Raw genomic sequence first — 56,761 nt, 5'->3', positions numbered from 1 at the left:
CGGCGCTTTCGAACACGTCGGGCGCCGACCCATCCGATGGGAGACCGATCAACGATGTTCACTCTGGTACGGAGCAGAGTGCGGCTTGCCGCGCTCGCGCTCTCGGCCGTCGCGGCCCTCACCTTCGGCACGACCGCCACGACTGGCGCGGCAGCGGCCCCCGCTCCCGTCCCCGCCCCCGCTCCCACGAAACAGGGACCGACCTCGGTGGCGTACGTCGAGGTGAACAACAACAGCATGCGCAACGTCGGCAAGTACTCCCTCGCCAACGGCGGGGGCAACGCCTTCGACGTCGCTGTGATCTTCGCGGCGAACATCAACTACGACACGAGCAAGAAAGCGGCGTATCTGCACTTCAACGAGAACGTCCAGCGAGTCCTCGACAACGCCGCCACGGAGATACGGCCGTTGCAGCAGAAGGGCATCAAGGTCGTCCTCTCGGTGCTCGGCAACCACCAGGGTGCGGGCTTCGCGAACTTCCCGTCCCAGCAGGCGGCTTCGGCGTTCGCGAAACAGATGTCGGACACCGTCACCAAGTACGGTCTCGACGGCATCGACTTCGACGACGAGTACGCCGAGTACGGCAACAACGGCACCGGCCAGCCCAACGCCAGTTCGTTCGTGCACCTGGTGACGGCGCTGCGCGCGAACATGCCGAACAAGATCATCAGCCTCTACAACATCGGCCCGGCCGCGACGCGCCTCTCCTACGGCGGAGTCGACGTCTCGTCCAAGTTCGACTACGCCTGGAACCCGTACTACGGCAGTTGGCAGGTCCCCGGCATCGCACTGCCCAAGTCGAAGCTGTCGCCGGCGGCCGTCGAGATCGGCCGGACCTCGCAGAGTACGGTCACCAGCTTCGCCCGCCGCACCGTCAGCGAGGGGTACGGCGTCTATCTGACGTACAACCTCGACGGCGCCGACCGCAGCGCCGATGTCTCCGCGTTCACCAGGGAGCTGTACGGCAGTGACGCCGTCTACACGCCGTAAGGCGAGGGCACGTTCCAGTGCGCGGTGCTCCCTCTCCCTCGGAGCCCGTCGCATTCCGTAAGGCCTCGATCTGCGCGGGCCGCGTCTCCGACAACGATGTCGGAGGCGCGGTGCGGAGGCCCGGGGTGGAGGCCCGGGGTGGAGAGAGCCTGATCCTTCGGAACGGCCGCCGCCGACGTGGAGGCGGGGGAAACTTGCTGACGCAAGGGCGAGTTGAGGGGCCCCTCGGACAACCTTGAGGGCCGGACCTTGGGACAGGAGACACCGTTATGCGCATCCCCGGACCCGAGCGCCAGGAGGACGGCGGGCTGAGCGCCGTCGCGGCTGCGGGCGGACTGCACCGGTACCAGTTACGTCTGCACGAGGCGCACGGACCCGTCGTACGTTTCCAACTGCCGGGCGCGGACACGGTCGTGTCGGTCGCCGACCCCGTGCTCCTGGAGGCGACGGCGCACATCGACAAACGGCCCGAGGAGCTGTTCGCGTTCCTGGACCCGCTGTGCGAGGCGGGCAACCTGCAAGTGCTTCCCGCCGACGAGCACACACCCTGGCGCCGACTGCTGCTCTCGGTGCTCGCCGGGCGGCCGGCCCACGAGCGGCACTTCGCGCGCTTCACCGAACTGGCGGGAGAGCTCGCGGACCGCTGGGCCGGGCAGGACGACGGCGAACCCGTCGAGCTGCAAGGGGAGTTGACCGCGCTGTCGCTCCGTATGATCTGCGGGTTCGCGCTCGGCGGCGCGGAAACCGACACGGACCGTGTCGTCACCGCGTTCGAGGAGGTACTCACCGAGCACCTCGGGCGGCTCTACCAGGTGCCGCGGGCCGATCCGCGCTCGGCGGAGCGGGCCGAGGCGGCCCTCGCGTATCTGCGCGCGACGGTCGACAGCGTGGTGGCGGCGCACCGCTCGGGCGGCCGCACCGAAAGCAGCGACCTGATCGGGGCGCTCGTCGAGGCCGGTGAGAGCCCGGCGCGGATCCGGGACACCGTGATGGTGACGCTGCTCGCCGCTCACCACACCACCGGCGTCGCCGTCTCGTGGACGCTGCACCTGCTGGGCCGCCATCCCGATGTGGCTGAGCGCGTCGCCGCCGAACTCGACGAGGTGTTGGGCGAGCGCGCCACCCCCGACTACGGTGATCTGCGGCGGCTCACATATCTGGACATGGTGCTCAAGGAGTCGATGCGCCTGTTCCCGCCAGGCCCGTACGGTGCACGCGAGACGACCGAGGACCTGCTTCTCGGCCCGTACGAGATCCCGGCCGGGACGACGGTGTTCTATCCGTTCTGGGCGGTGCACCTGAACCCCGAGCACTGGCCCGAGCCGGAGCGGTTCGACCCCGAGCGGTTCACGCCGCAGGGGGTGGCCAAGCGGCCGCGGCTCGCGTACGTCCCCTTCGGGATCGGGCCACGGAGCTGCGAGGGCGCCGCGCTGGCCACGGTCGAGGCCCAGCTTGTCCTGGCCGTCCTCCTCAAACGCCTGCGCTTTCGGCCCGCGCTGGGGCACGAAGTGACGCCGGTGGAACGGTTCGTGCTGTGGGCGCAGGACGGGATCCGGATGAGGGTGCGGCCACGGGACCTCTAGCGCCTCTGGTGGCTCCTGGTCGAACAGGGTGTACCAGGGTGTACGCCCGTCTCAGGGGCGCGCGGGAAGCGTGATGCCGTAGGACCTCATCTTGCGGTAGATCGTCGTACGGGAGATACCGAGCCGCTGTGCCGCCAGCAATTTGTTGCCGTCCACCTCGAGGAGGGCCTGGACCAGGGTGTCGCGCTCGGACGCTTCCCAGGCGCTCAGAGGCCGGCTGCCTGCGCTGTGCAGGGACGGCGGCAGGTCGCGCAGCTCGATCCGGTAGGTGCGGCGGCCCGCGGCGGCCTCGCGCAGGGCGAAGTTCAGTTGGCGGATGTTGCCGGGCCAGTCGTGCCGGCGCAGCAGAGGCAGCACCTCCGGTGCGCACTCGACGTCCGCGCCGACGCGTCGCAGCAGACAGTCGACCAGGGCCGGGAGGTCCGTGAGGCGGTGCCGCAGGGCGGGAACCGCCGCCGCTTCGACGAAACAGTGCCTCAGGGGCTCCGGTACGCCTGGTGCGCGGTGGAGCGTGCCCACGATCCATGTGCCCTGTGCCGCCGCGGCGTCCAGTGCCCGGGCGACGGCGGGTCCCTGCTCGGGCACCACGGCGTCGACGTTCCGAAGGACCAGGGCGCGGCCCGGCCCTGTCGGCGCCCCGCGCAGCGCGGTCGGCAGGTCGGTCCCGTCGCCGCCCTGGTTGGCCGTGGCATCCACGACGACAGGAGCCGAAGCCGCCCCGGTAAGGGCGTGCGTGGCACTGATCAGCGCGGATTTTCCTGTTCCGCTCTCGCCGTGGAGCAGGAGCGGCGTCCGTTCGCGGGCACAGCGAGACACCGTACGGGAGACGGTGTTCCATGCCGGGTCCGTTCCGGCAAGGCCCGGCAGCGGCCATGGCCGGGCCGCGTCCCGCGCCTCCCGGGAGCGGGAGCCGTAGCCGTAGCCGAGTCCGGTACGGGGGTCGGCCTGGTCGGAGGAGGCTGAGGGGCGGTCCGCGAAGGCCAGCTCCAGCAGGTACCCGGCCGCGCCCGCGGAGCTGTCGACCTGGCGGCAGCGCATCAGGACGGTCTCCCCGCCGGACAACCGCACCTGCTTGCGGGTGCGCGGCGCGTGCCCCAGTCCGGCGGCGGCCTCGTGCAGCAGCCGGTGGTCGTCGCCGGTGAGCCGCGCGGAGGCGGCGGAGTTGGCGAGTACGAGATCCTGGCCGAGGCAGAGAACCGGCCGGTCACCGTAATGGTTCACCTGCTGGAACGCTTCAAGGAGGGCACGCTGGTGCGAGCTGCTGAACTCGTACATCACACGCTCGATGTCACCGGCGGCCTCCTGCACCAGGGCTGCCATGAGGGTGCGCGCCGGGCCGTTCCAGCAGGTCAGGTTCATGGCTCCTTCGACCCGCCCGGTGACCGAGTTACGGATCGGGGCGGCCGCGCAGGAGACGTTCTGCAGGCGTTCGTTGAAGTGCTCGGTGCCGAGGACCACGTTGGGTCGGCGTTCCTCGAGGGCGACCCCGATGCCGTTCGTGCCGACGAACTCTTCGGCGTAGTTGAAGCCGGGCGCAAGGTGGACCCGGTCCAGGTGCGCCGAGAGCCGCTTCTCCCCGACACGGCGGTCGCGTACCCATCCTTTTCGGTCCGTCACGATCACGCAGGCGTCCGAACCTGCCAGCGCCTGTTCCAGACGGTCCAGGACGGGCGTGGCGGCGCGGACCAACCGGCTCTCGCGGTCGTAGTCCGGCTGGTAGGGGACGACCACCTCGTCCGTGCCGACCCCCAGGCATTTGGAACGCTGCCAGGAGTTGCGGATGCCCTCGGGCACGATCGGCGCAGGCGGTTCGGTGTTCGTGAGGAACTGCAGGCGTGCTCGCGCGATGTTCTGGTCCCGCGCTGTGCGATCACTGAGCATGGCGCCTCCGATGAGCGTGTTTCCGCCATATTACGAACGCGTTTGCAGCTGTCAACGGGTGGTTCGCCACCGCTTCTTCCCGCGTTCGCCGCGCCTTGACCAGAGGGGCGGGCCGGGTGTGTTCCACATTGAAAAACTCGACGGCACTCCCCGCCCCCACGCTGATGGTCAGCACCGCACGAAGGGTGCGGCGGCTCATCGTCGAGCACAGGAGCACCTATGACTTCCACCGACAACGTGACCCGTACCGCGATCGTCACCGGCGCCGCGCGCGGCATCGGCCGCAGCATCGCGGAGCGGCTGGCCGGCGACGGACTGGACGTGGCGGTCGCCGACCTCCCCGGCATGAGCGAGGAGCTGAGCGAGGTCGCGGCCGGCATCGAGAAGACGGGCCGCCGGGCCCTCGCCGTGCACGCCGATGTGTCCAGCAAGGAGCAGACCGACGCGCTCGTCGAAGAGGTGGCGGACCGCTTCGGCAAGGTCGACGTCTATGTGGCCAACGCCGGTATCGCCAGGGTCACCCCGCTGCTCGACACCGGGCTCGACGAGTTCGAGCAGGTCATGGCCGTGAACCTGCGCGGCATCTTCCTCTCCTACCAGGCCGCGGCACGGCAGATGATCGCCCAGGGCAGCGGCGGCAAGATCATCGGTGCGGCCTCGATCGTCGCGTACCGCCCGTTCGCGCTGCTCGGCACCTACTCGGCGTCGAAGTGGGGCGTACGCGGTCTTACCCAGGCCGCGGCCATGGAGTGGGCGCAGCACGGCATCACCGTCAACGCGTACTGCCCGGGAATCGTCGGCACCGACATGTGGGACCTGATCGACGAGCGCCTCGCGGCGGCCGAGGGTCTGCAGAAGGGCCGGGCCATCAAGAAGTACGCGGAGGCGATCGCACTCGGCCGGGTCGAGGAGCCCTCGGATGTCGCGTCCTTCGTCTCGTATCTGGCCTCGCGGGACTCGGACTACATGACCGGCCAGTCCGTCATGATCGACGGCGGAATCCAGTTCTCCTGACGCGGGGCGTCGAGCTCCCGTTCGCTCCACCACCCATCGCGATCTGAGGAACTGAGGAGAGAGATGTATTCCAAGGACGGCGAGAACTACTTCATCGTGGACGCCCACGTCGCGCTCTGGGACGCGCGCCCCGAGAACCAACTCAACATCCACGGTAAGCAGTTCATCGACTGCTTCTACGACTACCACCGCAACCTGAGCCCGGAATCGGAACTGTGGCCGTACGAGGAGTACCTCTACTACGGCGGCGAGCGACTGCTGAAGGACCTCTTCGTCGAGGGCTACGTCGACCACGCCATCTTCCAGCCCGCGCGGCTCGGAGCGTTCTACCGCAACGGCTTCGGGCAGACCGAGGAGTCCTTCGCGCTCGCCCAGCGGCATCCCGACAAGCTCACGTACAACCACTCCTGGGACCCGCGCTACGAGCAGAAGGGACTCGACCAACTGAGGCGTGACGCGGAGCGGTTCCAGCTCAAGGGCGCGAAGCTGTACACCGCCGAATGGAAGGGCGACAGCCGCGGCTACAAGCTCGACGACCCGTGGACGTACCGCTATCTCGAAGCCTGTCAGGAACTCGGGATCAACAACATCCACATCCACAAGGGGCCGACGATCCGGCCGCTCGACCGGGACGCGTTCGATGTCGCGGACGTCGACAAGGCGGCCACGCGGTTCCCCGAGATGAACTTCGTCGTCGAGCACTGCGGCCTGCCCCGCCTCGAGGACTTCTGCTGGATCGCCACGCAGGAGCCCAACGTGCACGCGGGTCTCGCGGTCGCGATGCCCTTCATCCACAGCCGTCCGCGGTACTTCGCGCAGATCATCGGCGAGTTGCTCTACTGGCTGGACGAGGACCGCATCCAGTTCTCCAGCGACTACGCGCTGTGGACGCCCCGGTGGCTGATCGAGCGGTTCGTCGACTTCCAGATCCCCGAGGACATGACACCCGAGTACGCGCCGATCACCCTGGCGCAGAAGAAGAAGATCCTCGGGCTGAACGCGGCCGCCATGTACGACATCGAGGTCCCGGCCGGTCTGGGCGTCACCGAACCGGTGGTGGCCTGACATGCCCGCCGACACAGCCGACACGGCCGACACAGCCGACACGGCCGACACGGCCGACGCAGCCCACGCGGCCGATACACGGGAGCGGTCCGCTCGCGCCGCGCTTGACACGGTCTTCGACCCGGAGCTGGACGAACCGATCACCGACCTCGGGTTCGTACGTTCCGTGCTGGTGACCCCCGACGGCGCGCTCACCGTCCGTCTCAGGCTTCCCACCTCGTTCTGTTCGCCGAACTTCGCGTATCTGATGGCATCGGACTCCAAGGACGCGCTGACGGCGCTGCCCTGGACGCGGGATGTCGTGGTGCTGCTCGACGACCACCACGACTCGGACCTGATCAACCGCGGCCTCGCCGCGGACGCGGGCTACCGCGGCACGTTCGGCGCCGAGGCGGAGAAGGATCTCGAAGCGCTCCGGCTGACGTTCCGCCGCAAGGCCCATGCCGCGGCGATGGAGCGGGCGCTGGCGCTCGTCCTCCGCGGGAATCCGGACCTCACCGAGGAGGATCTCCACGACGTGGTCCTCGGTGACCTTCCCGACGCGGCCACGTCCGGTGCGCTGCTGCGGCGACGGGAGGCTCTGGGGCTCGGCGTGGCACCGTCCGACCCGGTCCTGGTGGACGAGGAAGGGCGGCGCTACCCGCCGGGTGAGATCCCGCTCCGGCTGCGGTTCGCCCGGGCGGTCCGGGTGTCGATCGACGGCAACGCGCACTTCTGCCGAGGCCTGCTCCGCACCCGGTATCCGCGGTCAGGGGCCGATCAGTCCCCGCGCGCGGAGGAGCCCGTACACGCGGAGGAGCCCATGCACACACGGGAGCCCAGGCACACGCGGGAGCTCCTCCACCTCACCACACCGCCGAAGGAGAACGTCTCGTGAAAGCAGTCCAGGTCGTCGGCTACGGCCAGAACCTCACCATGGCAGAGGTCCCGGCTCCCGAGGTCACCGGCCCGTTCGACGTGATCGTCAGGATCGGCGGTGCCGGCGTGTGCCGCACCGACATCCACATCCTTGAGGGCCAGTGGGCGCAGAAGTCCGGAGTGACACTGCCCTACACGATCGGGCACGAGAACGCCGGCTGGGTCCACGCGGTCGGCAGCGCCGTCACCAATGTCTCCGAGGGCGACAAGGTCATCGTGCACCCGCTGATCACCTGCGGACTGTGCCGGGCGTGCCGGGCAGGTGACGACGTGCACTGCGAGAACAACCTCTTCCCCGGCATCGACACGGCCGGCGGTTATGCCGAGTACCTGAAGACCTCCGCGCGCAGTGTCGTGCGGATCGACGACTCACTCGAACCGGCCGATGTCGCGGCTCTCGCCGACGCGGGCCTCACGGCGTACCACGCCGCGGCCAAGGCGGCCCGCAAGCTGCGGCCGGGGGGCCGCTGCGTGGTGATCGGCGCGGGCGGGCTCGGGCACATCGGCGTACAGGTCCTCAAGGCGATCACCGCCGCCGAGATCGTCGTCGTGGACCGCAATCCGGAGGCGGTGGCCCTGGCCGTCTCCATCGGGGCCGACCACGGCGTCGTCGCCGACGGCGGCCAGGTGGAACGGGTACGCGAACTGTCCGGTGGGCAAGGGGCGGAGGCGGTCATCGACTTCGTCGGTGAGGGCGGCTCCACCAAGGACGGCGTCGGCATGCTGCGGCAGGCGGGCGACTACCACGTGGTCGGCTACGGCGAGAACATCGACGTCCCGACCATCGACATCATCTCCGCCGAGATCAACTTCATCGGCAACCTCGTCGGCTCGTACAACGACCTGTGTGAGCTGATGGTCCTTGCCGCGCAGGGCCGCGTACGCCTGCACACCGCCAAGTATCCTCTCGACCGTTTCCAGGACGCCCTGGACGATCTCGAGAGCGGCCGGATCCGGGGCCGGGCGATCCTCACCCCGTGACCCGAACGTATCCGACGGCGACGCCCCGACGGCGCTGCCGACCGGTGGAGCGGGCCGCAGGATCACCAGGAAACGGGCAGCGTCTTCACTCCGTACACGATGCTCCCCGTGCTGAAGTCGAGCTCCTCCTCCGGTACGGCGAGGCGGAGCCCGGGCAGACGACGCAGCAGCGTTTCCAGGATGATGTGCAACTCGGCGCGTGCCAGGGGTTGTCCGAGGCACTGATGGACCCCGAAGCCGAACGCGAGATGGCGGCGTGCGTCGCGCGTGAGGTCGAGCTGTGAGGGGTGGGCACAGCCCTCCGTGCCGAACAGGTCCTCGTCCCGGTTGGCTGTGGACAGCATGCAGATCACTGCGCTTCCGGCGGCCAGGGACGTTCCCGCGATCTCCACAGGTTCAGTGGCCACCCGGGCCAGTCCCAGATGGATGATCGTGAGGTGGCGCAGCAACTCCTCGACTGCCGCGGGGATCAGCTCCGGGCGCTCGCGCAGCAGCGTGATCTGCTCCGGGTCGCGCAGCAGCGCCAGGGTGCACATGGCGCTCATGTTGGCCGTGCTCTCGTGGCCGGTGACCAGGAGCAGGAAGCCCAAAGAGGCGGTCTCCTGCGGGGTGAGGTCGTCGCGCGCCACCAGCCGGCTGAGGATGTCGTCACCGGGCTCGCGCTGTTTGTCGGCGGCGAGTCGGGTCAGGTAGGCCGTGAGCTCGTGGTGGGCTTGGGCGGCCTGTTCGTGGCTGGTGCTGTTGTCGAGAAGGGTCCGGCTCAGGGACTGGAAGAGGTCGTGATCCTGGTACGGGACGCCGAGCATCAGGCAGATGACCAGGGAAGGAACCGGCAGCGCGAAGTCACCGACCAGGTCGGCCGGCGCCCCCTTCGCGACCATGCGGTCGATGGCCTCGTCGACGATGCGCTGGATGCCGGGCCGTAGCGCCTCGATGCGCTTCACCAGGAAGTCCTTGGTGACCATGCGGCGCAGTCGGGCGTGCTCGGGGTCGTCCATGCGGATGAAGCTCGGTTTGGCGGTGGCCAGTTCACGCTGGCCCGGGGAGAGGAAAGGAAAGCCGGGGGTGCGGGCGTCGGCGCTGAAGCGGGCGTCCGCGAGGACGGCGCGGACTTCCTGGTATCCGGTGATCAGCCAGCACGGTGAACCGTCCGGCAACAGGGTGCGGGTGATGGGCCGTTCGGCTGCCGCCTCCAGATAGGCGGGCGGCGGGTCGTAGGGGCAACTGCCGTATGGCGCCGGAAGCGTGAGAGTGGATGCCGTGGAGGTGAGTGACATGGGGGCAGGGCTCTCCGTGAGTGGGGAGGGGGGAGGGCTTACGACGTGGGCGTGAGGATGATCGCCCCACCAGGGCACAGTGCGGCGGCCAACCGGACACTGTGCTGTGCCGAGGACACCTGGCGCCCGGGGCGGAGCATGACGAGGCCGTCGTCGTCGTTCTGCTCGAAGACATCGGGGGCGGTGGTGACGCACTGGCCCGAGCTGCAGCACCGCCCGCGGTCGACACGTACGTCGACGTCCTTGTCCGGCGTGGCATCGTCGTGCTCCGCGGGTGGCCGTTCGGCTGCCCGGTGGCTGTCGCGACCGGCGTCCGCACGGTCGTGATCGGTACCGGGTTCGTCAGGCGGCGTACGCAGAGTGCGCAGCGTCATGCACATCATGGCCGACTGCCCGGCCAGGACGAGGAGTTCGACCAGCTGGTCGGAGTGCAGCCGCTGGGCCAGCCGCTCCCATGTGGCATCCGGTACATCGGCGCGGTCGGCCAGCGCGTCGACGGTCTGCAACAGCGCCAAGTCGTCGGGACTCCAGCCGTAGGCCTCCAGCGGTGCGGCGGTGGCGGCCGTCTCGTCGGGGCGCAGTCCGGCAGCACTGGCCTGGGGCGTGTGGCGATCGTGGACGAATGCGGAGTCGAGGCGGTGGGCGGTGCGCAGGATGGTCAGTTCGCGATCGCGCGCGGGCAGGGTGCCGTCGTGGGTGAGGATCTTGGCGAGCGCCAACCAGGCCTCGGCCAGCGGGAGATGGTGGGCCAGGGTGCCGAACAGATTGATCCGTCCCGGCCCGTCCTTGCGGGACGCGTCGAGGACCGCGTGCAGGACGGGTGGCCACTGGTCCGAGGGGACGGGGGTGATGCGGGGCTGCCTGTCGGAAGGGCTCCGGGGCGCCTCGACGGCGAGGGTCCGAGCGGGGGAGTGGGAGGTCATGGTGGAGGCTCCGTACACAGGGCTGGTTGGTCGGCCGAAGGTGCGTGGTGGTCTCACCATTCGCACAGGACCAGGCCACTGCTGGCTCCACTGGCGAAGCCGAATAGGCCCACCAGATCGCCGCGTTGTAGTCGTCCGGCTTTGAGGGCGGTGGCCAGCTGGAGGGGGATGGTGTTGGTGGCGACGTTTCCGTGGGTGGGGAAGGTGGTGAGGATCTGCCCGGGATCCACGCCGACCCAGTCGCAGGCGACCTTGGTGAAGGCCACCGACGGTTGGTGGATACAGGCGAGATCCAGGTCGCCGACTTTCACCCCGAAGTCGTGCAGTGCGCCGCGCACCTTCTCGGGCATGCCCTCGAAGGAGGCCACCAACTGGGCGGAATCGATGCGCAGATGACCGAGAGTGCGGTGCTGGGCGTAGGGGTTGGGCAGGGTCGCGGCCTGCCAGCCCCAGGAGTTGGCGAAGAACCGGCTGCCGAGGATGCCGGGCCGCCCGGAGGCCTCGACCAGGACGGCGGATCCCATGTCGCCGGTGCTCAGACTCGGCAGGGCGTGCAGGACGTCGGCCGCGTCATCCACCGACCATCGGCTCTCTCGGGTGCTGACCTCGGCGGTGGTGATGAGGACGCGGCGGTACTGGCCGGTCCTGATGAACGCGTCGGCGACTTCCAGCGCGTTGAGCACGCCGTTGCAGGCGTTCTTCAGATCGAAGACGGGACAGCCGAGTCCCAGTTTGGCGGCGACGACATGGGCCGTGGCCGGCTCTTCCATGTCGGCGAGGATGCCGGCGAACAGCAACAGGTCGATGTCACCGGGGCCGGTGCCGTGTTCGTCGAACAAGGCACGGGCGGCCTGGGCGGCGAGATCGGAGGGCTGCTCGTCGGCGGGCGCGACGCTGCGCGCCTGTAGCCCGTACATGTGGCGCAGCACACCGGGGGACAGGGAGATGCCGGGGTTGTGGTCCCGGAACCGGTCCTCGGCCTCGGCCACGGTCTGCCGGCCGAGGGGAATGTGGACGCTGGCGTGGGCGAGCGCGCTGTACACGGTCACAGGGGAGGTGACTTTCTGAGGGTGAAGAGGTGCGGGGGAACGCTGCGGGGAGGTGACTCCGGTTCAGGGCGCGCGCAGGACGAGCACCACGTTGTGGCCACCGAAGCCGAACGAATGGCTGGCGGCGGCCCGTACGGTCTGCTGTCGGGGCCGGTCCACCACGCAGTCCAGGGGATACGCCAGAGTGCCGGACGTGAGGTTGCCGACGGGAGGGACGCTCGAGTGGTGGATCGTCAGGGCCGTCAGGGCCGCCTCGATCGCACCGGCCGCGCCGAGGCTGTGCCCGAGGACCCCCTTGGCGGAGGTCACGGTGGGCCCGTGGGGCAGGACACGTGCGATGAGCTCGGCCTCGGTCTGATCGTTCAACGGGGTCGACGTGCCATGGGCGTTGACATGATCGATGTCCCCCGGCGCGAGCCCGGCTTCGCCGATGGCGGCGCGCAGTGCCACTTCCGCCACCGTGCCGCCGGGGGCGGGGGCCGTGGGGTGGTGGGCGTCCGAGCTCAGGCCGATGCCGGCGAGCTGGGCGTACTGCTTCTGTCCGCGTGCTCGCGCGTCCTCGGCGCGTTCGAGTACGAGGACGGCCGCCCCCTCGGAGATGACGAAGCCGTCACGGTCGGCGGCGAACGGCCTGGAGGCTCGTGAGGGATCGTCCGTACGGGAGGAGAGGGCACCCATCCTGTGGAAGCCGGTGGTGACGACCGGGCTGATCGCGGCCTCGGTGCCGCCGGCCACCGCGATGTCGCAGGCACCCGAAAGGAGCAGGTCACGGGCGACCGCCAGGGCGCTGGCCCCCGAGGCGCAGGCGGTCTCCGTGGCCAGGGACGGACCGCGTGCGTTCAGATCGAGCAGGACCTCACCGGCGGCCATGTTGGAGATCAGCATCGGGATCAGGACGGGGGACACCAGGTCGGGGCCCGCCTGCATGCGCAGGGTCTGCTCCTCCAGGTGGGCCGCGCCGGCCAGCCCCGAACCGATGACGACAGCCACCCGGGCGCCGTCCCAGTCGGTCGGAACTAGGCCCGCGTCGGCCACCGCCTCACGCGCCGCGAGCACGGCAAGCTGCGAGAACCGGCCCATCCGCCAGGCCTTGCCGCCGCCGATCCTGGCCTGCTCCGGGGTCATCTCCGGAATGCGGCAGGAGAAGTCGACGGGAAGTTCCTTGAGCTGGGGGTCGTGGGCCGCCGTGGACTCACCGCGCAGTACGCCCGCCCAGGTCGCCTCGCGGCCGACACCGGCCGGGGTGATGAGCCCCAGGCCGGTGACGGCGACCGTACGGCTGTCCACCGTCACAGCGCGCCCGCCGCGGTGCGCTTGGCGGCCAAGGTGGCGGTGAGCTCGGCGATCGTGGTGCTCTTCGTCGCCTCGTGCTCCTGCACCTCGACGGCCAGCTCTTCCTGGAGGGCCAGGGCGAGTTCGGCCAGGGCCAGGGAGTCCAGATCGAGGCTCTCCAGTGTGGCCCCGGGGAGGATGCGGTCCTGGAGAACCTCGAACTTTCCGGTCAGTACGGACTGGATCGCGGTGTCGATCGAAGGCATGGCTGTGCCCTTTCAGGTGATGGAACGGAGGCAGGTGATGGAACGGGAGGCAGGGGAGGGGGAAATGGGGAGAGCTGCTGATCAGGCGTCGCGCAGGGGGCCGTCGCCGGTGCTGTGGACGGAGGGGACCGGGGCGAGCCGGGGCCACAGCAGGGCGGCGGAGCCCCAGGTGAGCCCCGCCCCGAAAGAGGTGAGCAGGACGCGCTGCCCGGAGTGGAGGCTGCTGTTCGCGGCTGCGTCGGCCAGTGCCAGCGGAATGGAGGCGGCCCCGGTGTTGCCGACGCGGTCGATGTTGGAGACCTGCCGGTCGGCGGCCAGGGGGATGCGGTCGGCCACGGCGCTCAGGATGCGTGCGTTGGCCTGGTGCGCCACGAACCGGTCGACGTCGTCCACCGACCAGCCCACATTCTTGAGCAGCACCTGTGAGGAGAGCGTCATGCGGGTGACGGCATGTTGGAACACGTCATGCCCTCGCATCCGGAAGTGCAGGTCCTCCGGGGTGTAGCGGTCGGGCGCGGAGCGGGCAAGCGCGCCACCGCCCGGCACTTCGATCAGGTCATGACCGGCGCCGTCACTGCCCAGGTCGAAGCCGAGGATGCTGCCCGGCTCCCCGTGTTCGCCGCGGCGCAGCACCACCGCACCCGCCCCGTCCGCGAAGACGACGCCGGCACCACGGTCGTCCGGGGCGATCAGCGTGGAGTACACCTCGGCTGCGACGACCAGGACCCGGTGGGCGATTCCCGCCCCGATCACACCGGCGGCGGTGGCGAGGGCGTAGACGAATCCGCTGCACGCGGCGGCCACGTCCCAGGCCGCGACCTGGCCGAGACCGAGCCGGTGCGCCAGTTGTGGTGCCATGGCGGGCATCGGCCGGTCGGGGGTGGACGTAGCCACGATGACCGCGTCGACAGGGTGATCGGTGGCCGCGTCGAGCCGGTGGAGCGGCGCGGCGGCCGCCACATCCAGCGCCCGGGCCGCGGCCCGGAGGGCGAGGTCGCCGGTCGACACTCCGGGGCCGACCCAGTGGCGCGTTCCGATGCCGGTGCGACGGCGCACCCAGGCGTCGTCGGTCTCCCAGGCGGCCGGCAGCTCGTTGTTGCTCACCGCGCGCGGCGGCACGACGCCGGCAAGGCCCTCGATCACGGCCGTCCGCTCTCCGGCCGCCCCCGGTGCGTGCGACCGTGTCACTGGAGAGTCCTCTTCTCGCCGTCGGCCGCCCCGCGGCGTGCTGTACCTCTCGTCGGCCGCCTCCACTCAGCAGCAGCACTGAGTCTGAACTTGGCTGCGGAGCACAAGAGTTCGCCAGACACCCACACCTCACCCGGAATCGCGTCCTGCTGGAATCGGCATGACCTTATGGGCGCAAAGGATCTTGGGAGAATGGTGTGGTCCTCGAACGAAAGACCTAGACGCGGGAGTTGCCGGTGATTGCGCAGCTCACACGGGCTGCTGCAGGAACGTTACGGCCGTTGCGCCGAACGAGAGTCACGCCAAGGGGTGAAGATTTTCCGCTACCGCGGTGCAGGTGTGACGCCGGGGAGAGTTGCGAGGCAGGGCGCGGAGACACCTCGGTCATCTGCGTCCCGGTCGGTGAACGACCGGCCCGGTCGGCGATTCCGGGATCGGCCCGGGGGCGTTGTTGAACGTGTTGAATTCGGTGTGCGAGGCGTCGGTTCCCTCCTGTGGCGATACGCCGTCGCCAGCAGGGCACTCGCGCGCCGCGTCCGCCTGCGCGGCACTCGGGCGGGACGAGCCGTGAACGGTGAGGAGGCGCGCGACAAGCCAGGGATCGTTCATGTCTCCATGCTCGGTGATCCGTTCGGCGCGTGCATGTCCGCACGGTCGTACGGCGCGCCGCTCAAGACCGTTGTGCCGAGCGGATACGTGCGATTTCCCGGGCCGCCCTGATCGAAGCGATGGCGGCGTTCATCTCCGATGCGGTGTCCACGGCGGCGTTCACCGCATCGCTGTGGCCCTCGGCGTGGTGCAGCCACCCTCTGGCGAGCAGCGTGAACAGAACCGCGCGCGCTTCCTGTGCGGGCCGCGCGTCGAGCGATGCGGTGAGTGCCGCATGGGCCTCACGCGGCTCACCGAGGCGAAACAGAACGGCGGCCTGCTGATAGTGCAAGGCCGCCGCCGAGTAGACCGCGAAGGGTTCCTCGCCGCCCGTGTAGCGAGGCATCAACCGGGACGCGGTCTCCAGCCACTTCAGCGCTGCCGCCCGTTCCCCGCTCGCCGCGTACACCCGGGCCGCCTGAGCGGCGACGTACACACGCACCGGCCTCGACGTGTGGCGGGAGATCTCCAGAGCGCGGTTCAGATATCCCGTCGCAAGGGCGGTCCTGCCCCGCAGCAGGGCGCTCTCGCTCAACTGCCGCAGCGCGATGGCCTGGACGGCCTTGTCCTCCGCGTGGTCGGCGAGCGCTTCGGCGGCGGTCAGTGCGTCCTGTGCCTCCTGGGTGCGGCATGCGTCGGTGTAGCTGCCGGCCAGGAGAACCGCGGTGCGTGCAACATGAACGAGACCCGCCCTCGACTCCGCTCCCGTGGACGCGGCGTCGCCCCCGGGGCTGAAGGCGGACCGCAGGTAGGCCAGAAGGACCGGCCCGGTGCGCTTCCCGCCCAGAGCGGCTGTCTGCCCCACGAAGAACCGCTCGGCTCCTCGCCACACCTGCTCGTGCCAGGCCTGAACGGGCCTGTCCCCGCTGTCGGGACCTGGGCTCTGTCCGGGTACGCGGGTGCGGGGTGCCGCGTCGCCCCTGCCTGCCTCCTGGAGGCCGCCTGCTTCGAGGCCGGGGATGGCGGCGATGAGCGCGGCCGCACCCCTGAGCACCGGTGGCCGGGCATCGGCGAGCCCCAACTCCACCGGCGTGATCAGACGCCCGAGGCGTTGGGTGAAGAGCCCGCACAGCAGTTCCGGCACCGGGTTGCGAGGGCGAGAACCGCGCACCCAGTGCGCCACCGTCGACCGGTCGAAGCTGGTACCCGGCTTGCGTCGGAACGCGGCGGTGTTGACGCGGCGGGCCAGCGCCTCGTACGTCCAGCCCGCTTCACGGATCAGGCTCAGCAGAGAATCGTTGGGCGCGGCCATGGCCTCACTCCGTCACGACGAAGGCGGGAACGCGGGAACGCGGGAGGAACCTCTCCCAGGCCCAACGGGCCCGCCGGCCTACGGTTTCGGCATGCGGAATCCCTACACGACAGTTCCACGACCGTGGAGTGGTGGCCCGGGGCATTTTGCGCGGCGCCACGCTCGGCCATGGCGCCGCCGCGGGCTGCGTGTGCACAACTGATCAGCCGTTCGAACCGCAGGCTGTGAGCGTTCGTCGGCCCGCTCGTCGCGGGCGGCGGTTCAAGTGCGGGTCGGTACCGGTGTGGACGATGTGGCGGCCGACGACCGCAGTTGTTCGACCACGTCGGCCAAGTGCACGGCAGCAGCCCGTGCCGCTGCCGTGGCGTCACCGCTGACGATTCCGTCGATGATGTCCAGGTGCTGCTGCAACGACTGGGCGGGACGGCCCGGGCGCAGGGCCAGCCGGAACTGGAAACGCACCATCGGTCCGTTGAGTCGTTCGAGTTGGCGCCTGGCCACCTCCTGACCGCTGGCCTCGACCACCAGTTCGTGCAGGCGCTGGTTGAGGGCGGAGTAGGTGTGCACCGCTCCGTCCGCGACGGCCTGCCGCATCTCTGTGCCGATCCGGCGCAGCTCCGTACGCTGCGCCTCGTTCGCCTGCGTGGCGGCCTTCATGGCGCACAGCTGCTCAAGGGCGGAGCGGCACTCGGTGATCTGGATGGCCTCGTCCACGGAGACCGCCCGGATGCGGGCGCCGCGGCGGGGGATGATCTCGACGATCTCCTCGGCGGCGAGGTCCTGCAGGGCCTCGCGGACGGCGCTGCGGGTCGTCCCGTAGGACTCGGCGAGGTCGTTCTCCACAAGTCGCTGCCCGGGCACCAGGTCCCCGGAGCGCAAGGAATGCCTGATGGCGTCGGCCACGTACTGGCGTGCGGCGGCGCCCGTCAGCTTGTCCGTCAACTCGTTCGACCTCTTTCATCGGCAGGTCTGTGCAGGTGAAGCCTAGAGCCGTGGGGGCTCAGGGCGTGCCCTGGGGGACTTCTTTTGTAATTTCATCAAACATCTTGTCAACAATCTGGTTGATGATCTAGTTTCCTCTGCGTATCACCCGTTGACGAAGGAGTGCCGATGCCTGCCGAAGCAGTCGCCCGGACCCACGGGGCGCGCCGTCACGGCTCCCAGACCGCGATTCCGTGCCTGTTCATGCGGGGCGGGACGTCGCGGGGGCCGTTCTTCGACGCGCGACTGCTGCCCGAGGACACCGGGCTCCGAGACGCCGTACTCCTTGCCGCGATGGGATCTCCCGACCCGCGCCAGATCGACGGTGTCGGCGGCGGGCACTCGCTGACCAGCAAGGTCGGCATCGTGAGGCCGGGCACGGAACCCGGCGTCGACGTGGAGTGGACCTTCGTCCAGATACAGCCCGGCGGGGACACCGCCGACACCTCATCCAACTGCGGCAACATGCTGGCTGCCGTGCTGCCGTTCGCCGTCGAGACCGGCATGGTCGTCCCCGACACCGATCGCACCACCGCCCGTGTGCGTACCCGCAACACCGGCATGGTCGCCGAGATCACCGTCGCCACCCCACTGGGCACGGACGGGGCGCGGTACGTCGACTACCAGGGCGACGCCCGTATCGACGGTGTCCCCGGCACCGCCGCTCCGGTCGAGATCGGCTTCCTGGACACGGCCGGCTCCGTCGCGGGATCCCTGCTCCCCACCGGGCGCGCGCGCGACACCATCGAGGTTCCCGGCTGTGGCGCTGTCGATGTCACCCTGATCGACAACGGCCAGCCCCTGGTGATCGTGGCAGCCGAGCGCCTCGGCGCCACCGGCTACGAGACACCGGCACAGATCGACGCCGACGCCGGGCTCAAGGCCCGTGTCGAGGCGCTGCGCCTGATCTGCGGCGAAGCCATGGGCCTGGGCGACGTCACGGAGAAGAACTACCCGAAGATGACGCTGGTGGCGCCGCCGCGTCACGGGGGCACCCTCTCCACGCGCAGCCTCATCCCACGGGTGTGCCACCAGTCCATCGGCGTGCTCGCCGCCGTCACTGCCGCGACTGCCTGTGTACTCGAAGACAGCGTCGCCCGTGACGTCGCCGCGGAGGTTTCCGGCACGGAGCCCACCGTCTCCGTCGAGCACCCGTCCGGAGAGTTCAGCGTCACCCTCGGCCTCGCCCCTGACGATCCCCAGCAGGTCACGCGCTCCGCGCTGCTGCGCACCGCCCGTCTCGTCATGGCCGGCGATCTGCTGATACCCCGTTCCCTCTGGGACCCCACTCCCACCGCTCTGGAGAACACCGCGTGATCATCGACGTCCACGGCCACTACACGACGGCGCCGGCCCCGCTGGGGGAATGGCGCCAGGCCCAGACCGCCGCGCTCACCGACCCGGCACAGGCACCCGGCCCCGCGGGGCCCGCCATCAGTGACGACCAGATCCGCGAGTCCATCGAGACGAACCAACTGCGTCTCATGGACGAGCGAGGCATCGACGTCACCGTCTTCTCCCCCCGCGCCTCGTTCATGGCCCACCACATCGGCGACTTCGCCACCTCCTCCGCGTGGGCCCGTATCTGCAACGACCTGTGCCACCGCGTGGCCGAGCTCTACCCCGGGCGATTCGCCCCCGGCGCGATGCTGCCGCAGTCACCGGGGGCCGATCCGGCCACCGTCATCCCCGAACTCGAACGCGCCGTCCTTGAGCTGGGCGCCGTCACCGTCAACATCAACCCGGACCCCTCCGGCGGTCACTGGACCGCACCACCGCTGACCGACCGGTCCTGGTACCCGGTGTGGGAGAAGCTCGCCGAGCTGGACGTGCCGGCCATGGTGCACGTCTCCACCAGCTGCAATCCGGCCTTCCACACCACCGGGGCGCACTACCTCAACGCCGACACGACCGCGTTCATGCAGCTGCTGAACGGGGATCTGTTCGCCGACTTCCCCGACCTGCGCCTGATCGTCCCGCACGGCGGCGGCGCCGTGCCGTACCACTGGGGCCGATTCCGGGGCCTGGCGCAGGCGTTGGGCAAGCCGGAGGCGGTGGAGTCACTGCTGCACAACGTCTTCTTCGACACCTGTGTCTACCACCAGCCCGGCATCAACCTGCTGCTTGAAGTGGTCCCGTACGCCAACATCCTCTTCGCCTCCGAGATGATCGGAGCCGTCCGTGGCATCGACCCGCACACCGGCCACCACTTCGACGACACCCGCCGTTACGTCGAGAACGCGGGCCTGTCGGACGAGAAACTGACCGCGATCGAGGAACGGAACGCCAGGCGTGTCTATCCCCGCCTGGACGCGCGCCTGACCGCCCAGGGTCGCTGAGTCCCCCCGCTGGCCCCGCCCCTCCGGCCGGGTTTCGCCTTCAGAGCGGATCGATCCGTCCGATCCGACCACCCACGACAGCGCAAGGAGCCACACCATGCACGAACTCGGAGTCGTCCACCGCACCATTGAACGCGCCGACCGCGCGGCGGTCGAGGCCCTGTCCCGGTTCGGGGTCGCCACGGTCCACGAGGCCATGGGCCGACTCGGCCTGATGCGTCCCCACATCCGGCCGGTCTACGAGGGCGCGAAGCTCTGCGGCACCGCCGTCACCGTGCTGCTGCAGCCCGGCGACAACTGGATGCTGCATGTGGCCGCCGAGCAGGTGCGCGAGGGCGACGTCGTCGTCGCGGGCTGCACCACCGAGAGCGAGGACGGCTTCTTCGGCGAGCTGCTCGCCACCTCCCTCCGCGCCCGTGGGGCCAAGGGCCTTGTCATCGACGGCGGCTGCCGCGATGTCGACGAGCTGCGGCAGATGGACTTCCCCGTCTTCTCTCGCGCGATCAACGCCAAGGGCACCGTCAAGGCCACGCTCGGTTCGGTCAACGTTCCTGTCGTCGTCGCCAACGCGCTGGTCAACCCGGGTGACGTGATCGTCGCTGACACCGACGGCGTCGTCGTCGTGCCCGCCGCCCGGGCCGCCGCGGTGGCCGAGGCGGCCGCGAGGCGCGAGGACGCCGAGGAGGGCAAGCGGGAACGGTTCAAGGTGGGCGAGCTGGGCCTGGACATGTACGCCATGCGCGGACGCCTCGCCGAGCACGGCCTGACCTACGTCGACTGACAGTACGAGGAGCACTCCCGATGACCGACCAGGACTTCGCCGTCACCCCCGGCTGGCTCGACTGGTACCGCGGCCCCACCAAGCCCGCCTTCGCCCTGCCTGCGGGAGCCGTGGACGCCCACTGCCACGTGTTCGGCCCCGGCGCCGAGTTTCCCTTCGCGGCCGAACGCAAGTACACGCCCGTCGACGCCTCCAAGCACGATCTCTTCGCCCTCCGCGACCATCTCGGCATCGCGCGCAACGTCATCGTGCAGGCCACCTGCCACGGCGCCGACAACAGCGCCCTGGTGGACGCCCTGCACAGCGCCGGTGACCGGGCCCGGGGGGTGGCGACCGTGCGCCCCGACGTCAGTGACGGACAACTGCGGCGCCTGCACGACGCGGGAGTGCGAGGGGTGCGCTTCAACTTCGTCCGACGCCTGGTGGACGCCGCACCCACCGAGGCCCTGGCGGCCATCGCCCGCAGGATCGCACCGCTGGGATGGCACGTCGTCCTCTACTTCGAGGCTCCGGATCTCGCCGACCTGGAGACGTTCTTCGCCTCCCTGCCCGTTCCGCTCGTCATCGACCACATGGGCCGCCCCGACGTCACCCGGAGTCCGGACGGCCCCGAGTTCGCCCGCTTCCTGCGCTTCGTCGAGACCAACGACGTCTGGGTCAAGGTCTCCTGCCCCGAGCGCCTGACCGTCACCGGACCACCCGCCCTTGACGGCGAGCGCCATGCCTACCGCGACGTCGTGCCGTTCGCCCGCAAGGTCGTCGACGAGTTCACCGACCGGGCCCTGTGGGGCACCGACTGGCCCCACCCGAACCTCAAGAACCACATGCCCGACGACGGCCTGCTGGTCGACCACATCCCGCATGTCGCCACGACCCCTGCCCGGCAGCAGGCCCTCTTGGTCGACAACCCCCGGCGTCTGTACTGGCCCGAAGAGGCCGGCTGACAGCAACCCACCGGCCCGGCAACGGTGCCGCGTCCCCATCCCAGGAGCGTGCAGTGCAGCACACCCCCGCCACCAACGCGGCCAACCGGCTCGACCGGTTGCCCATCTCGAAATTCCACAAAACCACGCTCTACGCGGTGGCGTTCGCCTACTTCTTCGAGTTCGCGGACATCAACACCTTCGCCATCACGGCCCCCGTGGTGCGCGAACAGTGGGGCTCCGGCGTCAACCACATCGCCTATGTGACCTCGCTGTCCTTCGTCGGCATGTTCTTCGGGGCTGTCGTCGCCGGCGGACTCGCCGACCGGCTGGGGCGCCGGCGCATGCTCATCGTGACCACGTTCTGGTACACCGTCTGGTCCTTCGCGTGCGTCTTCGCCTGGGACATCTGGTCCCTGGGCGTCTTCCGCGTGCTGACCTCCGCGGGCCTCTCCGCGATGACCGTCATCGCCGTCGTCTACATCAGCGAGCTCTACCCGCGAGCCAAGCGCGGAAAGTTCCAGGCGTACGCCGTCGTCATCGGCATCTGCGGCACCCCCGTCACCAACCTCATCGCCTCCGCTGTCGTGCCCATGTCCGACTGGTCCTGGCGCCTGGTCTACCTGTGGGGCTCGATCGGCTTCCTGTTCCTGTTCTTCGTACGGAAACTCGAGGAGTCTCCGCAGTGGCTCGAGTCCCGCGGCCGCCACGAGGAGGCCGACGCCGTTCTGACGCGCATCGAGGCGGGTGCGGCAGCTGAGCACGGTGAGCTGCCCGCCGCGCGGAATCCGCAGCCGCAGGGTCCGGTCGGCAGGACCGGTCTCGCCATGCTCAAGGACAGGAAGTTCCTGTTCCCCACGATCCTGCTGTCGGTCCTGTGGATCACCCAGACCATCGGCTTCTTCGGCTACTCCAGCTGGGCGCCGACGCTGCTGGCCGCCGAGGGCGTCAGCGTGGAGGACTCGATCTTCTACGTGGCTCTGACGACGGTCGGCGCACCGCTCGGCTCCTTCCTCGCGGCGATGGTCACCGACCGGTTCGAGCGCAAATGGTGCCTGGTGGTCTTCGGGCTGATCATCGCCACGTCCGGCCTGCTGTACGGACTGACGTTCACCCCGGTCCTCATCGTCGTGTTCGGGTTCATGGTCAACCTCTTCGAGCGCGGCTACACCGCCCTGGCCTACGCGTACTCGCCGGAACTCTTCGACACCCGGGGCCGCTCGCTCGGCACCAGCATCGCCTACGGCCTGGGCCGGCTGTCGAACGCGGCAGGACCGCTGATGATCGCCGGGATCTACAACGGCGTCGGCTACGAGGCGGTCTTCATGTTCATCGCCGGAACCTGGATCCTCGGAGCCCTCGTGCTGGCCGTCTTCGCCCCGGCCACGCGCCGCCGCCGACTGGCGGCGGAGGCGCAGGAGAGGCGGGAGCCCGATATCCCAGAGGCACCGGCGACCCCGACCTCCACCGAACCCTTCATCGAGGAAGAAATCGCTCCCCGGTAAACCGCGCCGCCCGGCGGGATTGAAGGCCGGGACGGGATTGAAGCCGGGCTGTCGGGGGTCGTCTCGGTGGGCATCCCGGCCCCCTTCGGATGGGTGAGGACCCGGTGCATCGGCAGCGTGTTGACGTGCATTGGCGCTGAATGGAGCAGGTGCGGCGCGAGCGTGGACATTGCTCCGGCGAGCGGTCACTCCGGTCGGCGCGCGAGCACGCGGTCGACCAGGCCGTCGAGATAGTCGGGTGTCAGCGGTACGACGCCGAAGAGCACCCGGACGTAGATCGGCGCCAGGATGCCGTCCAGTACCTCCAGTACGTCGGGGGCGTCCTCACCGCGGGTGCGGGCCCGCTCCAGCATGCCCTGGAGCTGCTCGGAGCGGACGGAGAGGAACCGGTCACGGGCCGACTCGCCGTCAGGGCCGGTACCCAGCGCGGTGACGACGGTGCGCAGCAGGGCCAGGCCGTCCGGCCCGGTGACGTCCTCGGCGGCCTTGGCGGCGAAGGAGCGCAGGTCGTCGGCGAGGCTGCCGGTGTCCGGCATGGGCGAGCCCTCGGTCAGGCGGCTGACGACCACGTCCATCAGCAGCGCCTCCAGGGTGCCCCAGCGGCGGTAGATGCTGGTGTCGGCCACACCCGCGCGGGCGGCGACCTCACGCACCGCGAAGGTGCCGTAGCCGCGTTCGGCGATCAGGTCGGTGACGGCCTGGTGGACGGCGATGCGGACCCGGGCGCTGCGGCCTCCCGGGCGGCGGGCGGGAGGCGGTGTCGGCGAAGCGGCCGATGAGGGGTTCTCATGCACACACCAAGCTTAACGCAGTGCGTGCTTGCGTTTATGGCGATGGCGCGCCTATGGTCTCACTAAAAGCAGTAGATGACTGCGTTAGGAGCCTGCGGTGAATCCGATCTTCTTCCCCGACCACCCCTCGTTCTGGTACGAGACCCTGCGGACGCTCGGGCACATCGCCTACGGTGGCGCCGACTTCGGCGAGGTCGCCACCACCGCCGAGCACATCGCCCCCGGCGACTACGACAGCTGGCACGACCAGTGGCTGGCCACCGCCGACCGGGTCGCCGACCAGGCCCGCACCTCGCGGGAAGGCGGCCACCGCACCAGCGCGCGCGACGGTTTCCTGCGCGCCTCGAACTACTACCGCTGCGCGGAATTCTTCCTGCACGGCAACGCCGCCGACCCGCGCATCCACCATGCTTACGACGCCTCCGTCGCCTGCTTCCGCCAGGCCGCCGAACTGTTCACCCCCGCGATCGAGCCGGTCACCATCCCCTACGAGGGCACGACGCTGCCCGGCTACCTCTACCGCTCCGACGCCTCCGGCCTGCCGCGCCCGACCGTGGTGATGTTCAACGGCTTCGACGGCACCGCCGAGGAGATGCACTTCTTCGGCGCAGCGGCCGCCGTCGAACGCGGTTACACCGTCCTGGTCCTCGACGGCCCCGGCCAGCCCGGCACACGCCACCACCAGAACCTGATGTTCCGCCCGGACTGGGAGAACGTCATCACCCCAGTGCTCGACTTCGCGGCAACGCTGCCCGAGATCGACCCGGAGCGGATAGCCGTCCTCGGCGTCAGCATGGGCGGCTACCTCGCGCCCCGCGCCGCCGCCTTCGACCGACGGATCACCGCCGTCGTCGCTCTCGACGGCGTCTTCGACCTCGGCGACCTCAGCACCGCCCCCCTCGCGCTGCCCCGCGCCGAGGCCGAGCGCCGGCTGCGGGCCCCGCACGACCCCGAGCTGGACGCTGCACTGGCGGCCGCCATGGCCTCCGACCCCAGCACCAAGTGGGCCATCGAGCACGGCATGTTCGCCATGGGCGCCGACACTCCGCGCGCCTTCTGCGCCGCCTACCTCGACTACCACCTGCGCGAGGGCATCGCCGAACAGATCACCTGCCCGGTACTGGTCTGCTCCGGTGAGGACGACGGCTTCTTCAAGGGGCAGCCGGAGAAGCTGTACGACCACCTGCGGTGTGAGAAGACGTTCCTGGCGTTCACCGATGCCGAGGGCGCCGAGGCGCACTGCCAGTCCGGCGCCCAGAAGCTGGCGTTCACCCGGGTCTACGACTGGCTGGACCGGGTGATGGCCCGCCGTCCTCCAGCGGTCGGGTCCATCGGTAGGGCGCTGGCCATGACGGGCGCGGTGGTCGAGGCAGTCGACGACGGCGATCGGTGGTCCGCCCCCACTCTCTGCTCGGCGTGGGACGCGCACGCCACGCTCAACCACCTCGTCGGCGGCATGCGGATCTTCGCCGCTGAACTGACCGGCACCGACCCCGGGGGCGAACACCACGACGACTGGCTCGGCGCCGACCCCTCCGGCGCCTACCGGGCCGCCGCCGACACCGACCGCGCAGCCTGGCAGCACGCGGCCTCCACCGGCACCGACCTGGCCAAGGTGACGGTTCGCCTCGGCTTCGGATCCGTCCCGGGTCCGATGGCGGCGCTGATCCACCTCACCGAGGTCCTCGTCCACGGCGTCGACCTGGCCGTCGCCACCGACCGCACCGACCTGGTCGACCAGCACCTGTGCGCGGACCTGCTCGCAAGCATGCGGAAGATGGACATGGAGCCCTTCCGCCGTCCCGGCATGTTCGGCCCCCGGACGCCTGCCCCAGAGGGTGCACCGGCGCACGTGCGACTGCTGGCCTTCCTCGGCCGACAGATCTGAAACGGCATGCCTGAAGTGCCCGGCATTCCCGACGCGTCCGGCCGCTCCCGACCAGCCGGATCCTGATGCGGTCGTCGATTCCTTGCCGAGCTCGGTGTCCTCTGTGCCTCGCGTAAGGGCTGGTGTCGCCCGGGCGCGCACGAGCAAGTTCTCGGTAAGGAACAGGGACGCGAGCGGATCTGGGCCGTGGAGCACACCGCGACGCCGGACATGTGGGAAGCCCGGCCCCCGGCAGTGCCGCGCCTTTGCCTGTCAGGGGGCGTTTCCCGCCGAGGTCCGTGCGGCATCAGGGACCGGGACGGCGCCCGTGTCCTCGGCGACTGAGGCCTTCGCCGGTAGCCCGATTCCGAGCTTCTCGAGGATCCTCTTCTCGATTCCGTCGGCGAGGTCGGGGTTGTCCTTGAGGAAGTTGCGGGCGTTCTCCTTGCCCTGGCCGAGCTGGTCGCCCTCGTACGTGTACCAGGCGCCTGCCTTGCGGACGAAGCCGTTGTCCACGCCCATGTCGATCAGGCCGCCCTCGCGGCTGATGCCCTGGCCGTAGAGGATGTCGAACTCGGCCTGCTTGAAGGGCGGCGCGACCTTGTTCTTGACGACCTTGACGCGGGTGCGGTTGCCGACCGCGTCCGTGCCGTCCTTCAGGGTCTCGATGCGGCGGATGTCGAGCCGCACCGAGGCGTAGAACTTCAGCGCGCGGCCACCGGTCGTGGTCTCCGGGGAACCGAACATCACGCCGATCTTCTCGCGCAGTTGGTTGATGAAGATCGCCGTTGTCCTCGTCTGGCTGAGCGCGCTGGTGATCTTCCGGAGCGCCTGGCTCATCAGACGGGCCTGCAGACCCATGTGGGAGTCGCCCATCTCGCCCTCGATCTCGGCGCGTGGCACCAGGGCCGCGACGGAGTCGATCACGATCAAGTCGATCGCGCCGGAGCGGATCAGGATGTCGACGATCTCCAGAGCCTGCTCGCCGTTGTCCGGCTGAGAGAGGATGAGGTTGTCGGTGTCGACGCCCAGCTTCTTGGCGTACTCGGGGTCGAGGGCGTGCTCGGCGTCGATGAACGCCACCGAGCCGCCGGCCTTCTGCGCGTTAGCTACCGCGTGCAACGTCAGCGTCGTCTTGCCGGAGGACTCCGGCCCGTACACCTCCACCACACGGCCGCGGGGCAGACCGCCCACACCGAGCGCCACGTCCAGCGCGGTCGATCCGGTAGGGATCACCTCGATGGGCTCATTGGGCCGCTCGCCGAGGCGCATGACCGCACCCTTGCCAAATTTCCGCTCGATCTGTGCGAGCGCGGTGTCCAGCGCCTTTTCGTGGTCGGTTCCTGCCATGAGCTTTCACCCGGTCCGATTGTGTGGCACGTGTGTGGCACGCCGCACGTCGGAGAACGTGAGCGTCTACTGCCGACAACGGACGTCTCGGAGATCCCAGAAAACGAACATCCGATCGATTTACGTGTCCAGTGAAAGGTACCAAACCGAGGGGGAGCGGGACGGGACGCGCACCGGACCGCTCCGGACGCGGACCGCGCCGGTTTCCGGCGGCCAGGATGGAACGGGGCCGGAGCCGTGGTCGGCGTCGACGGCCGCGTTCCCGGTGCGTTTCGAGAGTTGGGAGGACCCGGCGCCCGCCCCGCGGCCGACGGTGCCGTACCCGATCTGGTTCGACCGCTGATCGATGGGGCGGTCGTCCGCCGACGTGGCGAGGGCCTGGCCCTCTTGCCGCGGTGGGGCAGGGCTTTCACACTGCGGAGCATGGATGGGGGGCGGGGGAGTGATGGCAACACGACAACGGCGCCGACGGTTGAGGAAGCACAGGCGTCGGCAGCTCCAGTGCTGGGGCGGTTTCGCGACGGTGATCGCCGTGGTGTGGTTGGCGGTGAACTGGGCGACGGTCTGGCCGGTCTTGGTGGCCGTGTTCGCCGCGCTCGTGGTGGCCGGGGGCAGCTGGGGGTTGTGGCGTGCGCACTCGGCCGCGGTGGGCCAGGACCGTAGGTGGCGGGCGCAGGAGGAAGCGAAAGCGCGAGAACTGTCGATGACGGAAGTCGACGCACTGTCCTGGCAGGACTTCGAGCGCTACGTCGCCGACCTGTGTCGCAGGGACGGCTGTACGAGGGTTGTCGTCAGCGGCAGGAGTGGTGACCTGGGCGCCGACGTGGTCGGCTATCTCGCGGACGGCCGCAAGCTGGTCGTCCAGTGCAAGAAATACGCGCCTGAGCGCAGCGTGTCCTCGCAGGACATGCAGAAGTTCGTCGGCACCGCCCGCCTCGAACACGGTGCGGACGTCGCTCTGTTCGTCACTACCTGCCGTGCCTTCACGAAGGCCGCGCGCGGCCTTGCGCTGCGGCAGGACATCGTGGCCATGCACCGGGACCTGCTGGGGGCCTGGGTCAAGGGCGCCCGTCTGGAGACCCTGATCCCCCTGGGCCGCGAGGGAGTCGTCAGAGGGTATCGCCCCTGAGCCAGGCCGGTATGTGGATTCCTCCGCCGCCGTACATCGGGAGCTTCACCGATTCTCCGTGGCGGGCGAGCTGGCTCCAGGGGCGGTTGATTCCCGCGGAGCCGTAGTTGCGGACCCGAGCGACGGTGTCGAGGTCGAGGACGTCGACGAGGATCTCCTCGCCGGGGCCGGCCTGCTGGCGCACGATGCCCTCGGGGTCGACGATCGCGCTCTGTCCGACTCCGGCCGGGTCGCCGGCGTTCACGTTGACGACGTAGACCTGGTTGGTCCAGGCGTTGGCGCGGGCGCAGACCAGTTCCATCTCCCGGTCCCGGGTCGGGGTGAGGGTGGGCTGGATGACGATCTCCGCGCCCAGCCACGCCAGTTGGCGCACCGTCTCGGGGAACGAGCCGTCGTAGCAGATGGCCAGGCCCACCCGGCCCGCACCGGGTATGTCGAAGACGGTGAACTCGTGGCCGGGGGTGGTCTTCTCGTACGGCTGCCAGGGAAAGACCTTGCGGTAGCGGGCAGCGATCTCGCCCTCCGGTGAGACGGCCAGTGCGGTGTTGTAGATGTGCCCGTCCTCGGCGCGCTCGTACACGCTTCCCGGGACCAGCCACAGGCCGGTCTCCACGGCAAGGGCGCAGAGCCGGTCGGTGAGCGGGCCCGGGATCGTGACGGCGGCCTGTTCCATCCAGTCGTCCGGAGCCGGCCGCAGCAGGGCGTCTTCCGCGGCCAGCAACAGCTCGGGGACCACGACGAGTTGTACGTGGGGAAACAGGCCGCGGGTGGAGCGGACCTGCTCGGCGAAGCGCTGCCAACTCGCTTCGAGGTCGTGGGGTACGGGGGTGGTCTGGACGGCGGCGATGGCGAGCGTGCGCATGGGCGGGTCAGTCCTCGGTGACGGTGCATTCGGCGACCGCGGTGCGGCCGTCGCGGAAGAAGCGGTGGAAGCGGGTGCGGGCGACGGCCAGGGCCAGGGTTCCCGCGGCGATGGAGCCGGCGCCGAGGAGGAAGACCCCGCCGACGCCGTGGAAGGAGGTGCGGCCGTAGGCCGGGTCGTACATGTCGTGCGCGCTGCGGGCGAAGGCGGCCAGCATCATCAGTCCGCCGAGGAGGGGCAGGACTCCGCGCAGCAGCAGGTCGCGAAGCGAGTCGCGCAGCCGCCCCCGGAAGTACCAGACGCAGGCGAGTGCGGTGGTGCCGTAGTAGCAGGCGATCAGCAGTCCGATGCACAGGATGGCGTCGCCGAGGAAGTCGGCGGACACGAGCGTGAGCAGGACCAGCAGACAGGCGGCCGTCGCGCCGATGAAGACGGTGCCGAAGCCGGGAGTGCGGTGCCGGGGGTGGACCCGGGCGAAGGCGGCGGGCAGGGCGCCGTGGGCGGCCATGGACAGCGTGCCGCGCGAGGAGCCGACGAGGCTGGTGAGCAGGGCGGAGACCGCGGACACGCAGACGGCCAGCTGCATCACCTTGGCCGGTCCCGTGCCGAGGACCGGTGGGGCGAGAGTGGACAGGATGTCGGCGGCGTTCTCGGGGTTGCCGAGTCCGGTGCCGCCGGTGCCGGTGCCTGCGAAGCTGATCGCGGCGAAGGCGGTGAACAGATAGGTCCCGAGCAGGACGAGGGTGGAGACGACGGCGGCCTGGCCGGCGACGCGTTCCCCGTCGCGTGTCTCCTCGTTCGCGGTGATCAGCGCGTCCCAGCCCCAGTAGATGAACAGGCACAGCATCACCGACTCGGCGAACGGGCCGAAGCCGTCGAAGGCGAAGGGGTTGAGCCAGCCCAGGGACGGGGTGGCGCTGCCGTGCCGGGCGAAGGCGGCGGCCCCGAATCCGGTCAGGGCGGCCAACTGCAGTCCGAGCAGCACGTACTGGACGGACGCCGCGAGCTGCATACCCCGGTACGCGATCGATGTCACCACCGCCAGCAGTGCCACCGCGGTGATCGCCACGGCGGTGCCGCTGTCGGCGAGTGAGTGCAGGCCGAGCAGTTGGAGCAAGTAGGTGGCGCCGACCTGGGAAAGGGCCGTCATCGCGATGAGCGTGGCGGTCTGCACCACCCAGCCGCCGGTGAGCCAGCCGGTCAGCGGCCCGAACGCGCGCGTGGTCCACACGAAGGTGGTGCCGCAGTCCGGCATCTCGCGGTTCAGCTCACGGAAGGCGAACGCGGTGAGCAGGATCGGGACGAAGCCGAGCAGCAGCGCGGCGGGCGCGAGGTTCCCCACGGTCAGGGTCACGAAGCCGAGGGTGACGGCGATGCTGTAGGCCGGGGCGACGCAGGACAGGCCGAGGGTGACGGCGGCGAGCATACCCACGGAGCCCTTCCGCAGCCCTTTACCGGCCGGCGCGGGCGGAGCCACGGCCGGGACCTCGGCGTCGGTCGGATTGGTCATGCTCGCTCCTGGAGGCCGAAGTTTTGTTAAACGAAGATTTAAGAGAGGGTGTTCCTCCCCGTCAAGAGCTGGGCCAGTATCGTTAATGCTGAGTGTAAAAATCTGCTGAAGGGATCGGGTGTGGCGGCTAGAAAAGGGATCGGCAAGGAGGCCCGGCGGGCCGAGCTGGGCAAGGCGGTGGAGCGCGCCTTGGTGGTGCGCGGTCTTGAGGGTCTTCGTCTGCGCGACATCGCCGATGAAGCCGGGGTCACGCCCGCCGCGGTGCTCTACTACGGAGATCTCGACGCGCTGGTCCACGAGGCGTACCAGCAGGCCATCGAGCGCTACAGCCAGGAGCGGGAGAAGGCCGCCGGCCGGTTCGCGGACGCCCGCGCCCAGTTGCGGGCCTGTATCGACAACGGCGTCGCCGCGGGGCCCGACGACGCGCTGACGCGGCTGCTCTTCGAGTACTGGCCGCGCTGTCTGCGGGACGCCAGGGCCGCAGCGCTCGACAGCGCGCTGACCGAGCGTCAGATCGCGGTGTACTCAGGAATCCTGGTTCTCGGGCAGGCGCAAGGTCATTTCGCCCTCCAGGACCCGCCCCGACTGCTCGCCGCGAACTTCGTCGCCATGGAGGACGGCTACCAGATGGAGGTCCTCGCCGGCCGGCGGACCCGTGCCGACGTGATCACCGCCCTGCGCGCCTACGCTCGCGCGGTCACGGGGCACGAGTTGGCCGACTGATCCTGAGTGAGCACAGGGGTCCAGGTCGTTTTTGGTGGCGTCCTCGAGGGTGGATGTGCTCGGTGCTCGGTGCTCGGTGCTCGGTGCTCGCAGCGAGGCTGCTGTGCCGACCGGATCAGTCCTGGGACGTAAGCCCACGGGCTAGTGCGATCGGCATGTGGTTGACCGATGGGCCGATGCTGCGGGGGCGGGGCACGTGACAGCGTCGTCCTGTGTCCGCGGGTCGGCCGTGGGGCACGGTTGACGATCCGTCACTAGGGGAGGGCCCATGACCACCACACCGTTCATCAGCCGTAGGGGTTTGACGCGCCGCCACATGATGGGAGCTGCTCTGGCCGCCGGGGCGGCCGTGCCGCTCGCCGGCGTTGCCGGCTCCGCGTGGGCCGGCCCGGGCACGAGGCGGCTGGTGCTGCCGGTGCCGAGAGGGCCGCACCCGGTGGGCACGGTCCAACTGCACCTCGTCGACCGGTCGCGTCCGGACGACATCGCGGGCCCCGGCCGCTTCCGCGAGCTGATGGCCACGGTTTGGTATCCCGCGCGGGATGTCAGGCAGTATCCGGTGGCGCCCTGGATGCCGACCGGCGCGTTCCAGGCGTTCCTCGCTGATGCCGGGTTCAGCGATCTGGCCTCGCTGGGGCCGCTGACTGCCGGCCGCGTGGGTGCTCCGGTGCGTCGGACAGGCCGACGGCTGCCCGTCGTCGCGTTTTCGCACGGCGCGCACAGTCACCAGGGCGACCACACCGTCGTGGTGCAGGAGCTCGCCAGCCACGGATACGCGGTGGTGACGGTGGCTCACCAGTACGACACCTACACCCAGTTCCCCGACGGGCGGATCGCCGTCCCGCTCACTGACAGGCAGGCGCCGACGCTGCCCGGTGACTTCGCCGCTGACCTGCGCTTCGTCCTGGACTGCGTCGAGCAGCTCGCCGCCGGGCGCAATCCCGACGTCGGCCACAGGAAGCTGCCGGACGGACTGTTGGGATCCCTCGACACGCGGCGCATGGGCGTGTTCGGCTGGTCCAAGGGCGGGACGGCAACCGCCAGCGCCATGCTCGCGGACGAGCGGATCCGGGCCGGGCTGAGCCTGGACGGCCCGATGCAGATGAAGCCCCCGCTGGCCGGCGACCTGGACCGGCCGTTCATGATGATGTCGGCCGTGTTCACCCGGGCCACGGCTCCCGAGGCTGCCGCGTTCTGGTCGCACCTGCGGGGCTGGCGGCTTGACATACAAGCGCGGGGCGCCGCCCACGTCTCCTACGGCGACAACGAGGCGCTGTTCCCACAGGTGGCCAAGCTGTACGGGTGGAGCAGGAAACAGCTCCAGGATGTGATCGGCACCCTCCATCCCGAGCAGGCGGTGAAGATCCAGCAGGCGTATCCGCTCGCGTTCTTCGACGAGCACCTTCGCCGGCGCCGGGGGCACCTGCTCGACGGGCCGTCCCCGGCCTTCCCGGCAGTGACGTTCCTTGGGTGACGGTCAGGCAGGCGAGTCGAAGCAACGCGAACTCATCCTGCTGCACCGTCGAAGACGCTCCTGAGCTGCCTGGACGACGTATTCGGCAGGCGCAGTGCCCTTGCGGAGCATGCCGGGGGGATCGGCTCGGCCTCCCGATACGGCTCGATTCCGTATACCCCGTTTCACGAACACCGGCTCCGTCTCGTCTTTCCGGCGTGTTTCATGGGTCCGGCCGGTGCTGGGAGGGTAGGGAGCTGCTTCAGTGAAGCGTTTTGGTTCCTGGGAACCCGCGCGCGGAGTCAACAGCCTGTGCTGTGACGGCCTTTGAGGGGGATGGCGCGTGATTGAGACGGCGGTTCAGATATTCACCCAGGCAGCCGGGGGGACGGCGGCCGCGGTGGGTTCCGGGGTGGGGCAGCTGGTGTCGGACCTGGTGCGTGAGCGGCTCGCCGGGAGTGAGTCCGGCCGCTCGGCGATACAGGCCGTCGAAGCACAGCCGGCAGACCCGGGGGCCGCGGCCGGGCTCCGCACTCTGCTCCAGGCGGAGGCCGACGCCGACCCGGAGTTCGCCCGGCAGATAGCCGCAGCCTTGGCCGCCGGGTCGCCGCCGGCCGAGCCCCCGAAACAGGTCTCCGGCAGCATCACCATCGACGGCTCAACAGTCAGAGGCCGCAACACCATCTCCCTGGGGCCCGTGACCTTCAACAACACTCGCAACGCCCGCTACTCCCTGCTCTCCGCGGCGTTGGTGGTGGTCGCCCTGGTGGCGATGGGCCTGTACGGCGGGACCCGGCTGATCACTGGTGACGACCAGGGACAGGCGAAGTCCGTAACCCCGCTGAGTGATGCCGTCGCCTACCAAGTGCTCCCGGACCTGGCGAGCCTGCCGACGGGCTGGACACAGCCGAAGGCGCCCGACATAGGGGGAGCGCAGGTACCCGAGAGCGCAGGGCTCTCCTACTTCGCCTCCGTCGACTTCCTCATGGGCGACTCCGACGCCGACCTTCACATAAGCGTCGCAGCGTTCACCAGTGCGGAGAAGGCCCATGCCTTCTACCTGAAAACGGAGGGCAGGAACAACGACGATGGCGGGGGACATCCAGTGGCACTGCCCCGTGTCGGAGACGAGAGCTTCGCTGATTCGTTTCCCAGCGGGAACGGAGAGGGGTCCGGTTCCTCCGTGTCGTTTCGCGTCGGCACAATCCTTACGATCATTACTGGTGAGGACGTCGACGGTCGGCCGTTCAACGGCACCTGGCTCAAAGCCCTGGGGGAGATGATGGCGGAGCGGGCGCAGCAGGCTCAGAACGGCCAGGAACCCACAGCCTCCGTGCGCAACGCCTAGGCCTGGAGAGAACAGAACAGACGAACACGAGGCCCCGTGACCCGGGACCATCGCGCCCAGCACAGACGCCGATCGAGTGCGAGGCGCTAGGCCTCCGGCCCGGTAGAAGCCGCGTGCGGCGGGTAATACACGCGGCCGTCGGTTCACACAGTGGTCACCGTGCCGATGCCGTCGTCGGTCTTGCCCAGTCGGCCCAGCCACTGCAGGAGCGTGGCGGCGGCTCTCCGGTAGTTGTGTAGAACGGACCGTGTGAGGCGGTAGCAGAGGTAGCCTCGGCGTATGGTCAACATCAACTTCAGCTCTCCGGTCGGTGTCTGGTGGACCAGCGATCGGTGGCCGATCGCCGACGTGATTGCCCGGGCCCGTGAGATTGAGCAGCTCGGGTACGGATCGCTGTTCTACGGCGAAGCCGGGGGCAAGGAGTCCTTGACCCAGGCCGCCGCCCTGTTGGGCGGTACCGAACGGCTGGTGGTCGGGACGGGCATCGCGAATATCCACGCCCGCAGCGCCCCGGCCAGCGAAGCGGGCGCCCGTACGTTGGGGGCGCTGCACCCGGGCCGGTTCGTGCTCGGGCTGGGCGTCAGCCACGCTCCGCTGGTGGAGCACAGTTATGCCGGTTCCTACGAGAAGCCCCTTAGCACCATGCGGGAGTACCTGCGGGTCATGGACGCGGTGCCGGACGAGGTCGAACCAGGAGGACAGCGCCCGGCCCGGCTGCTGGCCGCGCTGGGCCCGAAGATGATCGAGCTGTCCGCCTCTGCCGCCGATGGGGCGCACCCGTACCTGGTGACTCCGGAGCAGACCGCGAGGACACGTGAGCGGGTGGGGACGGACAAGTGGGTGGTCAGTGAGCAGGCCGTCGCGCTCACCACGGACCGGGAGAGCGGTTTGAGCTGGGCACACCAGCACCTGCACATGTACTCGCAGCTGCCGAACTACCGTAATTCCTGGCTGCGTCAGGGATTCGATGAGTCCGACGTGGTCGTGGGCGGCTCGGACAAGCTGGCTGACGCCATGGTCGCCATCGGCGACCCACAGGCACTGGCTGCGCGCGTGCAGCAGCACCTGGACGCGGGCGCCGATCACGTGCTCGTACAGGTTCTCGGCGAGGATCCCTCAGTCGACCCGCTGCCCACGCTGCGCGAACTCGCCCCGGCCCTCAGCCTGAGCAAGGCATAACCGAGCACGTCGTCCTCCCTCCTCCCGGGTACGACCGCCTCAATCTGACTGACAGTCTGGGGTACTTGGTGGTACGCATCCTGCTTCCTGCGTACCGTCGCGCACATGTCTGCCGTTCAGCGGGTGCGCTGCAGATGAGCGGAGATCTGCAGGAACGCGGGGACGAGCGGGACAGCAGGTACGGCCGGGGACATGACCTGGGAGCCGTAGTGGACGATGACCGTTTCCAACTCCGGTGATATGAAGAGACGTTGGCCGTGTATCCCGCTGGCCATGAACGAGCCGTGGCCGTCGTTCAGGATCCACCACAGGTCGTGGTACGAGAGGTCGGCGGGAGCGGTCGGCGGCGCGGCGGGGAAGCGAACGTGCCGGGCGTAGCCCTCGGGAGCGTTGGTGATGTCGGCGATCACGGCGCTCGGCAGGATCTGCTGGTCCCCGACGGCGCCGCCGCAGCGGATCATCTCGCCGAGCCGGGCGACATCGCGGGCAGTGGCACTGAATCCGCCGCAGGCCGCTTCCGCGCCTTCGCTGTCGAGGACGTAATAGGCGTCCTCGTCGGCGCCGATGCGGGACCAGATCATGTCACTGAGCAGGCCCGATGTGGTGGTGCCGGTGATGCGGCGGAGGATTTCGGCGAGCGTTTCGACGTTGCCGTTCTCATAGCGGAATTCGGTGCCGGGCGCCGCGGTGGCGCGTGCGGTGGTCAGGTGTTCGCGGATGCTTCCGGGACCGCTGTAGCCGTACGGGCGCAGCGATGGTGCGATCACTGCGAAGTAGCGCTGCGCTTCGGTCTGTTTGTCGAAGGGGCGCCCCCCGTAGGAGACCTGTGTGCCCATGTGCAGCAGGTGGTCAACCGTGCTGTCGCCAAAGGCGGTTCCGGCCAGTTCGGGGAGGTACTCGCAGGCCGCCGCCTCACGGTCCAGGGCCCCCTCATGGCTGAGTACGGCTGCCAACAGGCCCATGTAGGACTTCGCCGCCGAGGCATTGAAGTGCGGGTCGTGGGGCCGCAAGCCGTGCGGGTAGGTCTCGTAGACGAGGTCTCCTCGATGGAGCACAAGGAGGGCGTCGGTCTGTGCGGCTTCGAGAAGGTCGGGGAGCGGCACGGCGCGTTCGCCGGGTGCGGTGAGGGTGAGCTGGCCGACGTCCGCGGTGTCGGTCGGGAGGCTGCGGGCGGGGCCGGGCCCGCGCCATACGCGTCGGCTGGGTAGCAGTTCGCGTTCCGAGGTGGTGTACCGGCGCACCCAGGCCGGATCGGTGTAGCCGCGGGACCAGTGCAGGTTCATGAGTGGCGTGTCGGGCATCTGCGCTCCCCAGTCTTGGCTGACGGAATGACCGTAACCATACACACAGTTCAAATACGTGCCGAGGGGGATCGGGCGACGCGGCTGGTCTGCCGAGATGAGAGAGGGGGTGGATCTCATCTTGACCAGAACCGTTGACCGGAAGCATTCAGCGAGTTACGTTGCCGGACACTTGACACGTTAGTAGACGTTTAGTTCAGATGCTCCGCGCTGCCGCGTACTGCTGCCGCAAGAACGGGAGCGCTGCCACCGGCGCACCGGCACTCCCGCAGCCGAGCATTCCGCCCTGCTTTTTCTGAGTCGCAGGAGTTTGTTCATGTCCCCACAGCCATCACCGCAGCTGGCTCTCGACGCATCCGGCGACCTCGGAGTGCCGGCGTTCGACCGGCGCCGCGCCTGGCTCGTCACCGCGTTGATCGTCACGTTCATGGTGATCAACTTCGCGGACAAGTCGGTCCTCGGCCTGGCGGCCGGGCCCATCATGGACGAGTTGGACATCAGCCACAGCACCTACGGGCTGATCTCCAGTTCCTACTCGGTCCTGTTCAGCCTGTCCGGGCTCGCGGTCGGCTTCTTCTCCGCGCGTATCTCCAGCCGCGTCCTGCTGTTCGTGATGTGCCTGGTGTGGGGGCTTGCCCAGCTGCCGGTCCTGATCGTGGCGACCGTGCCGACCTTGCTCGCCGGTCGGCTGCTGCTCGGCGCGGCGGAGGGCCCGGCCACGCCCATGTCGATGCACGCCCTGTACAAGTGGTTCCCGGTCGGGCGCCGTGGACTGCCTTCGGCCCTGCAGATCAGCGGCGCCGCGCTCGGCACGCTGCTGGCCGCCCCCTTGGTGACCTGGCTCATCACCCAGTTCGGCTGGCGGTCGGCGTTCGCCGTGCTGGCCGTGGCCAGCCTGATATGGAGTGGGGTGTGGTGGTGCGTCGGGCACGACGGCCCGTACGACGACAAGCCGGCCGCCGAGCCGCAGGCCGGGCTGTCGGACGGGCAGGTGCGCGTGCCTTATCGGCGGATGCTGCTGTGCGGCACGGTCATCGGAAGTGTGGCGAGCGCGTTCGGGGCGTCGTGGGCGATGGCGGTGAGTCAGGCATGGCTGCCGTCCTATCTCAGGACTCAGTTGTCCATGAGCCCCGGGACGGCGGCCTCGGTCATCAGCGCCGTATCGGCTTTCAGTTTTGTGCTGCTGCTCGCACTGTCCCCCGCGGTGGACCGGCTGACCCGGCGGGGCGCCTCGCTGCGCTGGTCGAGCGGTGTGCCGCAGGGCGTGGCGGTGCTCTGCGCGGGAACGGCGATGGCGCTGATCCCGGTCCCCGGGGCGACCTCGGTCCAACTGATCCTGATCGCCGTCGCGTTCGGCGCGCATTCGATCGCCTTCCCGCTGCACTACATGACGGCGGCAGCGGTGGCCCCGGCCTCCCAACGGGGAGCCCTGTTCGGCATCGTCGCCGCCACGGGGACACTTCCCGGCCTGCTGGCCCCCTCCCTCACCGGACGACTTCTCGATACGGCCTCATCGCAAGGTGCGGGCTACGCGCAGGCGTTCGTCCTCGCGGCAGCAGTCATGATCGGCTGCGGGGTGGTGGCGGTCTGCTGCATCAATCCGGCCCGGGACGCGGTCCGGCTGGAGTCCGCCGCCTAGGGCGATGGCGCCGGTGCGCCTGCGCCGGGCAGCGGGTGCGGAGTCAGTCCCTGGGCGGGCTGGGGTGTCCGCTGGCCCAGTAGCGGCCGCGCATCGCGAGGTCGAGCAGCATACGGACGACCTCTTCGGCGGGCATCGGTGCGGTGTCCTGCTCGGCCCACCAGCGCAGCACGGCGATCTGTTCGCCCACCCAGACGCGGGCCAGGAGGTCGGCGTCGATGCGCGGCTCGACGCCGTTGCGTTCGGCGCGGGCCTTGAACTCCTGGGCCGTCGCGGCGGCCAGCGAGTCCATGAACATCTGCAGCGGCTTGCCGTCGCCCTCGCCGCGCAGGACGACACGGTAGGCGTCCCGTTCGTCGCGGACATGGCGCAGCATCTCCAACAGGGGCTTGCCGGTGAATCCGACGGCACTGCCGGAGATCACCGGTTCCAGGCGCTGACCGAGCTGTTCGAGCAGTTCGGCGGTCACCCGGGCGAACAGATCGTCTTTGCCCTTGAAATGCGCGTAGAACGTGGCGCGCGCCACGTCGGCCCGCTCGGTGATGTCTTCGACGGTGAGTGCGCTGAAACCGCGTTCCAGCACCAGCTCCACCAGCGCGCCGCCAAGCGCCCGGCGGGTTCGTCTGGTGCGCCTGTCCTCGGCCATGCGGCCTCCTTTCGGCCTGTGGTTGTTCGCGCACAGTCTAGATGGCTCTTGACAGCGCGCGAGTTACAAAACACTCTGTCTGTAATCGATCATTCTGTATACAAGCACCGATCAGACCGTACGGCTGGAGATCGTTGATGAACCTCGGCACCTACCTCACCCGCGGCGCCCGCTACTGGCCCGACGCCACCGCCCTGGTCTGCGGCGACCGGTCCTGGACGTACGCGGAGCTCGACCGTGCGACCGACCGGCTCGCCGCCGCACTGATCGCCCGCGGACTGCGCCCGGGAGACGCGGTCGCCTCGCTCGCCTGGAACCGCGGGGAACTGGTCGAGATCGAATTCGCCCTGTACAAAGCCGGGTTGGTGCGCGCGCCGATCAACGCACGGCTCGGACGCGGGGAGATCGAGCACATCCTGGGCTACGCCCCGGTGCGCGTCCTCGTATTCGACGCGGCGCACCGCGAGGACGCACTGGCCGCGACAGAGGCGGCAGGCACCGGCTGCCTCGCCGTCCAGCTCGACGAGGGCGACGTCCCCCTCGCGCCCGGTGTCCTCGGCTACCAGGCCCTTCTCGCGCAGGACGCACCGGAGGCGGCTCCCGTCGAGGTCGAAGAGGACGACGCCTGCGTCCTGAACTTCACCTCCGGCTCCACCGGAGCGCTCAAGGCGGCCGTGCAGACCTTCGGCAACCGGCTGGCCAACATGCGCAAGCTGCTGATGAGCGACGAGTCCCGGCCCCGCCCCGGCACCCGCTACCTGGCCTGCGGCCCCATCACGCACGCCACCGGCATGACGCTGCTGGCCAACATGTTCGCCGGGGCGACCACCCACGTGCTGCCGACCTGGAGCGCGGAGGCGTTCGTGGACACGGTGGAGAAGGAGCGGATCACCGCCACCTTCCTCGTCCCCGCCATGGTCAACATGGTCCTCGCCCACCCGGACGTGGCCCACCGCGACCTGTCCAGCCTGGCCAGCGTCCGGGTGGGCGGCGCGCCCATCTCGCCCCAACGCCTGCGCGACGCCGTGGAGTTCTTCGGCCCCGTCGTCGCACAGGGTTACGGACTCGGCGAGACCACCAGTGTCGTGGCGGGCCTCAGCAGCGAGGAGATCGCGCACGCCGTCGCGCACGATGCCGAACTCCTGCAGTCCTGCGGACGGGCGATGTACGACACCGAGATCCGCGTCGTCGACGAGGCCGGCCGGCCCCTGCCGTCCCGCGAGGTCGGAGAACTCATCGTCCGAGGGCCCGACTGCGTACGCGCGTACTGGCAGGAGCCCGAACTGTCGGCGCAGACGTTCCGCGACGGCTGGGTGCACACCGGCGACCTCGCCTGGATGCGCGAGGACGGCTACCTGTTCCTCGTCGACCGCAAGAAGGACATGATCATCTCCGGCGGGTTCAACATCTACTGCACCGAGGTCGAGGCCGCCCTCTACGAACACCCCGGCGTCCAGGAGGTCTGCGTCGTCGGTGTGCCCGACGAGACCTGGGGCGAAGCGGTCAAGGCCGTCATCGTGCCCCGGCCCGGACACGACCTGAGCGGCGACGACATCACCGCGTTCTGCGCCGAACGCCTCGACCGCCTCAAGAAGCCGAGGAGCGTCGACCTCGTCAGTGAACTGCCGCACAACCGCAACGGCAAGCTCGACCGCAAAGCTGTGCGGGAACCGTTCTGGGTCGGCACCGACCGCCGCGTCAACTGACCCGCCCCCCTTCTCCTCCCTCAAGGAAACACGATGACTTTCTCGCTGCGCCCCTCCTACGACGACCCGCAGCTGTCCGGCCTCGTCGACCGCCTCCGCAGCTACCTCGAAGGCGAACTGGCCGACTACGAACGCGAACGCGCCATCACCCACGAGACCCGCCTCACCCGCGCCGACCTCGAACCCGTCTGGGAGCGCAGCCGCGAACTGGGCTTCTACGGCATCCATCTGCCCGAACAGTACGGCGGCAAGGACCTCTCCTTCACGGCGCTTGCCGCCCTGAAGGAAGAAATCGGGGCCAGTGGACGCGTCCTCGGCCACAGCGTGCTGGGCGACATGGGCGGCCCGCTGCGTGCGGGCGACATCCTGCGGCACGCCACCGAGTACCAACTGGACAAGTACCTGCTCCCTCTCGTCCGCGGGGAACGCGCCTGCTGCTTCTCGCTGACCGAGACCGACGCCGGTTCCGACGTGCGCTCCATGCGCACCACCGCCGTCCGCGACGGCGACGGCTATCGCCTGACCGGGCACAAGGTCTTCAGCTCCGCGGGCCCCTTCGCCGACTTCGCCATCGTCGTGGCCCGGATGGCCGGAACTGGCGAACAGGAGGGCGAGAAGCCGTCGTTCTCCGCGTTCCTCGTCGACCTGGACAGCCCTGGCTGCCGGGTGACGGACGGCGCCACACCCATGTCGGGCGAGCACATCGAGAGCGACATCATTCTCGACGACTGCCACGTTCCCGCCGAGAACCTGCTCGGTGAGGAGGGCAAGGGCATGCGGATCGCGCTCGGCCGTGTCACCACCAACCGGCTCCTGCACTGCCCCACCGTCATCGGCGCCACCCGACGAGCCCTCGACCTCACCCTGGAACGCACCCGTACGCGCAAAGTCGCCGGCGGCCAGCTTCTGTTGCAGTTGCAGTCCATCCAGCACAAGGTCGCCGACATGGCCACCGAACTCTACGCGGCCCGCTCCATGACGTACGCCGCGCTCGCCGCCCTTGACCGGGGCGAGGAGATCCGCACCGAGGCGTTCATGTGCAAGCTGTTCGTCGCCGAGTCCGCCTTCCGCATCCTCGACCAGGCCGTCCAGATCCACGGCAAGGAAGGCCTCACCCAGGGCAACGAGATCGAGTTCCTGTTCCGCAAGATCCGCATGTTCCGCGTCCTGACCGGCACCTCCGAGATCCAGCGCAACGGCATCGCCCACGGCCTCGCCTTCACGCACTGACCCCGCTCTGCGCCCTCTGGCCGCGCACCAGGCGTTCTCCAGGAAGTCCTATGCCCCCCGCAGCACCCACCTGGTCATCTCTGACCGGTAAACGCATCCTCGACCTCTCACGCCTCCTGCCCGGCCCGTACGCCACCTCGCTGCTGGCCGACCTGGGCGCCGACGTCATCAAGGTCGAGTCTCCCGATGGCGGCGATCCGCTGCGCGCCGCCCCCGACCTGTTCGACGCGCTCAACCGCAACAAACGCTCCGTCTCCCTCGACCTGCGCTCCTGCGACGACCGTGCGGCGTTCCTCGATCTTGCGCGTTCCGCCGACGCCGTCGTGGACGGCTTCCGCCCGGGCGTCCTCGACTCCCTGGCTCTCGGGTACTCCACGCTCCACGAAGCCAACCCGCGCCTGATCCTGTGCTCGCTCAGCGGATACGGACAGACCGGCCCCTACGCCGGCAGACCCGGCCATGAGCTCAACTTCCTCGGCCTGTCCGGGTTCTTCGCCGTCCCGGGGCGCCTCGACGGGCACATCACCCGTCCCGGCGTCCGCGTGGGCGACATGGCCGGCGCCATGCACGCAGCTCTGGCACTTGCCGTCACCCTCAGCGCCGGTGGTGCGGGACAGCACATCGATGTCGCCCTGAGCGAATCCATCACCGCCTGGTGCTCCCTGTTCGCGCTGCCGCTGCGCGACATCCCCGACCCGCTGGAAGTCGGCCTGGTCCAGGGCGACAACGACATCTTCACCACCGCGGACGGCCACCGCCTGTCGCTGGCCACGTTCGAGGACAAGTTCTGGCTCCGCTTCCGCACCGCGCTGGCCGACGACTTCCCTGCCCTGAAAACCTCTGCCTACGATCAGCGAACCGCCCGCACCGCGGCCCGCAAGAGCGTCGGAAACCTCCTGACCGGCGTGTTCCAGGCCCGCGACTACGCCTGGTGGGAAGCACGCCTGACGGACCTCAACGCCCCCTGGGCTCCCGTTCTGTCCACCCCCGAGGACCTCCTGACCGACCCCCACGCCGTCGCGCGACACCTGTTCGACGCCCCGCCGGGCCCTGGGTGCTGCCCTCAGGCCCGCTTCCCCGTCTCCTTCAGCGCCGGTCTCTCCACCTTCCGCCGACCTGCTCCCACACTCGGCCAGCACAATGACGAACTGCTGGTGGAGCGCACCCACTGAGCGGTGCCGACGCGGCGCGCACGCGAGGGTGTGGCGATCCCGGTCGTCTACTCCGACCGGGGAGCGAGAGGCAGGGTCCGGGTGCGTCCCGTGGCGCCGAGCCATGCGGCGGAGGGCTTGGGGGTACGGACGAAGGTCTCGCGGTCGACGGCGATCAGGCCGAAGGTGGGTGCGTAGCGGCCCCATTCGTAGTTGTCGAGCGCGCTCCAGTGGTAGTAGCCGCGTACGTCGATGCCGTCGTCCATGGCGTCGGCGAGGGAGTCCAGGGCGCCGGCGGTGTAGTGCGTGCGGCGGGTGTCGTCGGCGGTGGCGATGCCGTTCTCGGTGACGATCAGCGGGACGCCGGGGGCCGCGGCGGCGCTGTGGCGAAGAGCGTGCCCGAGGGCCTCGGGGTAGAACTCCCAGCCGTTGACGGTGCGTTCGGCGTCCTCCGGTACGGGCAGGGGGCCGTCGGGACCGATGAGGGTGCGGGTGTACGACTGCACGCCGAGCCAATCGTCGGCGCGGGCGGCCTCCAGGAAGACGTCCACGCGTGGGCGTCGCAGCGTCGCCGCGACGTCCTCGGCCCCGGGCAGGGCCTGATACACGAGGTTGGCGACGGACCACCCCGTACTCACGTGCGGGGCAAGGGACTTGACCGTCTCTACGGCGCGGGCGTGCGCCCGTATCAGAGCGTCCGTGGTGGCCGCGTCCGGTGCCGGAAGCCCGGTCGTCGGCAGCGGTTGCCCGGAGATCACGGCCTCGTAGGCGGTGACCATGGAGGCGACCATGTTGGGCTCGTTGATCGTGCACACGTGTGCCACGCCGGTGTCGTAGACGGGTGCGGCCGCCGTGATGTACCGGGCGAAGAGCTCGTCAGAATCGGCGGCGGCCCAGCCGCCGCGCTCCAGGAACCACCGGGGAACGGTGAAGTGGTGCAGCGTCACCATGGGGCGCAGGCCGCGCGCGAGAGCACCCTCGACCATGCGCCGGTAGTGGGCGATCGCGGCGTTCGAGAACTCGCCGGGCGCGGGCTCGATGCGCGCCCATTCGATGCTGAAGCGGTAGTCGGTGAAGCCGAGTCCGGCCAGCAGGTCCATGTCCTCGGGCCAGCGGTGGTAGCTGTCGCAGGCGTCGCCGCTGGGCTCCTCGACGTACGGGTTCTCCATGTGCTCGAAGAACCACCAGTCACTGTTGGTGTTGTTGCCCTCGATCTGGTGCGCTGCGGTGGAGGTGCCCCAGAGGAAGCCGTCGGGCAGGTGGCGTGCGGGTGTCATGAGCTCTACTCGATTCTGATGGTCAGGCGCCGGGTTGCGGCTATCGGGGTTCGGCCAGGGCGGCCCTGCGCCGGGCGTCCAGCTCCCGCTGTACGCGGGCGGTGTCGACGGCGTACGGGCGGTAGAGGAAGGTGAGGAAGAGGCCGTTGATCACCATGAGGACGACCAGGACCCACAGGAAGACCACTTGGAGCCCGAGGGCGTCGGCGAGGAATCCCGCGCCCAGGCTGTAGCCCGCCCAGGCGATAGCCTCGGCGATGGAGACGTACAACGCGAAGGCGGGGCCGCGGAGTTCGGGCGGGGTGATGGCCATGACCATCGGCCGGTTGACGCTCGGGTTGATGCCCTGCGACACGCCGAGCAGCGCGAAGAAGGCGCCGTACACGAGGATGCTGTCGTAGTGGAACTGGGTGCCGAAGAAGGCGAACACGGCGAAGGCGAACTGTGCCGCCTGGAGAACGGCGACCGGCCCGTAGCGAGGGCTGCGCCGGGACACCCAGTCGCTCGCGGCGCCGCCCAGGAGGGTTCCGAGGAAGTAGCCGACACCGAAGGGCAGGGTGACGAGTGCGGCCTTCTGGGTGCTGAATCCGTGCACGTCCACCAGGAAGACCACACCGAACGTGATCACCAGCAGGTGTCCGGACAGCAGGCGCGAGACGATCAGGACCATCAGGCTGCGGATCTTGAGGAGCGAGAACGCCTTGTCCCAGGTGAGCTTCGAGTGGGCTTCGCGGGTGGCCTGGTCGAGGTCGGCGAGCTGCTGCTCGGCGGCGCCACGGCCCGGGTCGCGGAACCAGATCAGCAGGGCGAGACCGAGCAGGATGTTGAACGCGCCGATGCCCCACAGACCCCAGCGCCAGCCCTCGTCCACGCCGGCGAGTTGGCCCTTGAGCGGCCCGATCACCGCGCTGACCAGCGATACCGCCCCGTACACGATGCCGACGGCACGGCCGCGGGACGAGCTGCCGAAGAGGTCACCGATGACCTCGGTGATGATCGGGCCGGCGGCGGCGTAGCCCGCCGCCAATATCGTGTAAAAGATGAGGAGTTGGGTGAAGTTCTGGGAGAAGCCCGCGGCGATGCCCCAGACGCCCCACAGGCCGGTGGCCACCACGAGGACGGTTCTGCGTGAGGAGCGCTGGGCCGCCCACACCCAGAACGGCCCGGCGAGCACACCCACGATCTTGCTGGCCGCGGTGAGGATGCCCAGGGCGCCGAGGGAGACGCCGAGGGACTGCTTGATGAGGGGGAACAGGCTGCTGACCAGGCTGGCCTCGGTGTTGTCGACCAGCAGGGTGCCGCCGAGCAGAGCGAGCTGCCGATTGCGGCCCTTGACCTGGGCGGGAGTTGAGCCGGTAGCCGGGCCGGGGGGCGCAGCCTCTTTGCTGAGCGCGGTCATCGTGCCTTCTCGATTCTGTGCGGCGAGGCAGCGGGCAGTGGGCCGGAGAGAGGGACTGTGGAAGAGGAGCGACGGCGCCCAGCGCGGTCAGAGTTCGGCGAGCTCCTCGGCGACCCGGCGCAGCGCGTCGGACGGGAACAGCGCGCCCGCCGTCGCCGCGAGATCGATCAGCGGTGTCGCCCCGACCATCTGGAGCAGTTCGGAGTCCACCACGCCCGGCAGGTGGGTGCGCAGCACCTCGACGGCGAACGGGTCGGCGATGAGCGCCCGGAACGGGGTGCGCAGCGAGAGCCGGCTCTCCGGGTAGTCCGCCGTGCGGGGCAGCGGTTGCGCCGCCCGCTCGGCCTGGGCGCGCTGGGTCCGTATCAGGAGGTGCTCGTCCCCGACCGGCCCGTGCTCGGGCAGGCCCAGGCGTGCGTACTGGCTGGGCGGTGCGTCGTTGGCCCGCATCAGTTCGGTCATCAGGGTCGCCATGCGCAGTTCGGCGGCGTCGTCGACGAGCGGGGTGTTCTGGCCGGGGTCGCTCTCCAGATCGAAGAGGAGGGTGCCGTGGTGGTACGGGTTGAACATGGTGCGGGCCGGTACACGCACCGTGCGGACGTTCTTGGTGAAGTCGAACGGTTCGGCCAGTTCCAGGCCGACGAGCTCGGCGGGCGAGAACCGGCCCCGCATGTGCGTCGGCATCAACGTGTGCTCGTACAAAGGGGAGTTGTCGGGCGAAGCGGGGGCGCGCATGTACACGTGTCGCCCGTCGGTGACGTTGACGTGTCCGCCGTGGATGCCGAAGAGACCGGCCTCCCGTACAGGTGTGTCGGCGGCCATCGGCAGCGGTGCGCCCTGCATGTCGCCGGGGCGCTCGACGCCGAAGAATTCGAGGAAGGTCGGGGCGAGGTCGATGGTCTGCACGAGCGACTCCCGCCGCCCGCCCGCGGCGGCGGTGCGCGGGTCCCAGGCGAACAGGGGGAGGTGGACCAGTTCGTTGAACCAGGGCTGGACGCTCTTGCCCCACCAGCCCTTCTCGCCGAGCAGTAGTCCGTGGTCGGTGTTGACGATCAGCAGGGTGTCGTCCCACAGCTCCAGTTCGTCCATGGTGTCCAGGACGCGTCCCAGCGACTGGTCGCACATGGAAAGCAGCGCCCCGTACTCCATCCGCCCGTGCTCGACCTGTTCGTCGGTCTCCACCACGCGCTTGTAGTCGGGCCAGTCGAAGTGCGGTCCTTCGTAGTCGTGCGGATAGAGATCCTTGTAGCGCTGCGGGCTGAAGAAGGGTTCGTGCGGGTCGAAGGTCTCGATCTGGACGAACCACCGGTCGGCGTCCTTGTTCGCCGCGATGAACTCAAGCCCCGCGTCGAAGGTGAGGGTCTGCGGGTGCCGGTCCTCGGTGGCCGTGTGCTGCCGGTTGACCCAGTCCTGCCGGTAGCCGGGGCCGAACCGCATCCGCTTGAGGTCCTCGGGCATCGGCGGGTCCGCCACCTGTCCCTTCCACGGGTCGCCCTCCTGCCCGCGGAAGAACTCCCAGGTGTGGTAGCGGCCGTGATAGGTAGCCCCGCCGTCCTCCCAGTAGTGCGGGTGATCGCTGACCAGGTGGGTGTAGACGCCGTTCTGCTTGAGAAGTTCCGGCATCGAGTCGTCGAACGGCTCAAGCGGCCCCCAGCTGCGGTGCAGGAAGTTGTGCCGCCCGGTGTGGATCTCGCGGCGGGCCGGCATGCAGGGCATCGACCCGGCGTACGCGTTGTCGAAGGTGACGGCACGCTCGGCGAGGCGGGCGAAGTTCGGGGCGTGCGTCCAGTCGCCCCCGTACGGCGGCAGCATGTGACGGTTGAGGCTGTCGAACATGACCATGATGGCCTTCATCGGGCGGACTCCTCGCCGGTCGTACGGTCGTCGGTAGGGCTCCCTGCCAGCCGGTGCAGGGTCTGCTCCAGCCAGTCGACCCAGGTGTCCATCGCCCTCGCGCCCAGCAGGTGCAGCGACTCCTGGACCTCCCGGTCCAGGTCCTGATCGAGGCCGGGCAGCGGGTCCTCGTAGTGCAGGGTCCGGTCGCGGTGGCGGTTCTTGGCGATCTGCGCGCGGCGGTAGTCGAGTTCGATGCGGAGCAGGCCGATCGCCGTGTCCCTGTCCAGGGGTGCGCACACGCTGAAGCGGGCGGTGAAGTCGATGTCCTGGAGGCGGGTCGAGGGCTCGTACGGCGCACGCACCCAGTCCATCAGCGCGTCGTGCCCGCTCTCGGTCAGCCGGTAGACCTTCGCGTCCGGGCGGCCCTCGCGTGCGTCGACCTCGTGCCGCACCCAGCCCTCGGCCTCCAGCTGGGCGAGTTTTCGGTAGATCTGGCTGTGATGCGCCTTCGCCCACACGAACTGGCCCTCGGTCTCCAGCCACTTGCGCAGGTCGTAGCCGCTGTAGGGGCGGCGGGCCAGCAGGCCCAGGAGCACGTACTCGAATTTCACCGTGGCGACTCCATATGTGCGTTCTCACCTATGTGTGTATTCATATACTCGAGTCATGGAGACGTCAATGAACTGCTGCGCATCCGTTCCCCGGCCCGGTGTCCCCGGACCGCTCCCCGCTCCGGCCGCGGCGCCTCCCGAGCACGACCAAGTCACCCTGGAGGGAGGGGAGTTCTCGATGGGTGACGCTTTCGACGAGGGGTATCCGGCGGACGGTGAACGTCCTGTGCACACGGTGCGCGTCGCGCCGTTCGGCATCGACGTCACCACCGTCACCGTGGCGATGTTCCGGGCCTTCGCCGAGGAGAGCGGGTACGTCACCGTGGCCGAGCGGGAGGGGAGCTCGGCCGTCTTCCACCTCGCGGTCGCCGCCGAACGCCCCGACATCGCCGCCGCCGACCCCGCCGTCCCGTGGTGGCTCGACGTACGCGGAGCCGACTGGCGTCACCCGCACGGCCCGCTGTCCGACGCCGAACCCGACCACCCCGTCGTGCACGTGGCCTGGGACGACGCCGTCGCCTACTGCGCGTGGGCGGGGCGCCGGCTGCCGACGGAGGCCGAGTGGGAGTACGCGGCGCGGGGCGGCCTCGAAGGGCGGCGCTTCGCCTGGGGTGACGAACTACTCCCCGGCGGCCGGTGGCCGTGCAACATCTGGCAGGGCCGCTTCCCGTACGAGAACACCGGCGCCGACGGCTGGCTCGCGACCGCGCCCGTACGGACGTACCCGCCCAACGGCTTCGGGCTGTACGAGGTCGCCGGGAACGTGTGGGAGTGGTGCGCCGATTGGTTCGCGCCGGACTACTACGCGCAGTCGCCGTCGGTCGATCCGCGAGGGCCTGAGAGTGGCGACCGACGGGTGATGCGCGGTGGCTCGTACCTCTGTCACCACTCGTACTGCCACCGCTACCGGGTGGCGGCCCGCTCGGCCAACACCCCCGGTTCCAGCAGCGGGAACTGCGGGTTCAGGACGGTGGCGGGGTGAGGGTCAGGCCGTGAACGTGCGCCACACGCGGCGCACGTGGTCGGCCATGTCGATGGACGGGTCGCTCAGCCACTGGAGCATGATGCCGTCGGACGCGGCGATGAGGGCCGATGCGGTGAAGTCCGCGTCCACGGAAGGGAGTTGTTCGGCCTCCAGGTGCGCGACGATCGTCGCGCGCAGGAGGGCGTAACGCTCCTTGAAGTACGCGTGCGCCGGGTGGGCCGGGTCGGTCGACGCGGCGATGAGGGTGACGTACAGCCGGGCGCGGGCCGCGTTCGCGGCGTTCGCCGTCAGGGCCAGGGCCAGGAACTCGCCCGGATCGCGCACGGCGTCCGGGGCCCGGAACCGTGCCTCCGCCGCCCGGTCGCTCGCGCGCAGCACCTCGGTGAGGAGGTGGTCCTTGGACTCGAAGTAGTGCATCACGCCGGTGAGGCTGATGCCGCTCTCCTTGGCGACCGCACGCAGCGTCGTGTTCCGCTCGCCCTCCCGGCCGAAGATCTCCAGGGTGACCCGGAGGATCTCCTCCCGCTTGGCGACGCCCTTGGCGTACGAGGTCTTCGCTTTCACGGGGTCAGCCTATGTGCCGCGGTGAACTCGGGGCGGCCGACCCTTGTCCTCAAAAACAGTACGCCGTACTGTTTCGAAGCAACCGCACGATCCCGCACGATCCGCAGCCGGTGCACACCGTTGTGTCCGGACGAGAGAAGGTCCCGCCCGTGCAAGGACCCGTTGAAAGATCCGTAGCCCCGCCCGCCGCGCCGGACACCGGCCTGACTGTGAGCGGACGGGCGCTGCGGCGCATGATGGCCTGCGCCGGGCCCGCCACCCTGAGCATCGCCCTCGTCTGGGGCGCCGTGCCCGGCGTCCTGCTGGCCCTCCAGATCCAGCGCACCGTCGGCGAGGAGGCCAAGGTCGGCTCCCTGGCGCTGGTCGCCACCGTCGGTGCGATCGTCGCCATGGTGGCGCAGCCCGTCGCCGGTACGGTCTCCGACCGGACCCGAACGCGGTTCGGCCGACGCGCACCCTGGATCGTGGCCGGTGCGCTGACCGGCGGCACCGCGCTGCTCGCCATGGCGTTCATGAGCTCCGTGCCCGCGATCCTGGCCGCCTGGTGCTTCGTGCAACTCGGCTACAACTTCGCGATGGCCCCGCTGTCCGCCGCGATGCCCGACCGGGTGCCGGTCGCCAGGCGTGGGCAGTACTCGGCGGTGCTCGGGATCAGTTCGATGTGCGGATCACTGTTCGGGCAGATCCTGGGTTCCGTACTGGAAGCCCACATCACCCTGGCGTACGTGCTCCTTGCGGCCTTCTCGGTCGTCGCGGTGACCGTGTTCGTCACCCTCAACCCGGACCGGTCCAGCCGGGACCTGCCCCAAGAGCCGTTTCGCGCACGCGAGTTCCTGCGGAACCTGCTTCCCGATCCGCGTAAGTACCCCGACTTCTTCTGGGTCTTCGTCGGCCGGCTGTGCACCTTCCAGTCGTACTTCCTGGTCATCGGATACAAGCTCTACATCCTCCAGGACTACATCGGCCTCGGGGACGGGGCGATCGGCAAGGTGCCCGCCCTCGCCGTCGCGGGAGTCTCCGGAATACTCCCGGCCACGCTGATCTGCGGCCCGCTCTCGGACCGGGTCGGCAGACGCAAACCCTTCGTCGTCGCATCGGCCTCCCTCATCGGCTGCGCCATGCTCGTTCCGCTGGCCGTGCCCACGATGACGGGGATGCTCGTGATGGCGTTCCTGGTGGGCGTCGGCTTCGGCTGTTTCCAGGGCGTGGACACCGCCCTCATCTCCCAAGTGCTGCCGTCCCACAAGTCGTTCGCCCGCGACCTCGGCGTCATCAACATCGCCGCGGCCCTGCCACAGGCGCTCGCACCGGCCGTCGCCGCGGCCGTTGTCCTCGGGCTCGGCTACGAGGCCCTGTTCCCCGCAGCGGCGATCTTCGGGGTGCTCGGCGCGATCGCGGTCCTGCGGGTCCGCAGCGTGCGCTGACAGCCCCCGACTTCCCTTGAGGCCCCCCGGCTCCCCTTCAGAACACGCAAGCAGAACACGCAAGCAGAACACGCAAGCAGAACACGCAAGGAGCACACAGTGACCGACCCCACGGCAGCCACCACCCCCGAAGAAGCGGTGGCCCGGCTGAGCCTCGAAGAGAAGGCCACCCTGACGACCGGGGCGAGCTGGTGGAACACCGAGAGCTTCCCGCACGCGGACATCCCGGAGTTCCGCCTCGCCGACGGACCGCACGGACTGCGCCGGCAGAAAGACGACCGGGTCGACCAACTGGGCATCATCGACAGCGCCCCGGCCACCTGCTTCCCGCCCGCCGTCACCCTCGCGAGCAGCTGGGACGCCGCTCTCGCCGAACGCGTCGGCCGGGCGCTTGGCCGCGAGTCGCTCGCCCAGGGCGTGCACGTACTCCTCGGCCCCGGCGTCAACATCAAGCGCAGCCCCCTGTGCGGGCGCAACTTCGAGTACTTCTCCGAGGACCCGCTGCTCAGCGGCGCCCTCGGTACCGCCTGGGTGAACGGCGTCCAGTCGCAGGGCGTCGGTACCTCCCTCAAACACTTCGCCGCCAACAACCAGGAGAACGACCGCATGACGGTCAGCTCCGACATCGACGCCCGCACCCTGCGCGAGATCTACCTCCCCGCCTTCCGCCGCGTGGTCACCGAGGCCAAGCCCTGGACCGTCATGTGCGCCTACAACCGCCTCAACGGCGTGCACTCCTCGGAGAACCACTGGCTCCTCACCGAGCTGCTGCGCGACGAATGGGGCTACGAAGGCGTCGTCGTCTCGGACTGGGGCGCCGTCGTCGACCGGGCCCGTTCCCTCGCCGCCGGACTCGACCTCGAAATGCCCTCGTCCTCGGGATTCGGCCCCGCCCGTCTTGTCGAGGCGGTGGCCTCCGGCGAGATCGACGAGAAGACCCTCGACGTCAGCGCCGCACGCGTCGTCGCACTCGCCCGCAGGGCGGTCCTGCATGCCGACCCGGACGCCTCCTACGACCCGGACGCACACCACGCCCTCGCCCGAGAGGCCGCCGTCCGCGGTGCCGTACTCCTGAAGAACGAGGGCGGGCTGCTGCCCCTCGACCCGGCCACCGAGGCACGCATCGCGGTACTCGGCGAGTTCGCCCGTACGCCCCGCTACCAGGGTGCGGGCAGTTCGCGCGTCACCCCGACCCGGCTGGACGACGCGCTCGGCGCGCTCACCGCCGCCGCGCCCGACGCACGTATCGACTTCGCGCCCGGCTTCCCCGTCGACGACCCGGACGGCGACGTGACCGGTCTGCGCGAGGAAGCCGTACGCGCCGCCCGCGAAGCCGACGTGGCCGTCCTCTTCCTCGGTCTGCCGCCGAGCTTCGAGTCCGAGGGGTACGACCGCGACCACATCGAACTCCCCTTCGAGCAAACCGAGTTGCTCGCCGCAGTGACGGCAGTCAATCCGAACACGGTCGTGGTCCTCGCCAACGGCAGCGTCGTCCGCCTCTCCGGCTGGATCGACGACGTACCGGCCGTCCTGGAGGGCTGGCTGGCCGGCCAGGCCGGTGGCTCCGCCACCGCGGACCTGCTCTTCGGTCACGCCAACCCGTCCGGCCGCCTCACCGAAACCGTTCCGCTGCGCCTCGCCGACACCCCTGCCCACCTCGACTGGCCGGGAGAGAGGAACCATGCGCGGTACGGCGAGGGGCTGTTCGTCGGATACCGCCACTACGACGCCCGCGAGACGGAGGTCTCGTACCCCTTCGGGCACGGCCTGTCGTACACGACCTTCGAACAGACCGATCTACGGGTGGCCCAGGACGCCACCGGGCTCGACGTCACCGTGACCGTCACGAACACCGGTCCGCGCGCCGGGCACGAGGTGGTGCAGGTGTACGTGGGTGCACCGGGCTCGCAAGTAGCCCGTCCCGTCCGGGAGTTGAAGGCTTTCGCCACGGTGTTGCTCGCCCCGGGGGACACCCGTGATGTCACCCTTCGCATAGCCCGCGCGGACCTCGCGTACTTCGACATCGGCGTCGACACCTGGCTCGTCGAAGGACTCGAATACCGCGTCGACGTAGGCGCCTCCAGCCGCGACATCCGCCTGACCACGACGGTCACGGTCGAGGGAGACCCGTACGCCCCCCTCCTGGACGCCGACTCGACTATCGGCGAGTGGCGCGCGCACCCCGTGGGAGGCCCCGCCGTCGACCGTCTCCTTGAGCGCGTACGGGAAACCATGGGCGACGCGTACCCGAAGGAGGGCAGCCACCGCTACCGGATGATCGCGAACATGAGGCTGAGCCAGCTCGCGAAGCTGCCCATCGTGCCGCTGGACTTCGCGGACGTGGACAACCTGCTGGCAGAAGTGCGGAGGGCTCCGGCACAGAGCTGACGAGCGACATGGAGGTACTCCCCGGTCCCACCACTGGCCGACCCCGGGCATGACGAGGTGAGGGTCCGACCGGCGTACCCCGGTCGGACCCTCACTGGTGTTCTGGTGGCGGCTTGTGTCTGCCTGCCGGTCAGACGGCCGCGGGGGCTCCGAGCATCGCGGAAGCCTGTTGGAACGCGTTCGGGCTGAGGACGCGCGTGGGCGCGGCCGCGGCCTGGGGCAGGCCGCGGCAGGTGAAGCCGAGCTGGGCCATGGCCCGGATGACTTCGCCTGCGCTGAAGTCGCGGCGGTCCTGGCGTGTGATGACCTGGCCGACCTGCTTGACGGGGTAGGTGCGACGGCCGATGATCACGGACTCACCTGACACCTGCTCGGGCTTGACGCCCTTCATCGATTCCAGGACGCCGCTCTTGGTGAGGTCGAACGGGAAGCGGGCGATGACACAGCGCATGATGCCTCACAAGGAGAAGAGCGAACGGGGAGATTTCTGCCGCAGTGAGGTGATTCAGCCGGCCAGGGCGAGAACGCCCAGAGCACTGCCGTGTTCGTCGACGACAGGCAGGGCGTCGAGCCGGCGGCTGCGCATCGCGTGCTCTGCCTCGGTCATCGTCGTCACGGGTGAGGTGAACGGGCCGCGGTTGCCGAGGACGTCGCGCAGCTGGACCCGGTCGGTGTACGCGGGGCTGTCGCGGAGTGCGGCGAGCTGGGCGTGGGTGGCCACGCCGGTGCACAGGCCGTCGTTGTCGCAGACGAGCAGGTGGCCGGTGCGGGCGCTGTCCATGACGGACAGGGCGACCTCGATGGTCATGTCGTCACAGACCTGTGGTGCGGCCGCGTCCATGGTGTCGGCCACCGTCCTGCGTACGGGGGTGGCATTCGCCGAGCGGGGCTGCATCTGAACCAGCGTCAAAACGTACCTCCTGCAGAGATGGGTCAGCTTTCTGATCACGAAGGTTCTAGGCCGCCGCGTCAAAGGTCGACTGCCGCACATTGGCGCGCCGAGTAGCCGAAGCGGGACTCCGTCGGCCGCGTGAGGCCGCGGAGCGCCCCCGTCGCTCGGCCACCGGTGCGGTGATCGTCACGGGGATGCCGGAGGGGGCCTGGGCGCCGGTGATCTGGCTGAGGGCCTCTTCGCCGGAGCGGACCTGGGTGGTCTGCGGCACGATTCCGGCGGCCGTCATGAGGCGGGTCATGTCACGGCGCTGGCCCGGGGTGACCAGGGTGACGACGCTGCCGGACTCACCGGCCCGTGCGGTGCGGCCGCCGCGGTGGAGGTAGTCCTTGTGGTCGGTCGGCGGGTCGACATTGACGACGAGGTCGAGGTTGTCGACGTGGATGCCGCGTGCGGCGACATTCGTCGCGACGAGCACCGTCACATGACCGCTCTTGAACTGGGTCAGGGTCCGGGTGCGCTGCGGCTGGGACTTTCCGCCGTGCAGGGCGGCGGCGCGGACGCCGCTGTTCAGCAGGTCCTGGGTGAGCCGGTCGACGGCGTGCTTGGTGTCCAGGAACATGATCACCCGGCCCTCGCGCGCCGCGATCTCCGTGGTCGTCCGCTGCTTGTCGGCGCCGTGGACGTGCAGGACGTGGTGTTCCATCGTGGTGACCGCGCCCTGCGAGGGGTCGACGGAGTGGACGACCGGGTCGGTGAGGTAGCGGCGGACCAGGAGGTCGACGTTGCGGTCGAGCGTGGCCGAGAACAGCATCCGCTGGCCCTCGGGGCGCACCTGGTCGAGCAGCGCGGTGACCTGGGGCATGAAGCCCATGTCGGCCATCTGGTCGGCCTCGTCCAGGACGGTGATGCCGACCTGGTTCAGCCGGCAGTCGCCCCGGTCGATGAGGTCCTTGAGCCTGCCAGGCGTCGCGACGACGATCTCGGCGCCGCCGCGCAGCGCGCTCGCCTGCCTGCCGATCGACATGCCGCCGACGACGGTGGCCAGGCGCAGCTTGACCGAGCGGGCGTAGGGGGTGAGCGCGTCGGTCACCTGCTGTGCCAGCTCACGGGTCGGCACGAGGATCAGGGCGAGCGGCTGGCGGGGTTCGGCGCGCTGTCCGGTGGTACGGGCCAGCAGGGCCAGGCCGAAGGCGAGGGTCTTGCCGGAGCCGGTGCGCCCGCGACCGAGTACGTCGCGGCCCGCGAGGGTGTTGGGCAGGGTCGCACCCTGGATCGGGAACGGGACGCTCACACCTTGGGCGGTGAGCGCGGCCAACAACTGCTTGGGCATGTCGAGTTCGGCGAACGCCTCGACGGCGGGCAGCGCGGGGGTGATCGTCTTCGGCGGGGCGAACTCTCCCTGGACCGCTGCGGGCCGACGACTGTGGCCGCCCGAGCGGCGCGGGCCCCCTGAACGGCTCGGGGCGGGCGAACCGAAGCGGCTGCCCCGGTCCGAACGGGCGCCGGAGCCGAAAGCGGGGCCGCCGGTGCGGCTGCGGGTGCGGGAGGAGCGGTCGTTCGTACGTGTGGGGTTCATTCAGAACCTTCCTTGATACGGCACGTATCAAGGAATTCCCGCAGCGGAAGAACAGCGCGGGGAATCACAAGAACGGGCCGAAGAGAATGCGAGAGTTAATCTGGCCTGCGGCGAACCCGGGGCGGGGTGCAGGCGGTGAAATGGGTGACGTCATGTGGACGTGCAATTCAGGATGTCGAAGGAGTGCAGGGCGGACCCGATTGAGCGAGCATCCTTGGCGAAGGAGCTGCGTGCGGCGGTTGCTCCGTACGACATCACTGCGGGAAATGCCCGCAGCTGGGGCCCGCACCCCGAGGGATGCGGGCCCCAGCTACGAAGTACGCGTCGGCGTCAGGCCGGAACGATGTTCTCGGCCGTCGGGCCCTTCTGGCCCTGCGCGATGTCGAAAGTGACCTTCTGGCCTTCGAGCAGCTCACGGAAACCCTGGGCGGCGATGTTCGAGAAGTGGGCGAACACGTCAGCGCCGCCATCGTCCTGCTCGATGAAGCCGAAACCCTTGGCCGCGTTGAACCACTTCACAGTGCCTGATGCCATGTCTATATCTCCTTGGGGGCAGTACGCCGGGACCCGCAATGCACGGACACCGGGTCGCCGTGATGATGCCCCGCCCGGATAATGACCGGAAATTCAGAAACACTTCCACCGAAAGAAAAAAGCGGCGAAGGTGCTTGAAGATTTGGGAACCACAACTGCAACTGAGGACGACAGTAGCACGCCGTTATGGCCCGCGTACGCTGAATAATTCCGTTCTCTTCGTTGCGGTAAGAACACTCCCAGTGGGAAACGCTAAATCCTCAGCTCGCGGTCATAGATATTGATCCACCCGGAGCGCAGCGTTGAGGGGGAGTTGTCACGCTTCACGATTCGAAGGCCGCAAATGGCCCAGGGGTACCAACCGGACAGACGCCGGCGCCGACGGCACGTACGCCGACCTCGGCGCAGATCAGGAGACCAGGGTTGCGCACCACATCAGACGGCGGCCGGTGGGCCCGCTGATTGGGTGGTGTGGTGGTGTTCGGTGTTGATGCGCTGGGCTTCTTGGAGTTGGTCTTCGAGGATGACGATGCGGCAGGCGGCTTCGATGG

Annotated in this window: 50 protein-coding genes and 1 pseudogene; 24 read left to right on the top strand and 27 right to left on the bottom strand. The window is 69.4% G+C overall.

The annotated features are described in order from the left end of the window. Positions 1–54 precede the first annotated feature (54 nt). Positions 55–990: an endo-beta-N-acetylglucosaminidase H gene (locus ACZ5CR_RS40120; RefSeq protein ID WP_468867205.1), complete on the top strand. Its 936-nt coding sequence runs from the start codon at positions 55–57 to the stop codon at positions 988–990. A 269-nt stretch (positions 991–1,259) separates the two neighbouring features. Beyond that, a complete protein-coding gene (locus ACZ5CR_RS40115) occupies positions 1,260–2,573 on the top strand; it encodes a cytochrome P450 (protein ID WP_468867203.1) in 1,314 nt (437 codons plus the stop codon). Between the two features lie 51 nt (positions 2,574–2,624). On the opposite strand, the gene ACZ5CR_RS40110 is transcribed toward ACZ5CR_RS40115, so the two are convergent. Continuing rightward, positions 2,625–4,454 carry a sigma-54-dependent Fis family transcriptional regulator gene (locus ACZ5CR_RS40110; protein WP_468867201.1) on the bottom strand — a complete coding sequence of 610 codons (1,830 nt, stop codon included), beginning with the start codon at positions 4,452–4,454 and terminating at the stop codon, positions 2,625–2,627. Positions 4,455–4,673: 219 nt separating this feature from the next. Between ACZ5CR_RS40110 and ACZ5CR_RS40105 the strand changes: the two genes are divergently transcribed. The 4 genes from ACZ5CR_RS40105 (at position 4,674) to ACZ5CR_RS40090 (ending at position 8,432) form a co-directional block, all read left to right on the top strand. Next, positions 4,674–5,468 (top strand): acetoin reductase, encoded by a 795-nt coding sequence (locus ACZ5CR_RS40105; protein ID WP_468867199.1) that lies wholly within the window; start codon positions 4,674–4,676, stop codon positions 5,466–5,468. Positions 5,469–5,531: 63 nt separating this feature from the next. Continuing rightward, positions 5,532–6,533, top strand: coding sequence for an amidohydrolase family protein (locus tag ACZ5CR_RS40100; protein ID WP_468867197.1), 1,002 nt, complete (start codon positions 5,532–5,534; stop codon positions 6,531–6,533). A 1-nt stretch (position 6,534) separates the two neighbouring features. After that, a complete protein-coding gene (locus tag ACZ5CR_RS40095) occupies positions 6,535–7,410 on the top strand; it encodes a metal-sulfur cluster assembly factor (RefSeq protein ID WP_468867195.1) in 876 nt (291 codons plus the stop codon). Next, entirely contained in the window at positions 7,407–8,432 is a 1,026-nt protein-coding gene (locus tag ACZ5CR_RS40090; protein WP_468867193.1) for an NAD(P)-dependent alcohol dehydrogenase, read from the top strand. The genes ACZ5CR_RS40095 and ACZ5CR_RS40090 overlap by 4 nt, the downstream gene beginning before the upstream one ends. Positions 8,433–8,494: 62 nt before the next feature. Here the strand turns inward: ACZ5CR_RS40090 and ACZ5CR_RS40085 are convergent, their stop codons facing one another. From ACZ5CR_RS40085 to ACZ5CR_RS40045, 9 genes are all read right to left on the bottom strand, one after another. Further along, positions 8,495–9,709, bottom strand: coding sequence for a cytochrome P450 (locus ACZ5CR_RS40085; RefSeq protein WP_468867191.1), 1,215 nt, complete (start codon positions 9,707–9,709; stop codon positions 8,495–8,497). 38 nt (positions 9,710–9,747) lie between these two features. Continuing rightward, a complete protein-coding gene (locus ACZ5CR_RS40080; RefSeq protein WP_468867189.1) occupies positions 9,748–10,632 on the bottom strand; it encodes a carboxymuconolactone decarboxylase family protein in 885 nt (294 codons plus the stop codon). Between the two features lie 53 nt (positions 10,633–10,685). Then, the gene (locus tag ACZ5CR_RS40075; protein WP_468867187.1) at positions 10,686–11,681 is read right to left on the bottom strand and encodes a 3-oxoacyl-ACP synthase III family protein; all 996 of its coding nucleotides are present in this window, start codon (positions 11,679–11,681) and stop codon (positions 10,686–10,688) included. Between the two features lie 63 nt (positions 11,682–11,744). After that, positions 11,745–12,974, bottom strand: a complete 1,230-nt coding sequence (locus ACZ5CR_RS40070; protein ID WP_468867185.1) for a beta-ketoacyl-[acyl-carrier-protein] synthase family protein — start codon at positions 12,972–12,974, stop codon at positions 11,745–11,747. Next, on the bottom strand, positions 12,971–13,219 hold the full coding sequence (locus ACZ5CR_RS40065) for a phosphopantetheine-binding protein (protein ID WP_468867183.1): 249 nt from the start codon (positions 13,217–13,219) through the stop codon (positions 12,971–12,973). The genes ACZ5CR_RS40070 and ACZ5CR_RS40065 overlap by 4 nt, the downstream gene beginning before the upstream one ends. 81 nt (positions 13,220–13,300) lie before the next feature. After that, positions 13,301–14,407 (bottom strand): beta-ketoacyl-ACP synthase 3, encoded by a 1,107-nt coding sequence (locus ACZ5CR_RS40060; protein ID WP_468867181.1) that lies wholly within the window; start codon positions 14,405–14,407, stop codon positions 13,301–13,303. 384 nt (positions 14,408–14,791) lie between these two features. After that, a complete protein-coding gene (locus ACZ5CR_RS40055) occupies positions 14,792–15,016 on the bottom strand; it encodes a hypothetical protein (protein WP_468867178.1) in 225 nt (74 codons plus the stop codon). Between the two features lie 61 nt (positions 15,017–15,077). Continuing rightward, a complete protein-coding gene (locus tag ACZ5CR_RS40050) occupies positions 15,078–16,307 on the bottom strand; it encodes a tetratricopeptide repeat protein (RefSeq protein WP_468867176.1) in 1,230 nt (409 codons plus the stop codon). 261 nt (positions 16,308–16,568) lie between these two features. Continuing rightward, the gene (locus tag ACZ5CR_RS40045; RefSeq protein WP_468867174.1) at positions 16,569–17,249 is read right to left on the bottom strand and encodes a GntR family transcriptional regulator; all 681 of its coding nucleotides are present in this window, start codon (positions 17,247–17,249) and stop codon (positions 16,569–16,571) included. Positions 17,250–17,417: 168 nt separating this feature from the next. Here ACZ5CR_RS40045 and ACZ5CR_RS40040 point away from each other — a divergent pair, with 168 nt between their 5' ends. From ACZ5CR_RS40040 to ACZ5CR_RS40020, 5 genes are all read left to right on the top strand, one after another. Then, positions 17,418–18,605, top strand: a complete 1,188-nt coding sequence (locus ACZ5CR_RS40040; RefSeq protein WP_468867171.1) for a 4-oxalomesaconate tautomerase — start codon at positions 17,418–17,420, stop codon at positions 18,603–18,605. Then, positions 18,602–19,627 carry an amidohydrolase family protein gene (locus ACZ5CR_RS40035; RefSeq protein WP_468867168.1) on the top strand — a complete coding sequence of 342 codons (1,026 nt, stop codon included), beginning with the start codon at positions 18,602–18,604 and terminating at the stop codon, positions 19,625–19,627. The genes ACZ5CR_RS40040 and ACZ5CR_RS40035 overlap by 4 nt, the downstream gene beginning before the upstream one ends. Before the next feature lie 97 nt (positions 19,628–19,724). Next, a complete protein-coding gene (gene ligK, locus ACZ5CR_RS40030; protein ID WP_468867166.1) occupies positions 19,725–20,408 on the top strand; it encodes a 4-carboxy-4-hydroxy-2-oxoadipate aldolase/oxaloacetate decarboxylase in 684 nt (227 codons plus the stop codon). A gap of 20 nt (positions 20,409–20,428) precedes the next feature. Then, positions 20,429–21,352 (top strand): amidohydrolase family protein, encoded by a 924-nt coding sequence (locus tag ACZ5CR_RS40025; RefSeq protein WP_468867164.1) that lies wholly within the window; start codon positions 20,429–20,431, stop codon positions 21,350–21,352. 53 nt (positions 21,353–21,405) lie between these two features. Continuing rightward, positions 21,406–22,836, top strand: coding sequence for an MFS transporter (locus ACZ5CR_RS40020; RefSeq protein WP_468867161.1), 1,431 nt, complete (start codon positions 21,406–21,408; stop codon positions 22,834–22,836). 185 nt (positions 22,837–23,021) lie between these two features. On the opposite strand, the gene ACZ5CR_RS40015 is transcribed toward ACZ5CR_RS40020, so the two are convergent. After that, on the bottom strand, positions 23,022–23,630 hold the full coding sequence (locus tag ACZ5CR_RS40015; RefSeq protein WP_468867158.1) for a TetR/AcrR family transcriptional regulator: 609 nt from the start codon (positions 23,628–23,630) through the stop codon (positions 23,022–23,024). A gap of 94 nt (positions 23,631–23,724) precedes the next feature. On the opposite strand from ACZ5CR_RS40015, the gene ACZ5CR_RS40010 reads away from it, so the two are divergent. Continuing rightward, complete coding sequence (locus ACZ5CR_RS40010) at positions 23,725–25,515, top strand: TIGR03086 family metal-binding protein (RefSeq protein ID WP_468867156.1); 1,791 nt, start codon at positions 23,725–23,727, stop codon at positions 25,513–25,515. A 252-nt stretch (positions 25,516–25,767) separates the two neighbouring features. Here the strand turns inward: ACZ5CR_RS40010 and recA are convergent, their stop codons facing one another. Next, a complete protein-coding gene (gene recA / locus ACZ5CR_RS40005; RefSeq protein WP_468867153.1) occupies positions 25,768–26,844 on the bottom strand; it encodes a recombinase RecA in 1,077 nt (358 codons plus the stop codon). Positions 26,845–27,289: 445 nt separating this feature from the next. Here recA and ACZ5CR_RS40000 point away from each other — a divergent pair, with 445 nt between their 5' ends. Further along, positions 27,290–27,973 carry a restriction endonuclease gene (locus tag ACZ5CR_RS40000; protein ID WP_468867150.1) on the top strand — a complete coding sequence of 228 codons (684 nt, stop codon included), beginning with the start codon at positions 27,290–27,292 and terminating at the stop codon, positions 27,971–27,973. Here ACZ5CR_RS40000 and ACZ5CR_RS39995 read toward each other — a convergent pair. Beyond that, a complete protein-coding gene (locus ACZ5CR_RS39995) occupies positions 27,954–28,835 on the bottom strand; it encodes a carbon-nitrogen hydrolase family protein (RefSeq protein WP_468867147.1) in 882 nt (293 codons plus the stop codon). The two genes, ACZ5CR_RS40000 and ACZ5CR_RS39995, sit on opposite strands and share 20 nt — an antisense overlap. Positions 28,836–28,842: 7 nt before the next feature. Beyond that, entirely contained in the window at positions 28,843–30,345 is a 1,503-nt protein-coding gene (locus ACZ5CR_RS39990) for an APC family permease (RefSeq protein WP_468867145.1), read from the bottom strand. Between the two features lie 120 nt (positions 30,346–30,465). Here ACZ5CR_RS39990 and ACZ5CR_RS39985 point away from each other — a divergent pair, with 120 nt between their 5' ends. From ACZ5CR_RS39985 to ACZ5CR_RS39975, 3 genes are all read left to right on the top strand, one after another. Beyond that, on the top strand, positions 30,466–31,068 hold the full coding sequence (locus ACZ5CR_RS39985) for a TetR/AcrR family transcriptional regulator (RefSeq protein WP_468867143.1): 603 nt from the start codon (positions 30,466–30,468) through the stop codon (positions 31,066–31,068). A 268-nt stretch (positions 31,069–31,336) separates the two neighbouring features. After that, positions 31,337–32,542: an alpha/beta hydrolase family protein gene (locus ACZ5CR_RS39980; RefSeq protein ID WP_468867140.1), complete on the top strand. Its 1,206-nt coding sequence runs from the start codon at positions 31,337–31,339 to the stop codon at positions 32,540–32,542. A gap of 415 nt (positions 32,543–32,957) precedes the next feature. Then, positions 32,958–33,869, top strand: a complete 912-nt coding sequence (locus ACZ5CR_RS39975; RefSeq protein WP_468867138.1) for a hypothetical protein — start codon at positions 32,958–32,960, stop codon at positions 33,867–33,869. A 143-nt stretch (positions 33,870–34,012) separates the two neighbouring features. Here ACZ5CR_RS39975 and ACZ5CR_RS39970 read toward each other — a convergent pair whose 3' ends face one another. After that, positions 34,013–34,159, bottom strand: coding sequence for a hypothetical protein (locus ACZ5CR_RS39970; protein ID WP_468867257.1), 147 nt, complete (start codon positions 34,157–34,159; stop codon positions 34,013–34,015). Here ACZ5CR_RS39970 and ACZ5CR_RS39965 point away from each other — a divergent pair. Continuing rightward, positions 34,149–35,048 (top strand): LLM class F420-dependent oxidoreductase, encoded by a 900-nt coding sequence (locus ACZ5CR_RS39965; RefSeq protein WP_468867135.1) that lies wholly within the window; start codon positions 34,149–34,151, stop codon positions 35,046–35,048. The genes ACZ5CR_RS39970 and ACZ5CR_RS39965 overlap by 11 nt on opposite strands. Before the next feature lie 116 nt (positions 35,049–35,164). Here ACZ5CR_RS39965 and ACZ5CR_RS39960 read toward each other — a convergent pair whose 3' ends face one another. After that, a complete protein-coding gene (locus ACZ5CR_RS39960; protein WP_468867133.1) occupies positions 35,165–36,349 on the bottom strand; it encodes a serine hydrolase domain-containing protein in 1,185 nt (394 codons plus the stop codon). A 316-nt stretch (positions 36,350–36,665) separates the two neighbouring features. Between ACZ5CR_RS39960 and ACZ5CR_RS39955 the strand changes: the two genes are divergently transcribed. Continuing rightward, positions 36,666–37,988, top strand: coding sequence for an MFS transporter (locus ACZ5CR_RS39955; RefSeq protein WP_468867130.1), 1,323 nt, complete (start codon positions 36,666–36,668; stop codon positions 37,986–37,988). 43 nt (positions 37,989–38,031) lie between these two features. Here the strand turns inward: ACZ5CR_RS39955 and ACZ5CR_RS39950 are convergent, their stop codons facing one another. Continuing rightward, a complete protein-coding gene (locus ACZ5CR_RS39950) occupies positions 38,032–38,634 on the bottom strand; it encodes a TetR/AcrR family transcriptional regulator (protein WP_468867127.1) in 603 nt (200 codons plus the stop codon). 137 nt (positions 38,635–38,771) lie between these two features. Here ACZ5CR_RS39950 and ACZ5CR_RS39945 point away from each other — a divergent pair, with 137 nt between their 5' ends. The 3 genes from ACZ5CR_RS39945 to ACZ5CR_RS39935 are packed head-to-tail and all read left to right on the top strand — an operon-like array spanning position 38,772 to position 42,742. Further along, on the top strand, positions 38,772–40,340 hold the full coding sequence (locus ACZ5CR_RS39945) for a class I adenylate-forming enzyme family protein (RefSeq protein ID WP_468867125.1): 1,569 nt from the start codon (positions 38,772–38,774) through the stop codon (positions 40,338–40,340). Between the two features lie 33 nt (positions 40,341–40,373). Further along, a complete protein-coding gene (locus ACZ5CR_RS39940) occupies positions 40,374–41,570 on the top strand; it encodes an acyl-CoA dehydrogenase family protein (protein WP_468867123.1) in 1,197 nt (398 codons plus the stop codon). 50 nt (positions 41,571–41,620) lie between these two features. After that, complete coding sequence (locus tag ACZ5CR_RS39935) at positions 41,621–42,742, top strand: CaiB/BaiF CoA transferase family protein (RefSeq protein WP_468867120.1); 1,122 nt, start codon at positions 41,621–41,623, stop codon at positions 42,740–42,742. A 47-nt stretch (positions 42,743–42,789) separates the two neighbouring features. Here ACZ5CR_RS39935 and ACZ5CR_RS39930 read toward each other — a convergent pair whose 3' ends face one another. From ACZ5CR_RS39930 to ACZ5CR_RS39915, 4 genes are all read right to left on the bottom strand, one after another. Then, positions 42,790–43,998 carry a glycoside hydrolase family 1 protein gene (locus ACZ5CR_RS39930; protein ID WP_468867117.1) on the bottom strand — a complete coding sequence of 403 codons (1,209 nt, stop codon included), beginning with the start codon at positions 43,996–43,998 and terminating at the stop codon, positions 42,790–42,792. Positions 43,999–44,038: 40 nt separating this feature from the next. Further along, positions 44,039–45,397, bottom strand: coding sequence for an MFS transporter (locus ACZ5CR_RS39925; protein WP_468867115.1), 1,359 nt, complete (start codon positions 45,395–45,397; stop codon positions 44,039–44,041). An 87-nt stretch (positions 45,398–45,484) separates the two neighbouring features. Beyond that, a complete protein-coding gene (locus ACZ5CR_RS39920; RefSeq protein ID WP_468867112.1) occupies positions 45,485–47,251 on the bottom strand; it encodes a sulfatase in 1,767 nt (588 codons plus the stop codon). Then, complete coding sequence (locus tag ACZ5CR_RS39915) at positions 47,248–47,844, bottom strand: PadR family transcriptional regulator (RefSeq protein ID WP_468867109.1); 597 nt, start codon at positions 47,842–47,844, stop codon at positions 47,248–47,250. The genes ACZ5CR_RS39920 and ACZ5CR_RS39915 overlap by 4 nt, the downstream gene beginning before the upstream one ends. A 55-nt stretch (positions 47,845–47,899) precedes the next feature. Between ACZ5CR_RS39915 and ACZ5CR_RS39910 the strand changes: the two genes are divergently transcribed. Further along, complete coding sequence (locus ACZ5CR_RS39910; protein ID WP_468867107.1) at positions 47,900–48,826, top strand: formylglycine-generating enzyme family protein; 927 nt, start codon at positions 47,900–47,902, stop codon at positions 48,824–48,826. 3 nt (positions 48,827–48,829) lie between these two features. On the opposite strand, the gene ACZ5CR_RS39905 is transcribed toward ACZ5CR_RS39910, so the two are convergent. Next, positions 48,830–49,393, bottom strand: coding sequence for a TetR/AcrR family transcriptional regulator (locus ACZ5CR_RS39905; RefSeq protein ID WP_468867104.1), 564 nt, complete (start codon positions 49,391–49,393; stop codon positions 48,830–48,832). 149 nt (positions 49,394–49,542) lie between these two features. Here ACZ5CR_RS39905 and ACZ5CR_RS39900 point away from each other — a divergent pair, with 149 nt between their 5' ends. Together ACZ5CR_RS39900 and ACZ5CR_RS39895 are read left to right on the top strand one after the other, a co-directional pair. Continuing rightward, positions 49,543–50,817 carry an MFS transporter gene (locus tag ACZ5CR_RS39900; RefSeq protein ID WP_468867099.1) on the top strand — a complete coding sequence of 425 codons (1,275 nt, stop codon included), beginning with the start codon at positions 49,543–49,545 and terminating at the stop codon, positions 50,815–50,817. A gap of 99 nt (positions 50,818–50,916) precedes the next feature. Continuing rightward, entirely contained in the window at positions 50,917–53,205 is a 2,289-nt protein-coding gene (locus tag ACZ5CR_RS39895; protein ID WP_468867097.1) for a glycoside hydrolase family 3 C-terminal domain-containing protein, read from the top strand. A 130-nt stretch (positions 53,206–53,335) separates the two neighbouring features. On the opposite strand, the gene ACZ5CR_RS39890 is transcribed toward ACZ5CR_RS39895, so the two are convergent. From ACZ5CR_RS39890 to ACZ5CR_RS39870, 5 genes and pseudogenes are all read right to left on the bottom strand, one after another. Continuing rightward, complete coding sequence (locus tag ACZ5CR_RS39890; RefSeq protein ID WP_468867095.1) at positions 53,336–53,656, bottom strand: SCO5918 family protein; 321 nt, start codon at positions 53,654–53,656, stop codon at positions 53,336–53,338. Positions 53,657–53,710: 54 nt separating this feature from the next. After that, entirely contained in the window at positions 53,711–54,115 is a 405-nt protein-coding gene (locus ACZ5CR_RS39885; protein WP_468867093.1) for a CBS domain-containing protein, read from the bottom strand. 46 nt (positions 54,116–54,161) lie between these two features. Further along, a complete protein-coding gene (locus tag ACZ5CR_RS39880; protein ID WP_468867090.1) occupies positions 54,162–55,676 on the bottom strand; it encodes a DEAD/DEAH box helicase in 1,515 nt (504 codons plus the stop codon). 330 nt (positions 55,677–56,006) lie between these two features. Next, positions 56,007–56,210 carry a cold-shock protein gene (locus ACZ5CR_RS39875; protein WP_468867088.1) on the bottom strand — a complete coding sequence of 68 codons (204 nt, stop codon included), beginning with the start codon at positions 56,208–56,210 and terminating at the stop codon, positions 56,007–56,009. Positions 56,211–56,645: 435 nt separating this feature from the next. Further along, positions 56,646–56,761 (bottom strand): annotated as a pseudogene (locus ACZ5CR_RS39870) (MerR family transcriptional regulator); the annotation flags it as partial.

It is taken from the genome of Streptomyces sp. NPDC031274 (assembly GCF_055570235.1).
Note: the sequence above shows the minus strand (reverse complement) of the source record. Positions and strands in the feature narration are given on the sequence as shown.

Excerpts from the sequence above, each read along its gene's own strand:
- ACZ5CR_RS40100 (WP_468867197.1), top strand. The coding sequence starts at position 5,532 with ATGTATTCCAAGGACGGCGAGAACTACTTCATCGTGGACGCCCACGTC.
- ACZ5CR_RS39980 (WP_468867140.1), top strand. The coding sequence starts at position 31,337 with ATGACCACCACACCGTTCATCAGCCGTAGGGGTTTGACGCGCCGCCAC.
- ACZ5CR_RS39875 (WP_468867088.1), bottom strand. The coding sequence starts at position 56,210 with ATGGCATCAGGCACTGTGAAGTGGTTCAACGCGGCCAAGGGTTTCGGC.
- ACZ5CR_RS39955 (WP_468867130.1), top strand. The coding sequence starts at position 36,666 with ATGTCCCCACAGCCATCACCGCAGCTGGCTCTCGACGCATCCGGCGAC.
- ACZ5CR_RS39940 (WP_468867123.1), top strand. The coding sequence starts at position 40,374 with ATGACTTTCTCGCTGCGCCCCTCCTACGACGACCCGCAGCTGTCCGGC.
- ACZ5CR_RS40055 (WP_468867178.1), bottom strand. The coding sequence starts at position 15,016 with ATGAACGATCCCTGGCTTGTCGCGCGCCTCCTCACCGTTCACGGCTCG.
- ACZ5CR_RS40085 (WP_468867191.1), bottom strand. The coding sequence starts at position 9,709 with ATGTCACTCACCTCCACGGCATCCACTCTCACGCTTCCGGCGCCATAC.
- ACZ5CR_RS39995 (WP_468867147.1), bottom strand. The coding sequence starts at position 28,835 with ATGCGCACGCTCGCCATCGCCGCCGTCCAGACCACCCCCGTACCCCAC.
- ACZ5CR_RS40050 (WP_468867176.1), bottom strand. The coding sequence starts at position 16,307 with ATGGCCGCGCCCAACGATTCTCTGCTGAGCCTGATCCGTGAAGCGGGC.
- ACZ5CR_RS40025 (WP_468867164.1), top strand. The coding sequence starts at position 20,429 with ATGACCGACCAGGACTTCGCCGTCACCCCCGGCTGGCTCGACTGGTAC.
- ligK (WP_468867166.1), top strand. The coding sequence starts at position 19,725 with ATGCACGAACTCGGAGTCGTCCACCGCACCATTGAACGCGCCGACCGC.
- ACZ5CR_RS39950 (WP_468867127.1), bottom strand. The coding sequence starts at position 38,634 with ATGGCCGAGGACAGGCGCACCAGACGAACCCGCCGGGCGCTTGGCGGC.
- ACZ5CR_RS39925 (WP_468867115.1), bottom strand. The coding sequence starts at position 45,397 with ATGACCGCGCTCAGCAAAGAGGCTGCGCCCCCCGGCCCGGCTACCGGC.
- ACZ5CR_RS39965 (WP_468867135.1), top strand. The coding sequence starts at position 34,149 with ATGGTCAACATCAACTTCAGCTCTCCGGTCGGTGTCTGGTGGACCAGC.
- ACZ5CR_RS40120 (WP_468867205.1), top strand. The coding sequence starts at position 55 with ATGTTCACTCTGGTACGGAGCAGAGTGCGGCTTGCCGCGCTCGCGCTC.
- ACZ5CR_RS39930 (WP_468867117.1), bottom strand. The coding sequence starts at position 43,998 with ATGACACCCGCACGCCACCTGCCCGACGGCTTCCTCTGGGGCACCTCC.
- ACZ5CR_RS40080 (WP_468867189.1), bottom strand. The coding sequence starts at position 10,632 with ATGACCTCCCACTCCCCCGCTCGGACCCTCGCCGTCGAGGCGCCCCGG.
- ACZ5CR_RS39945 (WP_468867125.1), top strand. The coding sequence starts at position 38,772 with ATGAACCTCGGCACCTACCTCACCCGCGGCGCCCGCTACTGGCCCGAC.
- ACZ5CR_RS39970 (WP_468867257.1), bottom strand. The coding sequence starts at position 34,159 with ATGTTGACCATACGCCGAGGCTACCTCTGCTACCGCCTCACACGGTCC.
- ACZ5CR_RS39890 (WP_468867095.1), bottom strand. The coding sequence starts at position 53,656 with ATGCGCTGTGTCATCGCCCGCTTCCCGTTCGACCTCACCAAGAGCGGC.
- ACZ5CR_RS40040 (WP_468867171.1), top strand. The coding sequence starts at position 17,418 with ATGCCTGCCGAAGCAGTCGCCCGGACCCACGGGGCGCGCCGTCACGGC.
- ACZ5CR_RS39920 (WP_468867112.1), bottom strand. The coding sequence starts at position 47,251 with ATGAAGGCCATCATGGTCATGTTCGACAGCCTCAACCGTCACATGCTG.
- ACZ5CR_RS39910 (WP_468867107.1), top strand. The coding sequence starts at position 47,900 with ATGGAGACGTCAATGAACTGCTGCGCATCCGTTCCCCGGCCCGGTGTC.
- ACZ5CR_RS40065 (WP_468867183.1), bottom strand. The coding sequence starts at position 13,219 with ATGCCTTCGATCGACACCGCGATCCAGTCCGTACTGACCGGAAAGTTC.
- ACZ5CR_RS39880 (WP_468867090.1), bottom strand. The coding sequence starts at position 55,676 with ATGAACCCCACACGTACGAACGACCGCTCCTCCCGCACCCGCAGCCGC.
- ACZ5CR_RS40105 (WP_468867199.1), top strand. The coding sequence starts at position 4,674 with ATGACTTCCACCGACAACGTGACCCGTACCGCGATCGTCACCGGCGCC.
- ACZ5CR_RS39990 (WP_468867145.1), bottom strand. The coding sequence starts at position 30,345 with ATGACCAATCCGACCGACGCCGAGGTCCCGGCCGTGGCTCCGCCCGCG.
- ACZ5CR_RS40115 (WP_468867203.1), top strand. The coding sequence starts at position 1,260 with ATGCGCATCCCCGGACCCGAGCGCCAGGAGGACGGCGGGCTGAGCGCC.
- ACZ5CR_RS39960 (WP_468867133.1), bottom strand. The coding sequence starts at position 36,349 with ATGCCCGACACGCCACTCATGAACCTGCACTGGTCCCGCGGCTACACC.
- ACZ5CR_RS40000 (WP_468867150.1), top strand. The coding sequence starts at position 27,290 with ATGGCAACACGACAACGGCGCCGACGGTTGAGGAAGCACAGGCGTCGG.
- ACZ5CR_RS39935 (WP_468867120.1), top strand. The coding sequence starts at position 41,621 with ATGCCCCCCGCAGCACCCACCTGGTCATCTCTGACCGGTAAACGCATC.
- recA (WP_468867153.1), bottom strand. The coding sequence starts at position 26,844 with ATGGCAGGAACCGACCACGAAAAGGCGCTGGACACCGCGCTCGCACAG.
- ACZ5CR_RS40095 (WP_468867195.1), top strand. The coding sequence starts at position 6,535 with ATGCCCGCCGACACAGCCGACACGGCCGACACAGCCGACACGGCCGAC.
- ACZ5CR_RS40110 (WP_468867201.1), bottom strand. The coding sequence starts at position 4,454 with ATGCTCAGTGATCGCACAGCGCGGGACCAGAACATCGCGCGAGCACGC.